Genomic DNA, 46,459 nt, shown 5'->3' on the forward strand with positions numbered 1-46,459 from the left:
GCTGGCGCAACGACTCCCGCTACGGCGTACTGATCAAGACCTCCTACACCGGCACCTCGATCACCGTCCAGTTCTGGAGCACCCGGCGCTTCACCGTCACCTCGCGCAGCTCGCCCCGCTACGCCGTCCGCTCCTTCCCGACGCTGAGCGAGTCGGGGCCCGAGTGCATCCCGATGGAGGGCGTGGAAGGCTTCGCCATCGACGTGTGGCGCGTCTTCAAGCGGAGCGGTAAGGAGGTGCGCCGGCAGCGGTTCCACACGGTGTACGCGCCGGAGCCGCGTCTTCGGTGCTCGTGAGCGCGGGCCTGCCGAAGGCCCGGCGGTAGGCGCCCGGCGAGGACCCATGGCGCTTCAGGAAGTTGCGCCGCAGCACGGCGCCGGTGCCGAAGCCGACCTGCTGCGCGATCTCCTCCAGCGAGTGGTCGGTGGTCTCCAGCATCTTCTCCGCGCAGTCGAGGCGCTGCTCGCGCAGCCACGCCTGCGGGGTGGTGCCGGTGACCTCCCTGAACCGGCGGGCGAAGGTCCGGGAGCTCATCAGGACCCGCGCGGCCAGGTCGTCGACGGTCAGCCGGGACGGCAGCCGCGTGCTCATCCACGCCAGCAGTTCGACCACGCGCGTCGTGTCGTCCCCGTCGCCGCAGTCCGCCCCGGCACCCGATGTCAGAATGGTCCGCGCCTGGCCGCTGTCGCGCCGCGGGATGACCATGGCCTCCCTGGCCACGGCGCCGGAGACGGCGGTGCCGTGCTCGCGGCGCAGCAGGTGAAGGCACATGTCGATGCCGGCGGCCGCGCCCGCTCCCGTGACGACGCGGCCCTCGTCGACGTACAGTGCCTCCGCGTCCACCGCGATGGACGGATGCTCCGCGGCCAGCCTGGCCGTCAGCTTCCAGTTGGTCGTGGCCCGCAGGCCGTCGAGCAGGCCCGCCTCGGCCAGCAGGAACGTTCCCGTGCAGTAGCCGGCCACGATCGCGCCGCGCCGGTGGGCGCCGATGAGCGCGTGGCGGACCGGCGCGGGCAGGGCGGGCGGATCGTTCTCGTCCGCCGGCAGCACGATGACGAGGTCGGCGTGGGCCATCGCCTCGACGCCGTGCTCGACCCGCAGGATGAGCCCGAGGTCCGTGCGCGACGGGCCGGGCCGGTCCGCGCAGACGGCGAACTCGAACCGCGGCAGTCCGGCGACGCCGCGATCGGCGAAGATGTTGCTGACCATGCTGAGGCCGAAGGAGCTGACTCTCGGCGGGGCGTAGACGACCACGGATCGGAAGGGCACCCGGGACTCCACGCGGAGGCCGGCGCCGTGCAGGTATCTCGCCCCTGAATGATAGGTGAGCACACCTGACTCCTTTCAAGCGCGTTATCACGTGACGCGGAGCCTAGGCTCGTGCTCGAAGGCGGCACAAAGGTTTCAGCTCCTGCTGAAACTGCCGGGCACGCGGTCGCGTGCCCGGCTCCGGCGCTTTTTTCGGCGCTTCTTCGACGGAGTTCGGCGGTCACGGGCCTTGCGCTCACCGTGATCGCGGGTAGGGCAGAATTCCGTACTGAGCCCGGCAGCCACCACGACGGGGAGCGTTCTTGCCGTACGAAGAGCAGCCCGAGGCCACGGAGACCCGGTTCGGGATCCTGGGCCCCTGGAGGTGGTCAGAGTCGGGCGCCGCGGGCCTACCACCGGGTCGCCACCCTGCTGCGGGAGGAGCTGGGCCTCGACCGCCTGCTGGAGCCGGTCGGCGGCCAGGCGGCGCTTTCCGCCGGTGGAGAGTAATTTCTGCCGATCGCCCCAGATTTATCCGTCAAGTTCGCAGGTCACAGGGAGTCAGGAGGTCAAGATGCGGTCCAGCCTCCTGTCATCCGATCTTCCTAGGATCGGAGTATCAAGGGGGTCACGATGTTGCGCATTCACTTCTCGGCCCAAGACCTGCTGAGGGTCCGCGTCCAGGCCGAGCCGCATGTCATGTGGGAGATCCTGCTCAGCCTGCACATCGCGCAGGTGCCGCAGGGGGCCAGGGCGTTCGGCGCGTGGCGCTACGCGGTCAAGGGCGACCTGCCCGCCTCGACCGGCATGCTGCTGACCTTGTGCAGGCCACGGGGCTACTCCCCCGACTTCCTGACGCCGTCGTTCGAGGTGGCGAGCCTGGAGGCCGGGCTGGACGTGGTCATGAGCACCCCCCGCGCCCGGTTGCGGGCGGACATGACGGAGCTGGTGGAGGAGACCCCGCTGCCGTCATGGGCCTCCGGCCTGGCCGACGGGGACACGACGGTGCTGCGCCACCTGCACGACGCGCTCAAGGGCTATCACGCGAAGGCGCTGCAGCCGTACTGGGCGGGGATCCGCAACCACGTGCGCCTGGACCGCAAGAAGCGGATGGAGGCGATGATCGACCATGGGCTGGAGCACCTTCTCGCGACGCTGCACCCCGGCGTGCGGTGGACGGCTCCCGTCCTCGAGGTGCCCTATCCGGTCAACTACGACCTGCACCTCGACGGACGGGGCCTGACGCTCATCCCCTCCGTCTTCTGCTGGCCCAACCCGATCACGCTGCGCGTCCAGGACGGCGCTCCCATCCTGGTCTACCCGGTCGAGCGCAGCCCGGCCGAGGCCTGGGCGGGCGGCCACGCGGAGCAGGGGCCCACCCATGCCCTGACCGTGCTGATGGGGCAGACGCGCGCCGAGGTCCTGTGGGCGATCGGCAGCGCGCCCCGCCTGAACACGACCGACCTCGCGCGCAAACTCGGCATCTCCCTGGCCGGGGCGAGCCAGCACGCGTCGATCCTGCGCGGCGCGGGCCTGGTCGCCACCGCCCGGCACAAGAACTCGGCCCTGCACCAGATCACCGACCACGGCGCGGCCCTGCTCGCCCACGCGGAGACCCCCTGACGGCGGCAGGTCCTGGTCAGGTGGCGGCGCGGGGCGGGGTCAGCCCTCGAAGCTCACGGTCGCGTACTGGTACTTCGTCCTGCCGTTCTCGTCCCCGGTGTGCCCTCTGCCGACGAGCGCCTGGTCCGTGGGGGCGGAGTAGCTGGACCTGCTCTCCTTCTGGCCGGGGGTCCAGTCGCCGACGTACACCCGGGCCTGCTCGTCGTTGACGAAGATGAAGCTGCAGTAGTAGGTGGTCTGCTTGTTCTCGTCGCCGTAGTGCGAGCGGCCGGTGAGCACCATGTTCGTCGGGCAGGTGAACTGGTCCATCCACTCGCGCACGGTCTCGGCGTAGGCGCGCTCGACCCTGATCGTCACCTCCGCGGCGGACGCCGGGGCGGGAGCGGCCATGGTCACCGCCGCCAGCCCGGCCAGGGCGGCCGTCGTGGCGGACAGAGCCTTCTTCCTCACGCGCATGTCTCCTGGGACGCGGTTTCGCTGTCACCACGGAGCATCACAGCGCCTTCTGGTGATCCACTTGTGCCTCAGTTGGGACGGCGAAAGCGGCGGGGACGGCCCCGGGCCGTTCCCGCCGCACGTGGTGCGCGTACCTCCGGCTGCCTCAGAAGCCCTTCACCCACAGCTCATGGGTACGCCACTCGCCCGGACCGGAGACCGTGGTCCAGCAGGTGAAACTGCGCCACGCCTCGCCGTGGACGCCGTCCCAGCCGGCGGCGATGCACCGGCTGCAGGAGGTCGTCCCGACGAACGCGCCGGCGTAGACGAACCCGGCGCCCGGTCCGCGGCTCGAACAGCTCTCCAGGACGGCGGCGGACGTGCCCGCCTCAACCGCCGCGCTCCGCTGTGCCATGGCCGGCGTCGCGACCAGGCCCGCGCCGAGCAGCGTCAGCACGCTCACCGCCAGGATCCGCAACGGCGTCTTCTTGCGCATGGTGTTCTCCTTCACCGAGGTCACCGGACGTCCTTGCAGGCGAGGCCGACCGACGGCCCCGTCGGGGCGTGCTCGAGGTCCCACCCCTCCGCGCAGGCCTTGCCGGCTCCCCGGCCGAGGGTTCTGATGGACGGATCGAAGTCGATGGCCGAGTAGCGGTTGACGCCCGGTCCCCAGACGTGAACGTGGCCGAAGAAGCCGCGCCCGCTGCCGGTGATGTAGTACTTCGAGGCGTCTCCGGTCAGCGTGACGCAGGTCTTGACGCTGCACCCGTGAGCGTCCATCGGCGCCACCGTCCCGTCGGGAACGACGCGGATGCACACCTGACCGCCGCAGGTGTAGGCGGTGGACTGCTGCGCCAGCACGGGGCTCGCGGTCGCGGCCCCTCCCGCGATCAGCGTGAGAATCGTGCCCAGGACGATGAAGAGTCTCCGGATCCGTGGTCCGGTTCTTTGGGTCATGGTGCCCGTTGCCTCCCAGGATGGGTCTGCTTGCGACCTAGCCTCGGCGGGCGGGGCGGGCCGTACCAGGTCAGCGACCGGCCACTCACCGGACATCGGGCGCCGCCGGACGTTACGGCATGATGTTTACGTGAACATCCGACGGGACAGGGACACGCGGCGGATGCCGGCCGGGCTGGTCGCGCTCGCGCTCGGCAGCTTCGGGATCGGCCTGACCGAGTTCGTGATCGCGGGCCTGCTGCCCCAGGTGAGCCGTGGTCTGGACGTCTCCGAGGCCGCCGCCGGGTGGCTCATCTCGGGATACGCCCTGAGCGTGGCGATCGGCGCGATCCTGCTGACCGCCGCGACCACCCGCATCCACCGCAAGGCCGTCCTCGTCGGATTGGTGGCGTTGTTCGTCCTCGGCAACCTGCTGTCCGCCGTCGCGCCCACCTACGCCGTGGCGATGCTCGGCCGCGTCGTCGCGGCCCTGTGCCACGGCTCCTTCTTCGGCATCGGCTCACTCGTCGCCCGCCGCATGGTCCCGCCGGAGCGAGCGTCGCGCGCGGTCGCCGTGATGTTCGCCGGGCTGACGGTCGCCAACGTACTGGGCGTGCCGTTCGGCGCCCTGGTCGGCGAACGCTGGGGCTGGCGCGCCACCTTCTGGGCGATCACCGGGATCGGCGTGCTGGCCGCGGCCGCCATCGCCGTGTGGGTCCCGGCCTGGGCGGGCGCCGTGGACGAGGCCCAGCGGGCGGCCGGCCTGCGCCCCCAGCTCCGCGCCTTCCGCTCCCGGCAGGTCTGGCTGACCCTCGCCGCCACGGGCCTCGGCTACGGCGGCATGTTCGGGGCGTTCAGCTACATCGCCTACACCTTCACCGAGGTCACCGGCTTCTCCAGCGCCGACGTCGCCTGGCTGCTCGTCGTCTACGGCAGCGGCCTGGTGATCGGCAACTTCGCCGGAGGCCGGGCGGCCGACCGCGACCGTGACCGCACGCTGATCGTGTCCCTGGCGGGGCTCGCCGCCACGCTCGCGGCGTTCGGGCTGCTGGCCGAGGGGCGGGCCGCGTCGGTGGTGCTGGTCTTCCTGATGGGCGTCCTCGGGTTCGCCGGCGTCCCCGGTATGATCACCCGCGTCACCGACGCCGCCGGCGGCGCGCCGCTCGCGGCCGGCGCCAACGTCTCGGCCTCCAATGTCGGCAACGCCCTGGGCGCCTGGCTCGGCGGCCTGGCGATCAGCGCCGGCCTGGGCTACACCGCGCCGCTGTACGTGGGCGCCGGCATCGTGGCGCTCGGCCTCGCCGTGATGGTGGTCGCCGCGCGCACCGTGAACGCCGCTCCGCCTGAGCCGCCCTCTCCACCTGAATCACCCGCCACGCAGCCGCCCGTCACACGGTCGTCCGGAAGCTCTGGGTCCCGATGACCCGCAGCAGGTCGAGCTTCTCCCGTGTGTCGGTGCCCTCGGTCGGGAAGAACGCCAGCACCTCGAGGTCTTCCGCGGGTGCGAGCAGCACCTCGCAGGTCAGGTGCAGCACCCCGACCTCCGGGTGCAGGAACCGCTTGCGGTCGAAACGGCGCACCGCGACCTCGTGCCGCTCCCACAGGACGCGGAACTCCGCGCTGCGTTCCAGCAGCCCGCCGACCAGCTCCACGACGTCGTCATCGCCGGCGCGGCGCGAGTAGGTGGCGCGCAGATCGTTGACGAGCAGGGCCGAATGCCGGGGCCGGTCCTCCTCCGGGCACAGGGCGCGCGACGCCGGATCGGTGAACCAGCGCCACACGGCGTTGCGCGCCCGGCCCTCATGGTGGTCCTGCCGGCCCAGCACGATGTCGGCGAGGGCGTTCTGCCACAGCACCTCGTGCAGGTCGGTGCAGATGCAGACCGGAACGTCGGTGAGCCGGTCGGCCAGGCTGATCAGCCCGGGGCGGATGTGCCGGTCGGCGCGGCGTGCCGGGGGCGTCAGCCCGGCCAGGTGGAAGAGGTGGTCGCGTTCGTCCAGGTCGCAGCGGAGCGCACGCGCCAGGGCGGCCACGATCGGCTCGGAGGGATTCGCGCCACGGCACTGCTCCAGCCGGGCGTAGTAGTCGCTGGACATGCCGGCCAGCAGTGCCACCTCATCGCGCCGCAGACCGGGCGTGCGGCGGCGCACGCCGTCGGGCAGGCCGACATCGGCCGGGCGCAGCACCTCCCGGCGGCGGCGGAGAAAGTCGGCGAGCCCGGCGCGGTCGATCACGTCCTCCAGTGTACGAACCGCGCCGGACCCTCAGCCAGGGACAGGTTGTCCCTGGCTGAGCTGGGCCTGGTCCGGGCCGTACGGCGGCCCGCACAGTGGGGGCATGACAACGACAACACGTCTCGGCACGCGCCGCCTCGGCCGCACCGGTCCCACCGTCTCCTCTCCCGCTCTCGGCGCCATGGGCCTGTCCGGCGCCTACGGCCCCGTGGACGACGACGAGGGCGTACGCGTCCTGCACGCCTACCTGGACGCCGGCGGCACCCTGCTGGACACCGGCGACTTCTACGGCGCAGGACACAACGAATCGCTGATCCGGCGCGCGCTGGCGGGCCGCGACCGTGACGAGGTGGTGCTCTCCGTCAAGTTCGGCGCCATGCGCGGCCCTGACGGCGGGATGGCCGGGATCGACGGCCGCCCGGCCGCGGTGCGGAACTTCCTGACCTACTCCTTGCAGCGCCTCGGCACCGACCACGTGGACGTCTACCGCCCGGCCCGGCTCGACCGGTCCGTGCCCATCGAGGACACCGTCGGCGCGATCGCCGAGCTGGTCGACAAGGGCTACGTACGTCACATCGGCCTCAGCGAGGTCGGGGCGCAGACGATCCGCCGCGCCGCGGCCGTCGCCCCGATCTGTGACGTGCAGCTCGAGTATTCGCTGCTCAGCCGCGGCATCGAGGACGAGATCCGGCCCGTGTGCCGCGAGCTCGGCATCGGCGTCACCGCCTACGGCGTGCTGGGGCGCGGCCTGATCGGCGGCAGCGGAGTCATCGACGGGGTCCGGGCGGTGTCGCCGCGCTTCCAGGGCGCCAACCGCGCGCACAACGGCGCCCTCGTCGCCCGGCTGGAGGAGCTGGCCGCGGCGAAGGGGGCCTCCGTAGCGCAACTGGCGATCGCCTGGGTCGCGGCCCAGGGCGAGGACATCGTGCCGGTCGTCGGCTCGCGGCGCCTGGACCAGGTCGCCACGCTGGTCGGCAGCGGCCTCGTCTCTCTCGATGCCGCGGAGCTCGCGCGGATCGACGAGCTCATCCCGCGCGGCGCGGCCCAGGGCGACCGGTACCCGAGTCAGGCGATGGCCGACCTGGACAGCGAGCGCTGACCCGGGGGCGGCCGGCCCGCCCTCGACGGCGTCAGCCCGAGCGGCGGGCCTGGTAGGAGCGGCCCAGGTCGAGCAGGACGTCCGCGGCGCCGCGCTCGCTGCCGATCGTCCGGTAGATGGACAGCGCTTCCAGATGGTGGTCGATCGCGGCGGTGTGGTCGCGCATGGCCGTGTGGGCGCGGCCCAGGCTGGTCAGGTTGGCGGCCTGCGCGAACAGGGCTCCCCCACGCCGGTTGATCTCGAGGGCCTGCCGCCAGCACTCGATCGCCCGGCCGAACTCGCCCAGCCCGAACTGCGCCTCGCCCAGGCTGTCGAGGGTGAGCGCCGTCCCGCGCTCGTAACCCGCCGCCTCGCACACCTCCAGCGCCTTGGCGCACTCGGTCAGGGCCGTCCGGTAGTCACGCCGGGACAGCGCCGCCGTCGCGAGGTTGCCGAGCACCTTCGCCTCTCCGAGAAGGTCACCACACGAGCCGAAGGCGGCCAGGGCGTCGTGGTAGTAGGGGAGCGCCTCGGCATGGCGGTAGACCTCGCTGTGCGTGTTGCCCAGCGCGCTGAGGAGGTGACCTTCGAGCCGCCGGTCGCCGATCTCCCGCGCGCCGTCGAGGACGGTCACGTGGCTGTCGAGCAGCTCGTGCCAGTGCCGGTAGTGCGCCAGGTACGTCTCCAGCAGGAACGCGATCTCGCAGGCGGCGCGGGCGGCGCCGTTCGACCTGGCCCAGGCGGGCAGGGCGGTGAGCGTGTGGTGCTCCAGCTCGCACCAGCGCATGGCGCTGCCCCAGTCGGCGAACGCGCCACCCGCCCCGCGGCCCGCCGCGTCCCCCGCCGCGTCCCCCGCCGCGTCCCCCGCCGCCTCTCCCGGGGTCCGGACCATGGGGTCGCGGACGCGGTCGGGCGCGAAGGCGGCGTCGGCGGCCAGCAGCCGGGCGGTGAACCAGGACAGGAGCCGGCCGACCGCCTCCTCGCGCCGCGCCGGGGGGTCGGAGCGGCGGGCCTGCTCGGCCGCGTACGCGCGGACGAGGTCGTGCAGGCGGTAGCGGTCGTGGCTGTGCTGCTCGACGAGGTGGGTGGCGACCAGCCGGTCGAGGTGCCGCCGCGTCTCCCCCTCCGGCAGCCCCACCAGCGCGGCCGCGGCCTCGCCGCCCAGGTCCATGCCCGGGTAGACACCGCCGACCAGGCGGAACACCCGGGCCGTGGGCTCGTCGAGGGTGGCGTACGACCACGACAGCACCGTCCTGACGTCCGAGAACGGGTCGTCGCCCGAGTCGAACGCCGTCAGCCTCCTGTCGTGGTCGAGGTCCAGCTCCCGCACCAGCTCGGCCGGCCGGGTGCCGGGCTGCCTGGCCAGGCGCTCGGCCATGATGCGCAGGGCGAGAGGCGAGTGGTCGCACAGCAGCGCCAGCTCCCGGGCGGCGGCCTCCTCGCTCATGATCCGCTCCTCGCCCACGATCCGGGACAGCAGCGTCAGCGAGTCGGCCGCCTCGAACGGCGGCAGGCTGATGCGCGCGCTCGCGTCGCGCGCCGCCAGCCCGCGCAACTGGTCGCGGCTGGTCACCACCAGCAGGCAGCCGCGGCCGGGGATGAGAGGCCGGACCTGCTCGCTGTTGAGCGCGTTGTCGAGGACCACGAGGAGCCGGCGGCCGGCGGTGTGGGTGCGGAACAGCGCGGAGGCCGCGGCCAGGTCGTCGGGGATCCGCTCCGGGTCGACGCCCACGCCGCGCAGCAGGGCGTTCAGCGCGGAGACCGGATCGAGCGGCGGAAGGGGGCCGAAGCCGCGCAGGTTCACGAACAGGTTGCCACCGGGGAACCTCTCGGCCATCGCCGTGCCCCACCGTACGGCCAGGGCGGTCTTGCCGATGCCCGCGCCGCCGACGATCACCGCGATCCTCGGCTCCTGCCCGGGACCGGCATCGTCCACGAGGCCGCCGAGCTCGGCCAGCTCCGCGCGGCGGCCCACGAAGTGCGCGATGCCGGGCGGCAACTCCTGGGGCCTGCGCTCGGCCTGGGGCGCGGTGACGCCGCCTTGGGGCCTGTGCCCGGACTGGGGTGCGGTGGCGTTCTCCTGACGCAGGATCCGCAGGTGGGCCTCGCGCAGCTCCGTGCCCGGCTCGATGCCGAGCCCCTCGGCGAGCTGCTCGCGCAGCTCGGCGAACAGCCGCAGCGCGGGCGCCCGCTGCCCGGACGCGGCCAGGGCGAGCATGACGCGCGCGTTCAATCCCTCGTGGAGGGGCTCGGCGGCGACGACCTCCCGCAGCCGGGCCAGCGCGGTCTTGGGGTGCCCGCGGGTGAGCGCCAGATCGGCGTAGTCGAGCGCGGCCGAGACGCGCTGATGGCCGGCCGCGATGACGGCCGGATGCTGGCGCACGCGCGGGTCGAGGTCGGCGAGCGCCTGCCCGCGCCACATCGACAGCGCCTCGCCGTACGCCCGCTCGGCCCGCTCCGGCTCCCCCGCCGCCTGGTACGCCTGCGCCCGCGCCGTCAGGTCGGCGAACTCGAGCAGGTCGACCTGCTGGACGTCGAGGCTCAGCCGGTATCCGGCGCTGGTGCGGGTGATCAGGTCCTCCGGCCCGCCGGCGGCGTCGAGGAATTTCCGCAGCCGCGACACGTACGTCTGCACCAGGTTGGAGTACGTCGCCGGGATCTCCTCGCCCCAGAGCACGTCGACGATGTCGGCCCGCGGCACCACCTGGCCGGCCTGGATCGCCAGCAGCCCCAGCAGCCGGCGCTGCATGCCGGGCGCCAGATCCACCACCCGCTCCCCCGCGCGCACCGTCAGCGGCCCCAGCAGCTCGATGCGGAGGCCCGAGGGGGGAAGGTCGTCACCGATCCCCGGCCCCTCGCCGGGCCCGTCGTCCAGCTCGGCCACCGTGAGCAGCTTGCGCAGCGTGCGGGTGTGCGGCCGCTGAACGACACCCTGCTCGATATCGCGCAACGCGCGTATGCTCACGGCGGCGCGATCCGCCAATTCCCGCTGCGTAATTCCCGCTCTCCTGCGATATGCCAGCAGCAGCTCACCCAAACCCATACAGCCCCCGATCACGCACCATTCCCACCGGGCCGGTCGAACGGACTCGTACCGACTCTAGGCGAAGGGCGACGCCCGGATGCCCCCGAAACGGGCGACGACAGACAGACGACAGACAGACGACAAGCCGCGCTCGCGTGGACCGCGTCGCGGGGCCGTTCCGGCACGCGGCCGCCAATTTCCCGCGAAGAACGGCCACCTTCCCGCGCCGGGCGAAAGGCGTGCCCCACGCACATCCGGCGCGGCGATCGCGGCCGGAACTTACCTCAATGGAGAGTAGAATGCCGGGGAATCGCATCCGGGCACGGCGGCGCCGAATTCCTGAATCGCCCGCGCGGAATTCGTGGCGGGGGCCTTGGGCGTGACGCTCAGGCGTCCGGAGCCCGGTAGACCTTGACCCAGTCCACGTACATGGACACGGTGTCCGGGGTGGTGGAGTCGCGGCAGCGTGGCTCGCAGACCACGTCGTTCTGCAGCGCCAGCCCCATCCTCCGCCCGTCGGGCACGTGCGCCCCCCGGTAGTCCCACACCTTCCTGCCGTCCAGCCAGAACGTCAGCCGCCCCGGCAGCCGGTCCACCGCCACCGTGTGCCATCGGGTGAAGTCGGCCCGGAGCTGCCGCCGGGCCCGGCCGTCACCGCTGTGCACGAAGATGCCGCCGCCCTGCCGTTTCGGGTCCACGATCTCGGCGAAGTCGACCTCGGCGTAGTCGTCCTCCCCCTGCGCGGCCGGCCACAGCAGCGCCACCGGCGTGTAGCCGGCGCCCGCCTCGGCCTTGAACCTGACCTCCCAGCGGCCGTACCGCTGCGCGAGCCTGGTGGCCACGCCGCCCGACAGGTCCTTGCCGCCGTACATGCCGCCTTTGAGGCGCAGGACGCCGTTCGCGACCGTCGCGGCCCTGCCGGTGCGGGGGTTACGCTCCGCCTGCGGCGAGTGGTAGATCATCCAGCGGTTCGTGTTGATCGAGGAGCCGTTGAAGTTCTCCACGAGGACGGGGGCTCCCCAGCCCGGGGTCTGCGCCTGCGCGGTCTGGGGAAGAAGGGCGACACCCGCGAGCGCCGCCACCGCCACGATCGGACTGCGTGTGGACATGCCGACCATCGAAGCAAAGATTTCACTCCGATGACAGCCCATGCGTCCCATGCGTCACAGCGGGCACGGGGGACGGCGCTCCGAGCAGGGTCCGGGTCAGCGACTCCTGGGAGCGCAGCATGTCCTCCAGCGCGGCGCTCAGGTGCTCGGCCGTCAGGGTGTCGGAGTCCTCGCGCAGGGACTCCAGCACGCCCCGGCGCAGCAGCTCCTTGAAGAACGAGGCGGTCATGCCGTCCGTCCTGGTCACCAGCCGCTCCAGGTCGGCCTCGGCGAGGTCGCCGGCCCCGTACAGGCGCAGCAGCGCGGCCCGGCAGCGGGCGTCCGGCCTGGGGACCTCCACGGCCAGGTCGACCCGGCCGGGCCGGTTCGCCAGGGCCTGCTCGAGCGTCTCGGCCCGGTTCGTGGTCAGCACGAACGTGACGTCGGCGTCCGCGCCGATGCCGTCCATGGCGTCGAACAGGGTGAACAGCAGCGGGCTGCCCTCGGCCGACAGGCGGCGGTCGTGCGCGACCAGGTCCACGTCCTCGACGACCACGATGGCCGGCTGCAGGCGTCTGGCCAGGGCGGCGGCGTCGGAGATGAAGCCCATCCCCGTACCGGCCAGGACCACGACCGTCACGCCCGGCTGGCGGCCCATCAGGTAGCGCACCGTGTGGGTCTTGCCCGTCCCGGGCGGGCCGTGCAGCAGCAGGCCGCGCTTGAGGTGCTGGCCGCGGGCGCGCAGCGCCTCGGCGTGCCGGCCGATGCCGACCACGTGCCGTTCGACGGTCTCCAGCACCCCCTCGGGCAGGATGACCTCGTCGGGGCCGAGCTCCGGCCGCGGCAGGAACGTGACCAGGCTGTTGCCCCGGTGCTCGGAGACGCCGAACGTGAGGATCTGGCCGCGCAGCACGTCGTGCGCGCGCATCAGCCGCTCGATCTCCTCCCTGGTGGCCGTCGCGCGCTCGCGCGACGCGGCGATCACCTCGATCCGGCAGCCCTGCCTGCCGAACATCTCGGCGGGCCCGCGCAGCACGATCACGGCGGGGGCGCCGTCCGGCGTCGTCGTCCTGGCCAGGCCGAACGTCACGACCTCGACCGTCTCGTCCGGGCCGACCGCGGTGGTGGCGTAGTCGACGGCGCCGACCTCGAAGCGCTCGAAACCGCGTACCGCCGCGGTGAGCAGGTCGACCGTGTCGTTGTGCTCGCGCCCCTGCCCGGAGACGCCGAACCAGTCGGCCTCACCCCGTTCCGCCAGGTACGCGTCCACCCCGCGCTGCAGGCTCGCGTGCTCCCAGTTCCTGAACGCCTGCGTGACGCACACCAGGTCCTTCAGCTCGCACGACAGGTGACCGGTCACCCTAGCCACCAGGTCGGGCACCGGCCGGGACTCGTCGATCAGGCCGTGGGCCTCATTGACCAGCCGCTGCAGGCCGCGTGCCAAAGATCGCGCCTCATCGATCTCCATGCGCGCCACACTCGCACACGCCTCCCGGAAATGCGCGGATTTTGCGGGCGAACATGACTCCGGCAGGCGGCTGGTGCCGCCTGCCGGGATGTGTGCGGGTAGGTCAGGCGCAGGCCGCCTCGTAGACCCGTACGAGCTCCTGGCTGACCCGCTCCCACGAGTAGCGCGAGCGCGCCCGGTCGGCCCCCGCGTAGCCCAGCGCGGTCCGCAGGGTCGGGTCCCACAGCAGCTCGCGGGCCAGCCGCGCGGTGCGCGCGGGGCGGTCCGGCGGCACCAGCAGCCCGGTGACGCCGTCGATCACGGAGTCGAGGTGCGCGCCCACGGACGAGGCGATCACCGGTACGCCGCAGGCCATGGCCTCCAGCGCGACGATCCCCGTCGCGGCCTCGCGCGGCACCGACACCACGGCGTCCGCGCTGCGCATGAGCTTCGGCACGGCGGCCCGCTTGAGCCGGCCGAGCAGCGTCACCCGGTCGGCCACGCCGAGCTGCTCCGCCAGCGCGCGCAGCCGGCGTACGTCCCGGTCCTGGTCGAGGTCCTCGGGCTCGGGCCCGCCGGCGATGACCAGCTCGACGTCGTTGAGGCCCTGCAGCGCCCGGACGATGGTGTGCGCGCCGCGTTCGGTGGACAGCGGTCCCACGTGCACCAGGCGCTTGCGGGTGCCCCGCGTGGCGACCGCGCCCCGGCGCTGGAAGCGCTCGGTGTCCACGCCGTGGGGCACGATGGCGATGTTGCCGCGGGGGACGCCCAGCCTGATCAGCGCCGACTCCTCGTCGCCCGAGCCCGCGATGACCGCGTTGGCCCGGCGTCCGAGCGCCCGCTCCAGCTCGATGCGGTTGGCGTCGACGGTGTGGAACGTCTGCGTGACCGGCACGTTCAGCCCCTTGGCCCCGGCCACGGCGACCAGGCCGCCGGTCCAGGAGTGGGCGTGGATCACGTCGGGCCGCTCCTGGCTCCACCGCCGCGTGAGGTGCTGGCCGACATCGTTGAGGTACGGCACCACTTCGTCGGCCGAAAGCTCATGGGCCGGGCCCACGTCGATGTGCTCCAGAGTGACACCGGGGGCCACCCGCGTCTTGGACTTGCCCTCGGCACTGTCACGGCGGGAGTAGATGGTGACGTGGTGCTCGCGGCCCAGCTCTCGTGCGACAGACAGGATGCGGTAGCGCTGGTTGCCGTTGGCGGAAGCGACGATCGCGATATTCATGGCACACCTCAGCGTGGAAAAAGCCTCAAAGGTGTGCCTGCGTCTTAGGCACGTCGTTCTGCGTCTCTGACCATACCCAGTTTTCCCGCGATCGCAAACCCCCGCAGATCAGACACCTCGTAGGGCGAACACCACGATCTCATCCCAGACCTGGCCGCCCGAGAACGCGTGCCGGTCCGCCTCCACCGCTTTGACCACGGTGGACGGCGACTGGCCCGCGCACCGGGTGAGCACGTCGGCCAGCCGCTCCTCGCCGTACGGCTCGCCCCGCTCGTTCCTGGAGGAGACCAGCCCCTCCGAGTAGAGCACCAGCGTCTCCCCCACGCCGACCGTCAGCGTCTCGGCCCCGGTCTCGGCCTCCAGGGCGATGCCCAGGGGCACGCCGCCGCCCGCGGCGAAGCGTACGCCGCCGTCGGACTGCAGGAGCGCCGCCGGATGGTGCCCGGCCGACGACAGCCGGATCTCGCGGCCCTTCACGAAGCCCACCGCGGCCATCACGAACATGCCGGTGCCCTGCGTGACCAGGGCCTCGTTGACCTTGCGCATGACCAGGGCGGGGTCGGTCTCCCAGACGCTGAGCACGCGCAGACCGCCGCGCACCATGGCGCTGACCGAGGCCGCCTCCTCGCCCTTGCCGGCCGCGCCGCCCAGCGCGAACCCCCATCCGCCGGAGACGGGGAACACGTCGTAGAACTCGGCGCCCACCGACGACCCGGGAGAGTAGACGGCGGCCGCCTCGTAGCCGGGCACGTCGGGCAGGTTGCGCGGGGCGACGCTGGCCGACAGCGCGTCCGCCGCGCGGGAGCGGCTCTGGAAGCTGGTCTGGGCGCGTACCGCGAGCCCGAGCTGCATCCCCACCTCCTGCATGACGGCGAGGTCCGCCAGCGTGTACGGCGGCTTGTCGTGCCCGCGCACCAGCGTCAGCACGCCGTCGGAGCGGCCGATGGGCACGCTGAGCAGCGAGCCCGCGCCCATCACGGTCAGCAGCGGCCCCTCGGCGCAGAAGCCGAGCAGGCTCTCGTCGTCCACCATCTCCTGCACCACGCCCGAGCCGCGCTCCAGCACCTGCAGCACGACCTGGCTGCCCGCCGGGGCCGCGGACTCCACCTGCCGGACGAGGTCGCCCAGGGGATGGTTCTTGGGCGCCACGACCGCCGAGCGGTACGGCACGCCGCCGCGCACCATGTCGGCGATCACCCAGTCCGCCCATTCGGCTCCCAGCAGCCGCGTGGCCCGCGGCAGCGAGACGGGACGCAGCAGCGCCTCCTCGTCGAGCAGCAGCGCGGCCATCTTGGCCAGCAGGTCCTGCCGCCTGGCCGAGGCCAGCAGCAGCGCCCCGTCGGTCTGCTCGGGCCGCCATCCGCCCGGCTCCGGGAGCTGCACCTCGGTCGGCAGCGCGACCGCCGCCACCATCTGCTGCGGCTCGCCGGGCATCGTCAGCCTGGTCAGGGCGATCTGCACGGTGTGCGTACGCCCCTGGTGCGCCAGCCGCGTCTCGAACGCCGACGGCTGCCCGGTCTGCAGCACCGACGTCAGGTGCGAGCGGAACGCCGCCCGCCGGGACACGTCCACGAGCAGCGGGAACGACCGTCCCACCAGGTAACCGTCGGGACTGCCGAGCACCCGGGAGGTCTCGGGATTGATCCTCCTGACCACGCCCCCGCCGTCGATCACGATGACGGGGACGGGGAAGGCCCGGAAGACCTGCCGCAGCAGTTTCAGCTCCCGCTGGGTGCCGTCCTTCTTGCCCCCGGCGCGTTTGGGGGCCTTACGAAGCTCCTCACGGGCCTCGGCCAGCAGCTCGACGGCGGTGTCGAGCTCGGCCAGCGCGGCGTCGAGGGTGGGCGCCAGGTCGCCTGGGTAGGCGGTCCTCGCCTCACGCAGTGAGGAGACGCGCCCGGCCAGCGCGTCAAGCGCGTGTTCGAGGTCCGGCATGGTCATGGTCTGACGCTACGCCACACGGGATAATGCTAGCCATAAGGGGTAGATGCTTGTTGCTATGGAATCGACCGCGATGATCACCCCCGGCCTCGCACGTGACCTCGCCGTTCTGGGCCGCCTGGGTGAGGACACCTCGACGGAAAGCGTGCTGCGCGGCCTGACCACGGCGCTGGCCGCCGGCGTGCCGGGCTGCTCGGGAGCCTCCGCCGAGCACTGGCGCGACCAGCGGGTCCTGGTCTCCGGCTCGCACAGCGAACTGATCATGCTCGTCGAGGGCGAACGGGAGCTCGGGGAGGGCCCGTCCATCGAGGCCAGGCGCAGCGGCGGCCGCGCCACGGTGCCCGACGTGCTCAAGGAGACCCGCTGGCCCCGCTACGACGCGCTGGCCACCCGCTGGGGCGTCCGCTCCGTCCTGGTCGTCCCCATCGACGTGGCACCCGCCATGCTGGTCGTCGGTCTCTATTCGGTACGCCCCGGAGCCTTCTCCCCGCAGGGCGCCACCTCGCTCGCCGGCATGCTGACCGAGCAGGTCGGCGTGGCCATGGCGAACATGTCGGACTTCGAAGAGGTCCGCACCGACGCCGCCCAGCTCCAGGAGGCCCTCGCCGGACGGTCGGCGATCGACCAGGCCAAGGGCATCATCATGCAGACCAGCGGCTGCAGCGCCGAGGCCGCCTTCGAGGAGCTGCGCCGGATCTCCCAGCACCACCAGGTCAAGGTGGCCGACCTGGCCAGGTTGCTGGTCGAGGAGCACCAGCGCAAATCGTCGCGGCGCTGACCTCGTCGCCGGCCGGCCGCCGGCCTCACTTGATGGCGGCCAGGGCGTCTTCCAGGGTGTCGTAGAGCGGCAGCCGCTGCGCGAGCCCGGTGATCCACATGACCTTGGACTTCGAATATTCCACCCCGATCAGGGCGAACTTCGCGCCCGCCGCCAGGCTCGTCTGCCAATGGTGGACGATCAGCCCGAGCGCGCGCGAATCCATGAACGTCACCCCGGCCAGGTCGAGGATCAGGTCCGAGCCCGCCATCGACAGATAGTCGGCGAACTGTTCGCGTGTCGTGGCGTCGAGTACGCCGTCGACTCTGATCACAGTGATCTCGTCCACGGTCGACGACGTCAGGCTCAGGGCCGCCACGGGCCCGTCACCGTTCTCCGGCATTGTCACGGAGCAACCCTACTGTCACCACACGATCGAGGAATACTTCCCGCGACATGGGGGAGACTGGATCCGAAGTCCAGCAGAGGGCTTCGGTCTCGAGAGTAGAGCGAGGCGTGCCTCTGCATGGGCTTTTTCGGCTTGAGGAGGACGCCTGCGATCCATATGAGGAGCAGCCATGGCTGTGCAGGAATACATCCTCGAGGAGATGTCCGCCGAAGAACTCCTGGCCGACATGGTCAGGGAAGAGACCCCCGACAGTCACCGGGAGCGCCTGCGCGAGCGCATCGTCGAGATGCACCGCCCGCTGGCCATGGAGATCGCCCGGCGATACCGCTACCGCGGCGAACCGTTGGAGGATCTCCTCCAGGCCGCGTATGTTGGCCTGATGAAGGCCGTCAACGGCTTCGACCCGACCCTCGGTCACGCGTTCAGAGGCTACGCGGTCGTGACGATGACCGGCGAGGTCAAGCGGCACTTCCGCGACCGCACCTGGGCCATCCGGGTGCCGCGTCTCTACCAGGAGCGCCGCTCCGAGCTCAACCGTCTCGTCGCCGACCTCAGCCAGGACCTGGGCCGGTCACCGACCGTGGCGGAGCTGGCCGCCAAGATGAACATCACCGAGGAGGACGTCCTGCTCACCCTCGACGCCTCCGCCGCGTACAGCACGCTGTCGCTCGACGCGCCCCTCGGCACCGACGACGACGCGGCCTCGCTCGGCGACGTCATCCCCGAGGACGACGACACGCTGAGCACCATGGTCGACCGGGAGGCGGTCAAGCCGCTCATCGACGCGCTCCCCTCCCGCGAGAAGCACATCCTGCTGCTACGGTTCTTCGGCAACATGACGCAGGCCGAGATCGCAGCCGAGTTCGGAATCTCACAGATGCATGTTTCGCGTATTCTCCGCAAGGTTCTCGACCAGCTTCGCACCGAGCTGGTCGGCTGAAGAGGACGGTCGCCGGGTGAACGAGGACGTCGAGCCTCAGTCGGGCTACACGAGCCCGCCGCCCGGCGCGCCCGTGAAACGATTCCGCTTCCGACTGCCGGACCTGCCAGAGGTCCGGCAGTTCGCCGAGGACGAGGCACGTGACGCGGGCATGCCCGACGAGGCGGTCGGCGACTTCGTCATCGCCGTCAACGAGGTGGCCACCAACGCCGTCACGCATGGGGCCGACCAGGCTTACCTGCGCACATGGGTGGTGAACGGGGATCTGATCGTCGAGGTGCACGACGAGGGGGCCTGGAAACCGGGCCCGATGCCGGGCGCCGTGGGCGGGATGGGGCTGTGGGTCGCCCGCCTGCTCTCCTCGGACCTGACGCTGCGGGTCGGCAGCGGCGGCAGCACGGTGATCATGCGGTTCCCGGGCAAGAGCTGACCTTCTCGCCTTCCCCTTTGCCTTCGCGTGGTCGAACGCTTGAGGCCCTGCCACTCGCTGAGCGGCAGGGCCCTGGCTTGTACGTGTACCCATCCGTCAACGGCGGGCTCTGCCGCGCCAGTTGCTGTACCCGGAACGGATACTGGCCTTACCGACACCTGCCTGGTGCAGGGCCAGCAGGCACAACCCCAGCAGGACGAACGTCATACCGGTGAATCCACCGGGAATCCGCGCTCCTACGAGGTCGAGCAGGAAGCCCAGCCCGAAGATGATCGCTGCGACGACTGCGAGCATGTCATGTCACCTCGTTCCCTGGCTCTGATACTGCGTCGGGGACTTGCTGGACAGGGCGAGCAGGCGCTCCAGGACGCTCCTGTAGTCGCGCAGCGCCAGGCGAAGCTGTTCGGTGTCGCTGTTCTCGGCGTCCTTCCAGCGATCGCGCAGCGCGCCCGTACGGGTGGTCAGGGTTGCGGTGAGGGACTCCACGACCTCGCCGACGAGCCCGTCGGCCCGTTGGACCGCCTGGCCCGGGTCGTCCACGAACGATGCCTGCAGGTCGCGCCAGCGGGCCTGCACCTCGGTGGGGTCCTGGTCGAACAGCACGATGTCGTCGGGGGCGGCGTGGGCCGCCGGGACGACGGCTTCGCCTTCCGGCTCGGCCGGCATGTCGCCGCCGGTCTTGGCGTAGGGGTCGCGGTGGACCGTGTCGCCGTACGCGCTGTCGCCGGCCGGGACCACGGTGTGGTCGTCACCGGCCGTGGGACCCTGCGCCACCATCTCGTCGTCGTACGGACGGCGATCGGCACGGTCGGCGCTGTCGACACTGCCGACACTGCCGGAACGGTCGTACTCGTCGTTATCGGCGAGATCGCCCCGGACGGTCTCGTCGCTGTCGGGAACCCCGTCCCGATCCTTGTCGAGACCCGCAACGCCCCTGTCACCGGCCGTTTCGTCAGCCTTGTCGTCGGCCGTGTAGTCGGCCGTGTCGTCAGCCCTGTCACCGGCCCTGTCACCGGCCCTGTCACCGGCCCTGTCACCGGCCCAGTGGTCGCCCGCTCTGCCGGTAGCCTCGTCCCTGTCGTCGAGGTCCTTGGCGGCCGTCGTATCGTCCCCGACCGCGTCGTGGCGTTGCGACGGCACCTTCAGCTCGTCGCTGCTCATATCCTTCACCGTCCTCGGGTGGTCTCTTGTAGCAGTTCCTCGAACAGCGCGCGGTAGTGCACCATGGCCTGCCGGAGGTCCTCGGTGGAGGCCTCCTTCCTGGCCGCGCGCCCGCTGATCTCGTGAGCCGTTCTGTAGTGATCGAGCGTCGCCGCGTGGCCCACCGACAGGTGGGACACCCGCTGCTCGAAGTCGTCCGTCGGGTAACCGCGCTCCGCCATGACCGAGGTGACCAGCTGGTCGGCCTCGGTCACCGCGAAGCCTGGGGCGTCGACGAAGCGTTCCTGCACCTCGGTCCACCGGTTGGCGTAGGTGTCGCGCGACTCCTCCGTCAGGGGGTGGATGTCCAGCTCCGAATGCCGCTGCTCGCGATCGAGCAACTCCTGCTCCGCCTCACGGCGGTTGTCGTGCTCGGCGACTATGCGTTCGTACTCCGGGCCGAAGCGTTCGCGGAGATGGGAGCGACGCTTCTGCTGCTGCAGTACGAAGTAAACTGCGGCGAGCGCCACCACCGCGACCACGACGACGGCCACCCATATCCAGGTGGTCATGATGTTCGCCTCCGGTCTCTGTGTTGAGACCAGCGCCTGCCCTCGAACAGGCATGTCGAAACTCGTGCGTCAGTCTGCTTCGATCCCCTTTTTGGCCGCGGCCAGCACGGATGCGACATGTGAGCCTGCTGAGGCGGCCGGGACTTCACTGAATCCGCCGGCGGCGTCGTACCGTACGTCGAGCCCGCTGTCCACGAGCCGCTGCGCCCACCGCAGCGCGGTGTTCAACCGCTCGGCCGCGGGCGGCTTCCCCTGAGCGGCCGCCGACAGGTTGCGCAGATTCGTGGCCGGCCCGGACTGACTGTGCGCCCGTTCCAGCTTCCACGGCAGGGCGGCGCTGTGGTCGAGCATCGCCTTGGCCAGCCCGGCGGCCCGCTTCGCCTGCAGCACCCCGGACTCACTGACCCCGAAGTGAACGGCCAGCTCCTGCACGCTCATACCCTCGGCAACAAGCCTGGCCAACTCTCTCCGATCGATGGTCGGCTTCCGCCCCACGTGGCCGCCTCCGCTCCCGCTCTCCGTGTACGCGTGCACCTCCGATGTGCGCTAAGGTTATGACGTCCCGCCCCGCAGGGGGCGGCCGACACGACCGGGACGTAGCGCAGCTTGGTAGCGCACTTGACTGGGGGTCAAGGGGTCGCAGGTTCAAATCCTGTCGTCCCGACGGTCGAAAAAGGCCAGCCAGCCTAGGCACAAGCCCAGGCCTGCTGGCCTTTTTCCGTTGATCGACTACACGGCCCTGAGTTCGGGACCACTTTGAGACCACACCCCCGACAGGTGCACGGAACGCTTTACCCGTCGCCGCCAAGGACGCGCCATCGGGGTGAAGATGGCGCTGCGTGGTGCTCAGCGAACCATGCCCGCGATCTTCCTCAGCACGTGAAGCGGCACCCCGGCATCAGCCACCCACGTCAACCCCGTATGACGAAGATCATGACGCCGTAGATGCACGTACCGGGCGCCGCCACCACCTCGTCCCAGTGCGTGGCATCCCGCAGCACGGCCGTGGCGATGCGCCCGCCCCGCGGACCGCAGAACAGCCGGGCCTCCGGATCCGGACCAGCCGCCTGCAGACGCTTCAGCACCAGCTCACGCACCTCCGCGATGAGCGGAACCTTCCGGGCTCGCTCACCCTTTGTTCCTTTGTCCCCGAGACCACCAGGACTCGGGGTGGTCTGCCTGCGCACCGTCCAGATCCACGTCTGCGTGTCGACGTCACCGACCCGCACACCCGAGACCTCACCGATGCGCGCCGCGGTGCTTCCAGCGAAGATCACCACGTCACCCCACCCCCGGTAGCAGCCCACCGAGCAGTCCACTCCCCCAGCGAGTCCGCTTACTCTCAGTCGTGACGGGCTGGAGTCTGGTGGGTGGGGGCAGACGCGGCGGGCTCGGAGCAGGGCGGCCATGAGGAGGGCGCCCAGGGCTACGAGGACGGCGGCGATGGTGAGCGCGAAGCCCTCCGTCGCGGCGCCCGGTGAACCGGCTTGGGCATCGCTGTGGCGTGCGCTCACGGTGACGAGGACTGCGATCCCGACCGCCCTGCCCACCTGTTGCACCGAGGTGAACAGGGCCGAGCCGAGACCGGGGTCGTCGATGCGGGTCCACACGGCGACCGTGCGGAGCTCTTCCCTGATGAAGGGCTCGCCGCGCAACGAGATCCCCTTGGCCTGCAGGTGCACGCGGTAGAGGCCGGCCACCGGCGTCTTGAGGATGCCGCCGAACTCACCGTCCGCCGTTTCGGGCAAGGGCATCACGTACGGCTTCGCGGCGGGCCCGCTGATCTCGGCGTGGACCGACGCGGTGTGCGCGAGCGGGATCCCGGCTTCCGCCAGCGAGACTCTGATCTGTGCGTCGCCACCCGGGCAGCGGGAGGACTGCCGGACGATGACCTCCATCCGGATGGCCGAGCGGGCCTGGACCGACAGCTTCGGCACCTCTTCCAGCGCCCCGGGCGAACTCACCACGCCGGTCATGACCGCATGAGCCCCATGGCCCCTCCCCTGCGCAAACTGGCCCTTACCGCCCACGTCACCGCCTCTGTGGGCTGGCTCGGTGCGGTGCTGGTCTTCCTGGCGCTGGCCATCGTCGGCTTGACCAGCCCGGATGCTCCGACGGTCCGCGCCGTCTTCGTGGCGATGGAACCGGCCGCCTGGTACGCCCTCGTCCCGCTGGCCGGGGCCTCGCTGCTCACCGGGCTCGTCCAGTCGCTGGGCACCACGTGGGGGCTGTTCCGACACTATTGGGTGCTGTTCAAGCTGCTGATCAACGTCGGGGCCATCGTCGTCCTGCTGATGTACACCCGGACTCTGGGCCATCTGGCCGGCGTCGCGGCGGCTCCGGATCCCGCACCAGGCTCGCTGAGGAGCCCTTCGGTCCTGATCCATGCCGTTCTGGCGGTGGTCTTGCTGCTCCTGGCCACGCTGCTGACGGTGTACAAGCCACGCGGCCGGCTCCGGCAATGACGAATGGCTCCGCGCCGTTCGACGCGGAGCCATTCCCGATCGTGCTACTTGAAGCGGCGCAGCCGGAGGCTGTTGCTGACCACGAAGACGCTGGAGAACGCCATCGCCGCGCCCGCGATCATCGGGTTCAGCAGGCCCAGCGCGGCCAGTGGCAGGGCGGCCACGTTGTAGGCGAACGCCCAGAACAGGTTGCCCTTGATCGTCGACAACGTGCGCCGGGACAACCGGATCGCGTCGGCCGCCACCCGCAGGTCACCGCGTACCAAGGTCAGGTCCGAAGCCTCGATGGCGGCGTCGGTGCCGGTGCCCATGGCCAGCCCGAGGTCGGCCTGGGCGAGCGCGGCGGCGTCGTTGACGCCGTCGCCGACCATGGCCACCACCTTGCCGTCGGCCTGCAACTTCTTGACCACGTCCACCTTGTCGGCGGGCAGTACTTCGGCGATGACCTCGTCGATGCCCACCTCGGCGGCGACGGTCTTGGCCACGGCCTCGTTGTCGCCGGTCAGCAGCACCGGCGACAACCCCAGGGCGCGGAGCTGGGCGATGGCCTCCCGGCTGGTCGGCTTCACCACGTCGGCCACCACCAGCACCGCCCGCGCCTGACCGTCCCAGCCCACCGCCACCGCCGTACGGCCGGCGGCCTGGGCCTCGTGCAGATCACGCTCCAGGTCGGCCGAGAGGTGCTGCGACCACTCTTCCAGCAGCCTGGGGCGTCCGACCAGCACGGCGTGCCCGTCCACGATGCCCTGCACGCCCAGGCCCTCGACGTTCGCGAAGTCCTCCACCGTGTCGTCCGAGGCGGCCGCGCGGGCGATGGCCTGGGCGATGGGGTGCTCGGAGGCGTGCTCCAGTGCGCCGGCCAGGCGCAGCACCTCTTCCTCGCTCTCGCCTTCGGCCACGTGCACCTTGACCAGGGTCATCTTGCCCTCGGTGACCGTGCCGGTCTTGTCCAGGACGACCGTGTTGATCTTCCGGGTGGACTCCAGCACCTCGGGCCCCTTGATCAGGATACCGAGCTGCGCGCCCCGGCCGGTGCCCACCAGCAACGCGGTCGGCGTGGCCAGGCCCAGCGCGCACGGGCAGGCGATGATCAGCACCGCCACCGCCGCCGTGAACGCCGCGCCAGCCCCGTCGCCGGTGCCGAGCCAGAAGCCGAGCGTGCCCAGCGCCAGCGCGATCACGATCGGCACGAAGATGCCGGAGATGCGATCGGCCAGCCGCTGCACCTGCGCCTTGCCGGTCTGGGCGTCCTCCACCAGCTTGGCCATCTGGGCGAGCTGGGTGTCGGAGCCGACCCGGGTGGTACGGACGACCAACCGGCCGCCCGCGTTCACCGTGGCACCGGTGACCGCGTCTCCCATCCCGACCTCGACCGGCACGGACTCGCCGGTCAGCATCGAGGCGTCCACCGCCGAGGAGCCCTCCTCGACCACGCCGTCGGTGGCGATCTTCTCGCCGGGCCGGACGATGAACCGGTCCCCCACCGCGAGCTGGTCGACGGGGACCCGCCGGCCGTCGGCCAGCTCCACGTCCTTGGCGCCCAGCTCCAGCAGCGCCCGCAAGGCGGCTCCCGCGCGGCGCTTGGAGCGGGCCTCGAAGTAGCGGCCGGCCAGGATGAACGCCGTCACCGCCGCGGCCGTCTCCAGGTAGATGTTGCCGGAGCCGTCGGTCCGCTCGATGGTGAACGCGAACGGGTGCGTCATCCCCGGCGTGCCGGCCGTACCGAAGAACAGCGCCCACAACGACCAGCCGAGCGCGGCCAGCGTGCCGACCGAGATCAGCGTGTCCATGGTGGCGGCGCCGTGGCGCAGGTTGGTCCAGGCCGCCTTGTGGAACGGCCAGCCCGCGTACGCCACCACCGGAGCGGCCAGCACCAGCGACAGCCACTGCCAATTGGTGAACTGCAACGGCGGAATCATCGCCATGGCCGCCACCGGCACCGACAGCACCACCGACGTGATGAGGCGCTGGCGCAGCGGCTGAAGTTCGTCCTGCGGCTCCTGCTCGGCCGCCTCCTCCGTCTTGGGCGGGGCGGGCAGCGCGGCCGAGTAGCCGGCCTTCTCCACCTCGGCGATCAACGCTTGTGCGTCGACGCCTTCGGGGAAGGTGACCTTGGCCTTCTCGGTGGCGTAGTTGACCGTCGCGGTCACGCCGTCCATCTTGTTCAGCTTGCGCTCGATGCGGTTCGCGCAGGAGGCGCAGGTCATGCCGCCGATCGAGAGCTCGACCGCGTTCGGCCGGTCATCGGTGATCTGGGACATCACCATTCTCCTTTCTCTCGGTCAGTGGCTGTGGCCGTCGTCGCCGTGCCGGGTCGGGCTCGGCGTGGGCTCGGATGTCGGGACCTGCGGCCGCTCGCCTGCGCTCAGGGTGAAGTCGGCGGTACGGACCTTGTCCCCGTGCTGGAAGTCTAGGAACAAACGATAGTCACCGGTGCTCGGCACCTCGGCGTAGAAGGTGATCTCGGGCCCTGGCCGGGTCTTGCCGTCGCCGGGCTCACCATCGGGGTGAACGTGCAGGTAGGCCAGGTCCCTCGCGCGCAACGCCACCAGGTGGCCGTAGGCACCGAGGTACGGCTGCAGGTCGGTGACCGGCTTGCCGTCCTTGCTCACCTTGAGGGTCAGCTTGCTGGACTGTCCGGGCGTCAATTCACCGTCGAGCGTGACCTCATAACCGTCCACCTTCGCCGTCCGGCTCACCTCGGACAGCGCCTTCGGCTCGTAGTCGCCCGCGACCAGAAGATCCGTGCCGAGCGTCAGACCGCTGCCACCCGCCGGTACGAAGTCGGCGAACGCCCGGTAGGCGCCCGGGTCGTTCAGCGTCAGCTTCACCGACCACACCCCGCCCCCGGCCTCGACCGGGTGCACATGCTGGAACGTGGCCAGATCACGCGAGGCCACGATGAAGTGCAGCTTCTTGTCGTGCTCGACCTGGAAATCGGTGACCGGCCTGCCATCGGCCCCGATCACCGTGAACCGGAAGTCGGTCGGCTCACCGGCCGTGATGGTGGTCAACGGGTTGAGGGTGTAACCGTTCTCGGACACTTGGAGCCCCCCAGGGGTATCGTCCTTCGCCTGTGCCTGCGCGGTGGCGTGTTCTCCGTGTCCCGCACTCGCGCTCGTGGTGGGCACGACAGTGGGCATGGCAGTGGGCATGACCATGGCGGCGTGGTCCTCGGCCGGGGGCGTCCCGACCGGCCCTACCGCCTTGCCCGCCCCCAGGGCTCCGCCGAAGACGACGGCCAGTCCCAGGACGTACGAGCCGAGCTTGACCGCGGTGTTCACTGGTTCGCCACTTCGTAACCGGCCTCTTCGACAGCGGCGACAATCTTCGCCGCGTCGATGGGGCCGTCACTGTCCACGGTCAGCAAGCCTGTCGCCAGGTCCACCTCGACGCTGGAGACGCCAGCCACTTCGCCGACCTCTTCCTTGACCGAGCTCACGCAGTGTCCGCAGGTCATGCCCTTGACGGTGTAGGTGGCGGTGCTCATATCGGTCTCTCCTTCAATCCGCGAGTCAGGAACGTACAAGCCTGGCGATGGCGTCGGACGCCTCTTTGATCTTGGCCTCGGCCTCCGGGCCGCCCTTGAGCGTGGCCTCGGCGACACAGTGGGCCAGGTGCTCTTCGAGCAGCGACAGGGAGAACGACTTCAGCGCGCTGGTCGCCGCCGACACCTGGGTCAGGATGTCGATGCAGTATTTGTCGTCCTCGACCATCCGCTGCAGACCCCGGATCTGCCCTTCGACGCGCCGCAACCGCAGCGCGTGGTCCTGCTTGGTGCCGCTGTATCCGGCCATGTCCACCCCTCCTCAGGTCGCTGCTCATGCCAACACCATACCCCCCTATGGTATTTCCGGCAACCAACGTCTTGGAGATCGACATGCCACACAAGATCAATGATTCGTCGTCTGCATCGCATCGCTGCCGATACACCGCGGCGATGCCCACCTCAGCACAGTCCGGCAGGTCACACGCAACAGCTCCATCGTTCGCAAGCGAGGGGCTTTCGTTGGACGGCGTGCGTCGCGTTGACTTTGAGACGACTTAGTCGCAAGCGTGGCGGACGTCTTCTGGCACGAGGCGTTCGGCCGCGACGCCGTGCTGTGGAGCCCGCCACACATGCTCGCGGTCTTCGGGACCATGGCACGGATCGTGGGTGTGCTGGCCGGAGACCGACCCGGCACTCCGTCGTGGCTGATCTCCGCTGCCGGAGGGCTGCTGCTCGGTAGCGCCCTGATTGCCGTGCTGGAGTTCGAGACCGACGTCCCGCAGTTCAACGAGGAGCTCTATCTGCCCGTGTTGCTGGTCAGCGCGCTGTTCACGCTGGCCATGTTCCGTCGGCTCCTTGACGGCCGCTTCGCCGTCACCCAGGCGCTCAGCTTGTACGTGCGTCGCCAAATGGGGGCTGCCCTAGGCCACCCTCGAAAGGGTGGCCGACGAGGCCGACATCTCCCGTGCGACCCTTCACCGCCGCGGTGTCAGCCGGGAGGCACTGATCGCCGCACTCGCCGCCCGCGCCGCCGACGAGTTCCGCACTGCCCTGTGGCCAGCGCTGACCAGCCCAGGCACGGCCGCCGAACGGCTCAGAGCGATGCTCGAGGCGATGTTTCAAACCGCCGACAGACACCTGGAACTGCTGACCGGGATGTACGTGGCGCATGGCGAGATGTTCCACCAGCCCGGCCCCGACGCCCTCACCGTCGACATCTTCGCGGCCCCCTTCGAGCGGTTGCTCCGCGACGGCGTGCTCGACGGCTCCCTCCGCGAGGTTCCTCCCACCGTCACCGCCACGGTGCTGTTCAACACTGCCGGCTGGGGCTATGTCCATCTGCGCGCCAGCCACGAGTGGCCGCCGGAGCGCACCAGGGAGGCCATCATCGACCTGGTCATGAACGGCCTGCTGCCGTAACGCGATCTACGACGCACCATAGGAGATATTCCGTATGCTCTGGTCATGAGGTCAACGGAGGCGGGACGGTCGGCGGGGGCGCTGCCGCGGCTGCTGCTCCTGGTCCTCCTCATGCTGGGCGTAGCGGCGATGCACACGCTCGGCCACCTCGACGGCCACGACGCGCCACAGCCATCGGCCACTGGCATGCTCCACGCGGAGAGCGCGCACTCTCCCGTGCCTGGCTCTGGATCCGGCGATGCGCCGGGTAAGGCACCTGACCCAGCGTCCGCCTGCTTGGCGATCATGGCCGCTCTCCTCGCCCTGGCACCGCTGGTCCCGCTTGTCGCCGGCCTGGCCTGCGCCTGGCTGCGATCGCATCCCGGATGGCCCGTACCACGGCGGCTTCGCGGCCCGCCTCCTCTGTCGCTCATCCTGACGCGCACGGTGGTGCTGCGGACGTAAGCGTTCTGACCCGGATCGCTGGGGCCGTCATGCCCAGCTACGTCCGGTCTTCGCCCGTCCGTCAGCGCAAACGTCAGCGAGGCAGCAACCATGTACCACATCAGTCGACGCGCCCTGCTCAGGGGCGGTCTCGGTCTCCTGGGCGGAGCCGCCCTCACCGGCTGCGACCAGAATCCCACGTCCTCTCCCGCCTTCATCGGCCCGAGGAGCGACCAGGTCCGCGCCGCCGAGCAGGCCCGCGGTCCCGGTGCGGTACGCGACTTCACCCTTGTGGCCGCCGAGAGCGAAGTAGAGCTCGGCGGCGTGACCGCACGAACCTGGGCCTACGACGGCCGCATCCCGGGCAGGCCCATCCGGGTGAAGGCGGGCGAGGTGATCCGTGCCCGGCTGTCCAACACTCTGCCCAAAGACACCACCGTCCACTGGCACGGGCTGGCGCTCCGCAACGACGCCGATGGCGTGCCCGGCGTCACCCAGCGGCCTGTCGCATCCGGAGCCACATACGTCTACGAGTTCACCGCCCCGGACCCGGGCACCTACTGGTTCCACCCGCACACTGGCACCCAGCTCGACCGCGGGCTCTACGCCCCACTGATCGTGGAGGACCCGAACGAGCCGCTGACGTACGACGACGAGTGGGTCGTCGTACTCGACGACTGGCTGGACGGGGTCACCGGCACGCCGGACGAAGTGCTGGCCGAGTTGTCCGGCGGCATGGGCGGCATGGATCACGGTGGTATGACCGGTATGACCGAGATGACCCCCAGCCCAACGCCTGGGACAAGCAAGCACATGCTCATGGGCGCCACCAGCCTGCTGCTCGGCGGGGACGCGGGCGACGTACGCTATCCGCACTTCCTGCTGAACGGGCGGATCGCCACCGCACCGGAGACCTTCCGCGCCGAGCCCGGCGCGGTTGCGCATCCGGATCATCAACGCGGGCGGTGACACCGCCTTCCGCGTGGCGCTGGCCGGACATCGAATGACCATCACCCACACCGATGGCTTCGCCGTACAGCCGATCGATACCGAAGCACTGCTGATCGGCATGGGCGAGCGCTACGACGTGCTGGTCACTCTCAAAGACGGCGTCTTCCCGCTGGTCGCTCTCGCCGAGGGCAAGAAAGCCGTGGCCCGCGGCCTGATCAGGACCAGCCGGTCAGCATCGGCGCCCAAGGCCGGCCTGCGTCCGCACGAACTGGAGGGCGGCGTCCTCCGCTACGCCAAGCTCCGCCCGGCCGAGGCCGTACGGCTCGCGCCCAAGAACCCCGACCGCACCATCAAGCTGGAGCTCACCGGAAGCATGATGACCTACGACTGGGGGATCAACGGCAAGAAGTACGACCCGAAGATCATCTCAGCGATTCGGGCAGGAGAACGGGTCCGCCTGTCGTTCGTCAACCGCACGACAATGTGGCACCCGATGCACCTGCACGGCCACACCTTCGCCCTGGCCGAGGCCGGCATCCGCAAGGACACCGCCATCGTCCTTCCGAACACCAGGCTGGACGTGGACTTCGACGCCGACAACCCCGGCCTGTGGATGATCCACTGCCACAACGTCTACCACGGCGAATCCGGCATGATGACCTTGCTCGGCTACCGGCAAACCTGACGCAACCCCCACCCCTCGGGTTCAGCGAAGACAAGCGATGCAGATGCACACTCGATTCAACTATCTCTGATAGCAGAGTGGCCGTCGTGCTGGATCTCGTCTCCCAGACCCTCTACTCGGGAGACGAGATCCTGGAGGCATACCTCTCCGCGCGAAACCACCGCGTTCGCCGACAGCACCTACTATGGTTCCTCGTAGTGCGGTTCCCGCAGCCGCCGAGCCGAGTCCCGGTCCCCTGGCCGGGAGCCGGAGACCCACGATGCAGGGGTGAATCGGCGACCTTCGTCGTCGTAGGGCGACTCCCGCCCGAACCCGTCAGCTAACCCGGCAGGCAGAAGGAGAGGAGCCCTATGTGGCGGGTCGTCCCCCCACGCCATTCCGTCGCATCCGGTATCCGCTGGGGCCCTGCTGGTCACCCTGGCCATGGGCGCGAGCATCGGCGCAGAAGCGCTCGCGGCCCCTGAACCCGGCGCCAAAGAGCTGCGCAGGCAGCTCTCCGAACAGCAGAAGGAGCTCGACGCGCTGATCGGCGACTACAACGCCAAGCGTGTCTCGCTCGTGACCGCCAGGAAGTCCGAGCAGGCGGCGCGGGCGCGGCTGCGAGCGGCGCAGAGAAGATACGAGCAGGCCCAGCAAGGCGTCCGAGAGCTGGCGACGCTGCGTTACCAGCAACCGGACCTGAATCTCGCGATATTCGCGGCGGGAGCCGACCCGAGCACCATCCTCAGACGTGCGGCCATCTTGGAGCAGCTCGCCGCCGAGGAGACGGCGCTCGTAGCGGGCTTCACCAAGGTACGCGACAACATCACCCCGCGGATGCGGAACGTACGCAACCTGATCCGGCAGCGCTTCGCCCTGTCCTACGGCGTCGGCTGCTACCGCGGCGTCAATGACGGCGGGGAGCATCCCCTCGGCCGCGCGTGCGACTTCATGGTGAGCTCCGGCGGCGCGATGCCCTCGCCTGAGCAGGCAAGGCTGGGTGATGAGATCTCTGAGTGGGTGATCGAAAACGCGCAGCGGCTCGGCATCATGTACGTGATCTACAGGCAACGCATCTGGCACGTCCGTACGGGGGCGTGGAAGTACATGAGCGACCGGGGCGGTGTCACGGCCAACCACTACGACCACCCACACATCTCGGTCTATTAGGAAGGGCGTGATGGAGGGAGCACTCCAAGACCCGGCGACGACACCGAGCCGGGCCCGGCAACTCCATCACGCCGCCGCGCTGCTCTCTTGTAACAGCCAAGCTCACACCGGCAGCACCGACCAGGGGCCGGCGAGCATTCGTGCTGTTTCTGGGCCCGCGATGCCGGGATGACCCCGGCAGTGCGGATCTCGTGACGCCGCTCGATCCCCGAGACGAGCCGGCCGCGGCCCAGTTCTCTCACGATGGACTGATCGGCCATCGTCGGCCGGAGCCATTCTCGACGACGAGCTACTATATTAGCTAGTAGAATCTGTGACTATGCGCAATACACGGCTTCGTGCCACAGCCGCGGCGCTGGCCGTCCTGGCGCTTGTCGCGTCGGCGTGCGGACCATCACCATCCTCCTCAGCGCCCGGCCCTGATGATCCGGGAATCGGTCACATTCACGGGCTGGGCGTCGATCCAGCGGACGGCGCCCTCTATCTGGCGGGCCACTACGGCCTGTTCAAGGTCACATCGGTGGAGACCGCCCAGCGGGTGGCCGGACGTATCCAGGACCATATGGGCTTCACCGTGACCGGACCAGGGACGTTCCTGGCCAGCGGTCACCCCGGCGACCCGCAGGCCGCCAGTCCGCACCTGGGCCTCATCCGCAGCAGCGATGCCGGTCGCACGTGGGTCACCGTGTCTGAGGGCGGCGCCGCCGATTTTCACTCCCTGCAGCCTGCGGGAGACAAGCTGTACGCGTACGACAGCCAGACAAGGCAGGTAAGGGCGAGCGCAGACGGGGGCACTACCTGGATGCCCGGCACCGACGAAGACGCCATCGACCTGGCCGCGAACGCCGGCGAGCCGGATCGCCTCTACGCGACCACCCAGGGCGGACTGCGGGTCAGCACGGACGGCGGCACGAGTTTCGCGGGCGTCCAGGGCGCGCCGCTGCTCAGCCACGTCGACTCCCCTGCCAAGGGACTGCTGGTAGGTCCGGACACCGAGGGCCGACTACAGACGAGCCGGGACGAGGGACGTACCTGGCAAGCCGGCGGGGCCCTGCCCGGACAGGCCACGGCGTTCGCCGCCGTCGATGGCAACCGGCTGCTCGCCACGACCGAGGACGGCACCGTCTACGAGTCCAGGAACGGCGGCGGCGACTTTACCGTCGTCTTCCGTTCCGCGGCCTCGTGATCGCTCTCCGTCCCAACCGCCGTCGTAGGCCCGGGGGCTTCATGAGCGTCCTGCGCTCGCCGGGAAGGTCCCTCCCGGCGCCCGGGTGGACGGCGTGGACATCGGCGCGCTGCCGCCCGAGTCAGCGCGCTCACCGGCCACATCGAGAACGTCTAACACATTGGCCTTCAGCCCGAGCGCACCGCTGCTGGCTTCCGCCGGAGAGGACACCCGGATCATCCTGTGGGACCCCACCCGGCTGCCGCTCGCCGAGCATACCGACTGGCTCAACGACGTGGGCTTCGCCCCCGACGGCCGCACCTTGGCCACCGCCGGCGACGACGGCGCCATCATCTTGTGGAACGCCGACAGCCGAACAGTTCGCGGCCAACTCACCGCCGGCCCGGCGCCGGTCAACACCATAGCCTTCAGCCCCGATGGCCGCTCCATTGTCGCCGTCGCCGGTACCCCTCAGCAGCACATGCGCATCGGCGACCCCGCCCTGCTGCTGTTCCGGCCCGCCGACCGCAGGCCGCCCTACGGCTGCTCAGACACCTGGGCATGGTCCGCGACGTCGCCTTCAGCCCTGACGGGCGACTGCCGGCCACCGCCAGCAACGACCGGACCGCCATCCTCTGGGACACCGACCCGCGACTTACGGCCACCCAGATCTGCGCCACTGTCACGTATGACCTCAGCCTGAAAGACTGGGCTCGCTTCTTCCCGGAGACCTCATGTCGCAGAGCCTGCCCCTGACCTCCGCTCGGTCGCAGACGGTGGCTGGATGCGGTCGGCAAAGTGAATCGTCCCGGGTTCGGTGGAGATCTCCATCAAACTCGGGGCGATTCACCGGGCCAGGGAACTGCTGAAGCCGCGGATCAAGCCGGAGCATGTCCCGTTTCGCACATTCGATGGCAATGTCAGGATCGCTGCCACGATCCACGGCATTGGGGCGGAGATGGAGGACTCCGGCGGCTGGTTGTGGACTTTGGTCAGCGCGCTGGACGGGACCAGGTCACCCGACGATGTGCTCGCCGTCGTGACGTGCGAACACCCGGAAGTGTCCGAGATCGAGGCTACGGAGGCGATGCAGCAGCTTCTCGAGGCCGGGTTCTTGGAGGAATTCGGCGCATGCCCACCAGCGCAGTTGTCGCGGCCGCCGAAATGCGCCGGAAGATCGAAGAGAACAGCCAGCCCGGCACGGACCTACTCGGCCTGCCCCAATACCAGGTCCGCTCCCGGACCGGCCGGCACCGGCACGTGAGCACCGGCATGCTCGCCCTTGCGGGCCTTTTGCGGCAGGCGGTTCTTTCGGCGGTCAGGGTCTATTCGAAGCCGCAGACGTGATGCCGTAGGTCCGCGATCAGATCCTGGCCGCGATGACCGGTCAGCACGTCAGGGTCGGCCGCCGTCGCACCGCCGCAGGTCGCGCGCCCGTCACCGCGGAGGAATGGGCTCGGCCGGCCGGTCTGGACCCCGGTCGCCGGCCCAAGGCCGCGATACCGATGCATGTAGGTATCTTTCATTGGCGCTCGCATGTTGGTTAGATACCTTCACCCGCGCTTCCCCTCGACCCCCGGAGGGCCCAGCTCGTGAAAATCATCACTCGGTTATCGACCGCCGCCGTGACGGCCTCCCTGGTGCTGCTCGGCACTGTGACACCCGCCACCGCCGCGACCATCACGGTCGACAACGCCACCGCCGGACAGTTCTCCGCCGGCGCCAACTGGGGCACCTCGACCTGGTCCACGCAGCGCTACGGCGCGGACTACCGGTTCGCGACCCCGGACACCACCACGAGCGACGCCGCCTGGTTCAAGGCGTCGATCGCAGCGGCCGGAGCTCACCTGGTAGAGGTCTGGTACCCGGCCGACCCTGGCTACAACAGCGCCACCCCGTTCCTGGTGGCCACCACTGACGGCACCCGTACGGTGGCCGTCGATCAGCGCGCCAACGGCGGCCGCTGGGTCGGTCTCGGCACGTTCGCCCTGGCCGCCGGCGACTACAACGTGGTCGGCGTCAGCCGCTGGACCAGCCAGCCCGGCTACGTCGTGGCCGACGCCGTCCGGATCACGTCCTCCACCGGAGCGGTCTCCTTCTCGCTCCCCCTTCCGCGCAACGCGCTGCCTCGCAGTGAGTACGACGACCCGCACCACGACTATCCGGCGATCGACCTCCCGGTCGGCACCGGCACCCCGGCATACGCGGCGCGCGCCGGCACGGTGACGATCATCGACGACAGCCTCTGCGGGCGCGGCATCAACCTGACCGGAACCGACGGGGCCATCTACACCTACTGCCACTTCTCCTCGTGGTCGGTCCCCAATGGCGCCTCCGTCGCCGCCGGGCAGCAGATCGGGCTGAGCGGCAACACCGGCAACTCGACCGGTCCGCATCTGCACTTCGGCATCCGTACCGGCAGCACCCGGCGGTGCCCGCAGAACTTCCTGCTGGCCGTGTACGACGGCGTCACACCACCGGCGGCCAGCAGCCTGCCCACCACGGGCTGCTTCTACGTCAGCCGGTCCACGGAGCCGGTCATTCCGCTCGGCTGAGCGGCCGGCCCACCGGCACCCCGGGCAATGATTCCAACGGATGAAAGATCAGCTGTTCGGCCGCGCCGAAGTGGCGAGGGTGTTCGTCCGAAAGGCGGGCGTACGTACAACCTGTCTACAGGTGCGGTCCGAGCAGGCTCAGGTCGGCGGGCGAAAGCCGGGCGAAGGCGGTCGCCGCCTGGTGCCGGTACGGGTGGAGCAGCGGCTGACGGCTGGCCTCGTCCAGCCGGGGCGGTTCCCTTTGGGATTTCGCCCTACGTGGGCGGCGGTTCTGTCGAGTGGACGATCGGCATACCCATGCTGGTCTGCTACGTGGCCATTGCTTTCGCGGTAGTGAACCCAGACGCGTTGGCGAAGCCGGCGGCCATGATGCTGGAGAATCCAGTGTCGGAACGAATCCTTCGATGGATAGCGGTGGTCCTGTTGATCGTCGGCTTCCAGTAGTGCTGCGGTGTGTCGCTCAGGGGCCGTCAGCGCACGGAGCAGACCGCCGCCCCGATCACCGCCGTCACCGCGTCCGGATGCGAGATCAGGGTCAGGTGCGATCCGCCCGCGAACGTGGTGACCTTCGAGCGGGCCCGCTTGGCCATCTTCCGCTGCGAGTCCGGCGTGATGATCCGGTCACCGGTGCTGATGAAGTACCAGGACGGGATCGTCTTCCACGCGGCGGCCTTCGACGGGGTCATAAACGCGCTGGTCGAGGCGGCCCGCTGGGCGGCCCAGAGGCGTTCGGCGGTCTTCTGCGGCAGATCGGAGCCGAACGAGCGGGCGAACGGCTCCTGCTTGAGATACAGGTCGTCCGCTCCTTGAGGCGCTCCCGCGTAGGGCACCGCGTCGTAGAGCGTGCCCGGGTTCGCGTTCAGGGCGGACTTGGAGCCGCTGAGCTGGCCGGTGGTCTCCCCGACGTCCGGGGCGGCGGCATCGACGTACACGAGCGCCTTGACGGCGGGCACGCCCGCGGCCGCGTTCGTGATCACCGAACCGCCGTAGGAGTGCCCGACGAGCACGATCGGACCGCGAATGGTCTTCAGGAAGTCGGCGACGGTCGCGGCGTCGCTGGTCAGGTCGCGGAGCGGATTGCCGATGGCGCGGACGACATAGCCCGCCCGTCGCAGGGCGTCGGCCTCGCCGTCCCAGCTTGAGGTGCCAGCCCAGGCTCCGTGCACCATGACGACTGTCGGCTTGGTGCGGGCCGGTGCAGGACAGGGCAGGGGAGCCGCCGCGGTGGCCGGCTGGGCGTAGGCGGCCGCCACCGGCAGGGTGAGCGCGGCGAACGCCGCCACGAAGGTCTTCTTGTGGCGGGGGATCGTCATCTTTCTGCTCCTTCTGTCCGACGGTCTGGTGTTCGTACTGCGGTCGTGCGGGCACGGCGGGTCAGCTCCACCGCGTCGGTGAGGGAGGTGCAGGCCAGGGTGATGGCACGGGCGCGGGGGTTCGCGGCCCCGGCGATCCGGGCGAGCACGTGCCCGGGCGGCGCCTGGACGAACAGCGTCGTGCCGAGTTCGCCGAGCAGGGCGACGATGTCCCGCCAGCGCAGGGCGGCGGCGACCCCGCGGGCCAGGTCGTCGAGGACGGCGTCTGCGTCCTGGAGCGGGCGGCCGGTCCGGCCGCCGAGGTAGGTAACGGCGAGGGCGCGCCTGGGCACCGTGCCGAGGTGGGCCGCCATGGCGTCGGCGACGCCGGCGAGCAGCGGGCAGTGTGAAGGGACGCCGATGTCCAGGCGCCGCACGCGCCGCGCGCCGGCCCGCTCCGCCGCCGCGTCGAGGCGTTTCAGCGCGCGGACGCTGCCAGCGGCCACGACCTGCTGGTCGGCGTCGATGACGGCCAGGTATGCCGGGTCGTCATCGGTCGTGATCGAGTCGATCAGGGCGCGGGCCCTGGGCACGTCGAGCCCGAGCACGGCAGCCATGCCGTACCCGGACGGGTAGGCGTCGCGCATGAGCTCGGCGCGGTGGCGTACGGCCACGAGGGCTTCGGCGAAGGTCAGAACGCCAGCGGTGACAGCGGCCGGGAACGCGCCGGCGGAATGGCCGGCCACGGCGTCGGGACCGGCGCCTTCGGCGGCGAGCGCCCTGGTCACGGCGACTCCGGCGACGCAGAGCGCGACCTGCGTGGTGACGGTCGACGCCAGCGCCCAGGCGTCGTCCTGCCTGGACGAACCGGGCAGGATCCGTTCGGCCTCGGCGAGGGTCGCGGCGACGGCCGGATGGCCGGGCAGGTCGTGGAGCATCCCGGGCCGCTGGGTGCCCTGGCCGGGGTAGAGGAAGGCGACCGTCATGCGCGCCCCCAGGGGTCGTCGACCAGCTCGGGGCCGTGCGCGGTGCGGGCCAGGACCGGGCCGCCGGTACGGGCCCACTCGGCCAAGCCGATCCCGCCGCGCGGGGTCTCCAGCTGGCAGTCGATCCTGCTGGGGAGGGCGGCGAAGGCGGTCACCAGTCGTGCGGCCGTGGCCGGCGACAGCCTGCGCGGCGTCCGTACGAGCAGGTCGAGGTCGCTCGAGGGGTGGGTGACCTGGTGCCCGGTGGCCAGCTCGAAGCCCACGCTGCCGACCGGACCCCAGACGGCCTCGCACCCCAGCTCCTCGGCCAGCCGCAGGCCGACGGCGGACAGGGTGTCGCACAAAGCGGCAGGCAGGGCGGCGAACATGGTGGCGGGCAGAGCGGCCGGCAGGTGGGGGCCGCGCGGGTGCGGGCGGTTCAGCTTCTCCGGGGGCACGCGGCGGGTCACCTCCCCTGCGGGCACGAAGGCGGCGTGGCGCTGCGACCGGCGGGGTCCGCGCACGCCGATGGGGATCAGGCCGGGCGGGTGCGGCGCCCGCCGTACGACGGCCCAGCCGCAGGCCGCCAGTGACGCGGCGGCCCAGCCGGGCAGCTCGGCGCCGGCCGCCGCGCTACCCGCGAGCCGCAACAGGTCGTGCGGGCGCGCCGTCATCCCCATTGCTTCGCGAGTTCCTCGTGGATGCGGCGGGAGGCTGCCCTGGTCTTCAAGGCGCCCGGCGAGTTAAGGCGGTTGCTCAGGTCACGGGGACCCTTCCGGGCACGTACGACGGCGGCGGCCAGCGCGTTCCTCACCTTCACGGTGTCCCCTTCGGTCGGCTCGCCAGCGTTCTCCACCCGCAGGAGCTCGTCGCACAGGCCGAGCTTCGCCCAATCGTTGACGTCGTACGACAGCGGCGGGAAACGTTTGGCCAACTCGTCGAGCTCGGCCACCGTCCGGAGGGTCACCTTGGCCGCGGCCTGCTTGTGCATGGCGTGGATCACCACGCCGGGATCGTCGAGCGCCAGGATCTGGTTTGCCTGCAGACCGTGCGCGAGCAGCCCGCCGGACAGGGCTCTTCCGACGATGAGCGAGATCACTGGATGCCCCGCCGTACGGGCGGTGGCGTAGGCGTCCACGGCGGCTGCCAGCGCGTGGTGGATGCCGAGCAGTTCCTCGACGCGCCCGTAGGCCTGGCTGGGCAGGTCGACCACGGCGACGATCGGGCGGCGGCGGCCGTCGGGCAGCCGCCCGTCCGCGACGACCACCCCGGTCACCGCCTCGGCGAGGGCGAGCCCTTCGCGAAGCCCGACCTCGCCCTCGCGCGCGCGGTGGAAGGGGCTTCGCGGGTCCGGCACGACGGTGACGATGCGGGCGGTGTCGTCGCCCAGCGTGCAGTCGGCCGTGATCACGGACGGCACGACGTCGTTCACGGCCCCGTCCGCGAGCGCGTGCGTCCAATTCTGCCCGCGGCTCATCCAGGGTCTCCCTTCGGCGGCGTGGGTTTCGCCCATACCGCCGCGAGCGCGGACGGTGCGGGCGGATGGTCCAGGTCGACGGCTTCCAAGCTGGCCCGCAGCTGGCCGATCCGCCGCGAGCGGTGCTCGGCGGGCACGCCCTGCCGCACGGCCTCGACCACCGCGGTACGCAGCGCGGAGACGTCGTCGAGGACCAGTGCGTCTGCCAGGCCGGTCCTGACGCGCTGCGTTCCGCCGTCGATCGACCAGATCAGCGGGTGGTCGGAGGCGTCGAACTCGGCGATCCCTGCCTCGGACTCGATCACCTCAGGACCGTCGAGCCCGAGCCTGCCCTCCGCGGTCATGATCAGCTTCGTGCACAGTCCGGCAGCGATGCTCACGCCGCCGAAACAGCCCAGCGCCCCGGCGATGACACCAACGACGGGCTGGAGGGCGCGCAGCTCCAGTACAGCCGCGCACACTTCGGCCACCGTGGCCAGGCCCAAGTTGGCCTCCTGTAGGCGGACGCCACCGGTCTCCAGCAGCAGCACCGCGGCGGTCGGAGCGCCGTCGCGGCTGTCCCGTGCCGCCAAAGACAGCCCAGCGGCGATTTTCACACCGGAGACCTCGCCGATGCCGCCGCCCTGAAATGCCTGTTCGATGCCGATCACGACCGCGCGCTGCCCGTCGAGACTGCCCTTGACCACGACGACGCCGTCGTCGGACTGCGGGACGACGCCCTGAGGCTCCAGCCATGGCGACTCGATGCGGTCGAAGGGGCCGCACAGTTCGCGGGCCGTGCCTTCGTCCAGCAGCGCCTTCGCCCGCTCCCGGGCGTCCAGCTCGATGAAGCTGGTGCGGTCGAGCAACGACTCCCACTCGGTGACCGTCATGCCTTGCCCTCCTCGATGGCCTGCCGGAGGCGCAGGGTCACCACGCCGGGTGTGGCTCCGAAGTCGTTGAGCTCGAACCTCGCGGCCACGCGGTGACGGGCGAAGAACCGCTCCAGCACGGTCCGCCACACCGTGTCGAACCCGTCGACGCTGGTACGCACCCGCACCTGGGCGGTGCCGTTCGCGGGGGTCATCAGGACCTCCAGATCCCCCGAGCCCACCACCCCGACGTGGCTGCGCCGGGCGGCCGGGCGGTCCGCGGGGAACTCGTAGCTCAGCGTCTGCATGAGAGCACCTCCTGCTCAAGGCGTTCCGGCCACGGCACCATGTCCAGGAAGAGCGCGGCGGCCAGCAGATCGCCGCTCCCACCCGGTGACAGGCGCCGCCTGCGGAGCGCGTCGTCCAGTTCCATGAGCGCGGCACGGCCGGAGCCGGTGCCCGCGCCCCCCTCGGCCAGGACACGCCGGGCGCCGAGCCGTACGACACGCAGGCCGTCGGGGCCGCCGCGGTGCAGGACACAGGTGTCATCGAGCAGGCTCATCACCGCCAGCAACGCGTCCAACTGGGCCGCCTCTTCGCCGAGACCGGCCGCCCTGCCCTCCCGCAGCCGCGGCAGCGCGATCTCGGTAACGTGCGGAAAGGCGGTTTCCGCCTCTCTGCGGGCACCGCCCGCCCCATATCGCCGCCGGGCCCGATCGCCGTGGGACGGCTCCCCCGCCGGGACCCACCGATCGGGCAGGGCGGCCAGCCGGGCCGCGGCGCGGGCGGCCGCGCGTTCGTCGGCCGCGCCGCCGGCGATGGCGGCGACCAGCAGCCCGAGCGCCCACAGGGCCCCGCGATGGGTGTTGATCCCTACGGTGGTCCGCAACATCGCCCGGTCGCCCAGGCGGCCGATCGCGCCCAGCTCCTCCCGGAGCCCGACACCGGCGGGCGTCCGCTCTGCGGCCTGCGCGATCCTGCGGAACGTGGGGCGTAGCGCCTCGGCGGAGGCCAGCATGAGGGGCAGGTCCATGTCGTCGTGGGCGCCGCCGCCGCGGCCGTCGACCAGGCCGGGTTTGGGACTCAGCCGGGCCTCGGCGTGCAGCGACCGGACCGCCGTGTCGGCGAGCAGGGCCGCGGACGGCCTGGCGTGCTCGATCACGGTCATCGGCGGATCACCAGGTCCGGAACTGGGCGGGTGGGTCGTACAGTCCGCCGGACCAGGCCACGAGATCCTCGACGCTGCGGGCTGCCAGCAAAGACCGTTTCGCCTTGCGGACGTCGACCTTGAGGTCTGCGGGCAGCGCGACCAGCCCGTCCCGGCGCAGCTCCTCGACGCGCCGCTCGTCGATCTCCCGGCCGATCGACGTGGCGCCCGCGACCGCGGCCACCGCCTCGCGCCGTTCGGCCAGGGCCGAGGCTTTGTAGAGGTACGCCACGCCCTCCTCGGTCACCACGTGGCTGACGTCGTCCCCGTAGATCATGATCGGCGGGATGGGCATGCGCGCGTCCTTGCCCACCGGGACCGCGTCGAGCGTCTCCACGAACGCCGGGGCGCCGCCCGAGCGGAAGGTCTGCGTGATCTGCACGACGAGTTTGCGTCCCCGCAGCGCCGGGGCCTGCCCGGTCAGCAGGCTCAGCCATGCGGGGGTAGGGTGCCTGCGGCCGTGCGAGTCGTGTCCCATGTTGGGCGCTCCGCCGAACCCGCTCAGGCGGCCCTCCGTGACCGTCGACGAGTTCGCGCTGCCGTCGATCTGCAGCGACGACCCGATGAACAGGTCCACGGCGTACTGGCCCGCGAGCTGGCACAGCACTCGGTTCGATCGGAGCGAGCCGTCACGGCCGGTGAAGAACACGTCCGGGCGGGCGGCGACATAGCGCTCCGTGCCCGGCTCTCCGCCGAAGCAGTGCACCGACTCGACCCAGCCGCTCTCGATGGCGGGGATGAGCGTCGGATGCGGGTTGAGCGCCCAGTGCCGGCAGATCTTCCCGCGCAGCCCCAGCTCTTCGCCGTAGGTGGGCAGGAGGAGCTCGATCGCCGCGGTGTCGTAGCCGATCCCGTGGTTCAGCGTGGTCACCCCGTGCCGCTCATAGATGCCGCGCAGCGTCATCATCGCCATCAGGATCTCCACCTGGCCGATGTGGCGCGGATCGCGGGTGAACAGCGGTTCCAGTGCGAACGGCCGCGGGCTCTGCACGATCAGGTCCACCCAGTCGCCGGGGATGTCCACCCGGGGCACCTTGTCCACGATCTCGTTGACTTGGACAACGGTCACGCCGTCGGAGAAGGCCACCGCCTCGGCGATGGTCGGGGTGTCCTCGGTGCTGGGGCCGGTGAACAAGTTCCCGTCACGGTCGGCCTGTTCGGCGCAGAGCAGCGCAACGTTCGGAATGAGGTCGATGAACATCCGCGCGTACAGCTCGACGTAGGTATGGATCGCTCCAACCTCGACCGTTCCGTCGGCCAGCAACTGCGCCATGCGCACGCTCTGCGGACCGGCGTAGGCGAAGTCGAGACGGCGGGCCACCCCTCGCTCGAACATGTCGAGGTGCTCCCGGAGGCTGATCGAGGAGATCAGCAGATGCAGGTCGTGCACGGCCTTCGGATCGCACCCGGCCAGCGCCTCGGCCAGGAAGTCCGCCTGCTTCTGGTTGTCGCCTTCCAGCGCCACCCGGTCGCCCGGGCGCAGCAACGCCTCAAGTGCCGCACGCATCCGACCGGCGTCCAGCACCCGGCCGGAGACGAAGGGACGGACCTTCTCCAAGCGGTCCCGTTTGGCGGTCCGCCGCCGTGTCCAGTCCCGAGCGGCCACCTTGGTGTGCGCCATCACTCGCCCCCATCCAGCGTTGACCTAGATGTGCTGCACTCAAACGGTGCGTAACTAACCCAAGGGGGACTAAAGCCTGGCCACTACCCGACCGCCCAAATCACCGGGCGAGCAGATGATCATGCGACGATGCAGGGCTGCGGTCGGCTCGAACCAGGACATTCCGCACATAGAGCGACGACGCCATGGGAGCCGGCCACGATCGGCGGCAGTAGCCGATCTGCTCACCCCCTTGCCGCGCAGGCGCTGCCCCTGTGATCATCCCCCAGCAAGAGGGTGCCAATGTGCCGTCTCCTGGCCATCGTGGCGGCCCACCGCGCCGCACTTGTCCGCCATCCCGATGCTCGAAAGTTGCGGCCGGCACCCTGGTCGTCCCGTCGCTGGACCGCTACGGCCGCTCCCTGGCCGACCTCATCACCATGGTCGCCGAACTCCGCAGGCGCGAGATCGGCTTCACCTCGCTGCACGAGAACCTCGACACCACCACCCCCGGCGGCCGCCTCATCTTCCACGTCTTCGCCGCCCTCGCCGAGTTCATCGTCGCCGGCAACCCGCGACGGCCTGGCCGCCGCCCGCGCTCGCGGCCGCACCGGCGGCCGCCCCACCGTCATCACCCCCGAACTGCTGCGTGTCGTCCGCGACATGCTGCCCAACCCCGAAAACTCGATCACCTCGATCGCCAAGTTGCTCAACGTCAGCCCGGGCACTCTCTACAACCACATCCCCGACCTGCGCCGGCTCCGCGAACAAAGCCGGGGCCGCGAACTCAGCGGTGATGAGAAGCCGTCGGTGTAGGAGCACCTACCCGAGCGCCGCCAGGGTGGAGGGGTGGTCGGCGCCCAGCACCCGCTCGCTCGTTGTGTGCGCCCGTTCGAGGCAGTCGATCGCACGGGTCATGGCGCCCTGGTTCTCGATGAAGAGGCCGGTCCGGTTGAGCAGGCGGGTCGTGGTGTCGGTGTCGGTGTCTGGGGTTGTGTGGCCGGTTAAGCGCGAGTATGACGACGTGCTTTCAGAGTGCGCGCAATCCCTCGACGCCCGATCGGTTCCTCCGGAGGCGGCGATTGACCGCGCATCCGACCAATTGGCCAAGGTCAGAAAGCGTGCCAAGCGCGCGGTTGACCAGCACACGACTCGCCGGTTTCTGCCTGTGAACACTCGTGCCGGTCTCCTACGCAAGCTGGATGAGCTACACGAGGGCGCCGTGACCCGGCTGGAAGAACTCAAGGGCACCGTTGGCTCGCACAGATCGCCGGATTCCGAATAGCACTGGCGTAACCCGAGCTGCTCACAGGTAGGCGCGGCGAGCCCGGATTTCGAGCTTGGACACCGCGGTGGTGGAGGTGGCTGCGGTGACGAGCACCGTGCACGAGTGCGGTCGCCGATCGCCACGCTCGGGGTGAGGTGTATCCGGCGGAACGCCGAGCCGGGGCCGGACGCGTTGATCTGCCCGGTCACGATGCACCGGCAGTTCCCCGGACACGCCCCGCACCTTCACCGACACCGTGCGCACACCCGGCAGCGGGCGACGCTTAGTGCCAACCCTGGTCGGCCAGCAGCCGGCCGGATGGTCCAGGGGAACTCCATCGAGGGCGTATGTCGGCATCAGTCCCCTTTCACCTGCTTTTCGGAAGGAGATGATCTCCCATGAATGAGCGCAGGCGAATCTCGCGAGCGGCCTATGCCGTAGTCGTCGCCGTAGCGCTCGCAGTCACCGCCATCGTGCCGAATCCCCCCAGACGGTCACGTTGCTGTACGTGCTCCATGAGCTGCCGTAGAGGCCTGGCCGCCGTGGCCTGCACTGGCTGGAATAGCGCACCGTCCTCGCTCAGTCTTGGCCGCCCCAATCTGTTTCACCTGCGCTGATGAATGAATGAGAGATGATCCTGGTGTGGAATGGGCTGCGCTTCCCGGCCGCCATCACCCACGCCCACGGGCAACGAGGTTCCGGCCATCCTGCTGCCGATGGGGCTGGCTGTCGTATTCTTGATCGAATGGTTGGGGCCGGTGGGGGAACAGGGAAGAATGTTGAAGCCGCCATGTAGTGGCCGTGTGGCGAAAATATGGCCACCGGCGGAATCGTGGCCTTGCTAACCTCGCGAATGGCACGCATGCCACTGGTCTTGTCGCATGCACGGAGGACAGGGACGAAATGCGACGCCGTGAATTCGTCGGGCTGACCGGAGCTGCGCTGTTCGACGCGGTCCTCGGGACCTCGAAAAGCTAGATGACCTGCACGGATGACATTGTCGGCAGGCACAGTCCTGCCCGTCGGCGACGAAAGAGGGTACCGAGCAGCGGAGGCCGGAAATGGCTTCCATCTCACCCTGCAGCGCTGCGATGTCGACCGCTGGCCTGGCCGGGGCCGAGAAGGCGCTCATTCCGTCACCGTCCCAGCGCCCGTGGGGAGCATGGAAGCGTGCGCGTGCACCCACCAGGCGAGGGGAAGTGCGATCAGCACCACCGCCTGGATCGCGAGCAACGCCGCAGCGATGCCCCAACGGTCTGCCACCAGGCCGGCTCCCAGGGCGACGAGCGCGTAGAGCACGCTGCCGAGCAGCGACGCAAGCGAACCCATCGTCGCGCGTTCCCGGTCGGTGAACTCGCGCTGCAGCAACGTCTGCTGGGCGATTGTCGACATGCCGTAGGCCGGTGACCCAAGCAGCACAGGCGAAAATGCCGTCGGCTTGACCAGCGCCACGAAGTTCGCCACGTTGTCGAACAGCTCACCGAACAGCAGAGTGCGGGCCGCGCCCACCCGGCCGATCACCCAACCACTGACACGGAAGCCGACGAAGGCCACGCCATGGCCGAAGGTGCGCCACAGGCCCAGCGCCCAGAGCGGCCACAGCCCTGCCACGAAAACAGGCGACAACTGGGCCGCGCTTTCGCTGCTGTAACGAAGCGCCGACACCAGAGTCATCCGGCGGAGCACCGGATTACGGCGGATGCCGCGCAGGGCCGATCCGAGATGCACCAGCACGTTCGATTCCAGCGGGCCGTGCACCCGCGGTTCCCGAACCCGCAAGGCGACGAGCACGCACAGCACCTGCGGCACGACCGACAGCACGACCACCACACGCAGCGACCACGCGCCGGCGACCACGCCACCTATGGATGCCGCCAGTGCGAGCGCGATCTGGAACATCGAGTTCACCCGGCCCGAGTGCCGGGGGAACTCCTCCTCCCGGCCGGCTTCGAGCAACGTGTCGTAGAGCAGAGACTCGTTGTTGCCGCTCCACAGCGAGGTCGCCAAGCCCTCCAGCACAACAGCTGCCAGGAGGAGGCCGTAGCCCGAAGCGCCGGCGTACCCGAGATGGGCGGCCACCATGACGACGGCACCGGCGATCATCGTGCCGCGTCGGCCAAGGCGGTCGGAGAGCACCCCGGTAGGGACTTCGAACGCTGCCGAAGACAGCATCTTCACCGCCAGGAGGCTGGCGGCAGCGGTGTACGAGCCGGTGACTTGCGCGAAGTAGATGACCATGATCGGCCCGTACATGCGGAAGTCGCCGAAGAAGTTGAACCAGCTCAGCAGGCGGACATTCCGGTTGACAGTCTGATCAGCGGAGTTCGGAGCAGGCGGAGCCGACCTCGACCGTTGAGATTTCCTGCCGAACGGGGCAGCGATCAGGCGTTCGACCAGGACACGTACACGGAGCAGTGAAGAATGACGAGCGGACACAGCAGAACTCCCGGAAAGGCGAACGGAGACGCCAAACAGCGCCAAGGGCCGGTGACATGTGTCACCTCGCCCCGGCGACCGGGATGTGTGCTGACTATGCTGCTACACGCGCGGCGTTACAAGCCTGCGACTGCGGCCACCAAGGGGCGAACGGAAGCTCCGGTCATCGTTGTAGACATCAGTGCTCCTCAATTCCCCAGGCGGACGGGATTCCGCAACAGCTTCGACTCTAGCGACCGAAGGACCTACGTGTCCGCTGAATCACGGACACAACGGCGGGCAACCGCGCCTCATGGCCGCTTGAGCCAATCCAGGATGGGTGCGGCTACACCCATCCTGGCTCGCAGACCAGCAAACGTGGCCGCGCGACCCAACGAGCCTCACACGTAAAGAAGCCGCATGGCCCAGAGCTTGCACCAAACACGTCGACGATGAACCTTCCGCGTCAGAGTCAATGAACCAGTTCCGGTCCGAAACACCTATCAGCCGCGGGTAGTTTGATCACTCCGTGGAAGAGGTTGGAGCAGGTGG

At 70.3% G+C, this 46,459-nt stretch carries 47 protein-coding genes, 1 tRNA gene, 1 pseudogene and 1 riboswitch; of the genes and pseudogenes, 20 read left to right on the forward strand and 29 right to left on the reverse strand.

The genetic code is table 11. The features are described 5' to 3' along the window. Positions 1 to 296: hypothetical protein (locus AB0I15_RS61710; RefSeq protein WP_358118795.1), on the forward strand; the 296-nt coding region annotated here is incomplete at its 5' end. Here the strand turns inward: AB0I15_RS61710 and AB0I15_RS61715 are convergent. Then, the gene (locus AB0I15_RS61715; protein ID WP_358118796.1) at positions 217 to 1,332 is read right to left on the reverse strand and encodes a helix-turn-helix domain-containing protein; all 1,116 of its coding nucleotides are present in this window, start codon (positions 1,330 to 1,332) and stop codon (positions 217 to 219) included. The genes AB0I15_RS61710 and AB0I15_RS61715 overlap by 80 nt on opposite strands. Positions 1,333 to 1,881: 549 nt before the next feature. On the opposite strand from AB0I15_RS61715, the gene AB0I15_RS61720 reads away from it, so the two are divergent. Next, positions 1,882 to 2,871 carry a hypothetical protein gene (locus tag AB0I15_RS61720; protein WP_358118797.1) on the forward strand — a complete coding sequence of 330 codons (990 nt, stop codon included), beginning with the start codon at positions 1,882 to 1,884 and terminating at the stop codon, positions 2,869 to 2,871. Positions 2,872 to 2,910: 39 nt separating this feature from the next. Here the strand turns inward: AB0I15_RS61720 and AB0I15_RS61725 are convergent, their stop codons facing one another. From AB0I15_RS61725 to AB0I15_RS61735, 3 genes are all read right to left on the reverse strand, one after another. Next, complete coding sequence (locus AB0I15_RS61725; RefSeq protein ID WP_358118799.1) at positions 2,911 to 3,321, reverse strand: hypothetical protein; 411 nt, start codon at positions 3,319 to 3,321, stop codon at positions 2,911 to 2,913. Between the two features lie 151 nt (positions 3,322 to 3,472). Then, positions 3,473 to 3,826: a hypothetical protein gene (locus AB0I15_RS61730; RefSeq protein ID WP_358118800.1), complete on the reverse strand. Its 354-nt coding sequence runs from the start codon at positions 3,824 to 3,826 to the stop codon at positions 3,473 to 3,475. Then, positions 3,823 to 4,263 (reverse strand): hypothetical protein, encoded by a 441-nt coding sequence (locus AB0I15_RS61735; protein ID WP_358118802.1) that lies wholly within the window; start codon positions 4,261 to 4,263, stop codon positions 3,823 to 3,825. The genes AB0I15_RS61730 and AB0I15_RS61735 overlap by 4 nt, the downstream gene beginning before the upstream one ends. A 130-nt stretch (positions 4,264 to 4,393) precedes the next feature. Here AB0I15_RS61735 and AB0I15_RS61740 point away from each other — a divergent pair, with 130 nt between their 5' ends. Further along, positions 4,394 to 5,665 (forward strand): MFS transporter, encoded by a 1,272-nt coding sequence (locus AB0I15_RS61740; protein ID WP_358118803.1) that lies wholly within the window; start codon positions 4,394 to 4,396, stop codon positions 5,663 to 5,665. Here AB0I15_RS61740 and AB0I15_RS61745 read toward each other — a convergent pair. Next, entirely contained in the window at positions 5,631 to 6,476 is an 846-nt protein-coding gene (locus AB0I15_RS61745) for a helix-turn-helix transcriptional regulator (RefSeq protein ID WP_358118805.1), read from the reverse strand. The two genes, AB0I15_RS61740 and AB0I15_RS61745, sit on opposite strands and share 35 nt — an antisense overlap. Positions 6,477 to 6,579: 103 nt before the next feature. Here AB0I15_RS61745 and AB0I15_RS61750 point away from each other — a divergent pair, with 103 nt between their 5' ends. Further along, entirely contained in the window at positions 6,580 to 7,575 is a 996-nt protein-coding gene (locus tag AB0I15_RS61750; RefSeq protein WP_358118806.1) for an aldo/keto reductase, read from the forward strand. A 31-nt stretch (positions 7,576 to 7,606) separates the two neighbouring features. Here the strand turns inward: AB0I15_RS61750 and AB0I15_RS61755 are convergent, their stop codons facing one another. The 5 genes from AB0I15_RS61755 to AB0I15_RS61775 all read right to left on the reverse strand — a co-directional run bounded on the left by AB0I15_RS61755 (position 7,607) and on the right by AB0I15_RS61775 (position 16,283). Continuing rightward, a complete protein-coding gene (locus tag AB0I15_RS61755; RefSeq protein WP_358118808.1) occupies positions 7,607 to 10,597 on the reverse strand; it encodes a BTAD domain-containing putative transcriptional regulator in 2,991 nt (996 codons plus the stop codon). Between the two features lie 368 nt (positions 10,598 to 10,965). After that, positions 10,966 to 11,688: a glycoside hydrolase family 16 protein gene (locus tag AB0I15_RS61760; RefSeq protein ID WP_358118810.1), complete on the reverse strand. Its 723-nt coding sequence runs from the start codon at positions 11,686 to 11,688 to the stop codon at positions 10,966 to 10,968. A 22-nt stretch (positions 11,689 to 11,710) separates the two neighbouring features. Further along, the gene (locus AB0I15_RS61765) at positions 11,711 to 13,135 is read right to left on the reverse strand and encodes an ATP-binding protein (protein ID WP_358118811.1); all 1,425 of its coding nucleotides are present in this window, start codon (positions 13,133 to 13,135) and stop codon (positions 11,711 to 11,713) included. Positions 13,136 to 13,238: 103 nt separating this feature from the next. Further along, positions 13,239 to 14,342, reverse strand: coding sequence for a glycosyltransferase (locus AB0I15_RS61770; protein WP_358118813.1), 1,104 nt, complete (start codon positions 14,340 to 14,342; stop codon positions 13,239 to 13,241). Positions 14,343 to 14,450: 108 nt separating this feature from the next. Further along, positions 14,451 to 16,283: a SpoIIE family protein phosphatase gene (locus AB0I15_RS61775; protein WP_358118814.1), complete on the reverse strand. Its 1,833-nt coding sequence runs from the start codon at positions 16,281 to 16,283 to the stop codon at positions 14,451 to 14,453. A gap of 58 nt (positions 16,284 to 16,341) precedes the next feature. Between AB0I15_RS61775 and AB0I15_RS61780 the strand changes: the two genes are divergently transcribed. Next, positions 16,342 to 17,061, forward strand: coding sequence for a GAF and ANTAR domain-containing protein (locus AB0I15_RS61780; protein ID WP_358118816.1), 720 nt, complete (start codon positions 16,342 to 16,344; stop codon positions 17,059 to 17,061). Between the two features lie 25 nt (positions 17,062 to 17,086). Here the strand turns inward: AB0I15_RS61780 and AB0I15_RS61785 are convergent, their stop codons facing one another. Continuing rightward, entirely contained in the window at positions 17,087 to 17,443 is a 357-nt protein-coding gene (locus AB0I15_RS61785; protein WP_358118862.1) for an STAS domain-containing protein, read from the reverse strand. A 175-nt stretch (positions 17,444 to 17,618) separates the two neighbouring features. Between AB0I15_RS61785 and AB0I15_RS61790 the strand changes: the two genes are divergently transcribed. Continuing rightward, positions 17,619 to 18,389, forward strand: coding sequence for a SigB/SigF/SigG family RNA polymerase sigma factor (locus tag AB0I15_RS61790; protein WP_358118818.1), 771 nt, complete (start codon positions 17,619 to 17,621; stop codon positions 18,387 to 18,389). Positions 18,390 to 18,405: 16 nt separating this feature from the next. Then, complete coding sequence (locus tag AB0I15_RS61795) at positions 18,406 to 18,819, forward strand: ATP-binding protein (protein ID WP_358118820.1); 414 nt, start codon at positions 18,406 to 18,408, stop codon at positions 18,817 to 18,819. A 96-nt stretch (positions 18,820 to 18,915) separates the two neighbouring features. Here the strand turns inward: AB0I15_RS61795 and AB0I15_RS61800 are convergent, their stop codons facing one another. From AB0I15_RS61800 to AB0I15_RS61815, 4 genes are all read right to left on the reverse strand, one after another. Next, the gene (locus AB0I15_RS61800) at positions 18,916 to 19,113 is read right to left on the reverse strand and encodes a hypothetical protein (RefSeq protein ID WP_358118821.1); all 198 of its coding nucleotides are present in this window, start codon (positions 19,111 to 19,113) and stop codon (positions 18,916 to 18,918) included. Positions 19,114 to 19,119: 6 nt separating this feature from the next. Next, entirely contained in the window at positions 19,120 to 19,980 is an 861-nt protein-coding gene (locus AB0I15_RS61805; RefSeq protein ID WP_358118823.1) for a hypothetical protein, read from the reverse strand. Positions 19,981 to 19,985: 5 nt separating this feature from the next. Next, the gene (locus tag AB0I15_RS61810) at positions 19,986 to 20,531 is read right to left on the reverse strand and encodes a hypothetical protein (RefSeq protein WP_358118824.1); all 546 of its coding nucleotides are present in this window, start codon (positions 20,529 to 20,531) and stop codon (positions 19,986 to 19,988) included. Positions 20,532 to 20,600: 69 nt separating this feature from the next. Then, positions 20,601 to 20,969 (reverse strand): hypothetical protein, encoded by a 369-nt coding sequence (locus tag AB0I15_RS61815; protein ID WP_358118825.1) that lies wholly within the window; start codon positions 20,967 to 20,969, stop codon positions 20,601 to 20,603. 152 nt (positions 20,970 to 21,121) lie between these two features. Between AB0I15_RS61815 and AB0I15_RS61820 the strand changes: the two genes are divergently transcribed. Then, a tRNA-Pro gene (locus AB0I15_RS61820) sits at positions 21,122 to 21,195 on the forward strand. 247 nt (positions 21,196 to 21,442) lie between these two features. Here the strand turns inward: AB0I15_RS61820 and AB0I15_RS61825 are convergent. Further along, positions 21,443 to 22,507, reverse strand: a complete 1,065-nt coding sequence (locus AB0I15_RS61825) for a hypothetical protein (protein ID WP_358118826.1) — start codon at positions 22,505 to 22,507, stop codon at positions 21,443 to 21,445. A 6-nt stretch (positions 22,508 to 22,513) separates the two neighbouring features. Here AB0I15_RS61825 and AB0I15_RS61830 point away from each other — a divergent pair, with 6 nt between their 5' ends. Next, positions 22,514 to 22,996, forward strand: coding sequence for a hypothetical protein (locus AB0I15_RS61830; protein WP_358118827.1), 483 nt, complete (start codon positions 22,514 to 22,516; stop codon positions 22,994 to 22,996). Positions 22,997 to 23,040: 44 nt separating this feature from the next. On the opposite strand, the gene AB0I15_RS61835 is transcribed toward AB0I15_RS61830, so the two are convergent. The 4 genes from AB0I15_RS61835 to AB0I15_RS61850 are packed head-to-tail and all read right to left on the reverse strand — an operon-like array spanning position 23,041 to position 26,793. Continuing rightward, positions 23,041 to 25,257: a heavy metal translocating P-type ATPase gene (locus AB0I15_RS61835; RefSeq protein ID WP_358118829.1), complete on the reverse strand. Its 2,217-nt coding sequence runs from the start codon at positions 25,255 to 25,257 to the stop codon at positions 23,041 to 23,043. Between the two features lie 21 nt (positions 25,258 to 25,278). After that, on the reverse strand, positions 25,279 to 26,280 hold the full coding sequence (locus AB0I15_RS61840; protein WP_358118831.1) for a hypothetical protein: 1,002 nt from the start codon (positions 26,278 to 26,280) through the stop codon (positions 25,279 to 25,281). Then, positions 26,277 to 26,486, reverse strand: coding sequence for a copper ion binding protein (locus tag AB0I15_RS61845; protein WP_358118832.1), 210 nt, complete (start codon positions 26,484 to 26,486; stop codon positions 26,277 to 26,279). The genes AB0I15_RS61840 and AB0I15_RS61845 overlap by 4 nt, the downstream gene beginning before the upstream one ends. 25 nt (positions 26,487 to 26,511) lie before the next feature. Next, complete coding sequence (locus tag AB0I15_RS61850) at positions 26,512 to 26,793, reverse strand: metal-sensitive transcriptional regulator (protein ID WP_358118834.1); 282 nt, start codon at positions 26,791 to 26,793, stop codon at positions 26,512 to 26,514. Between the two features lie 632 nt (positions 26,794 to 27,425). On the opposite strand from AB0I15_RS61850, the gene AB0I15_RS61855 reads away from it, so the two are divergent. The 8 genes from AB0I15_RS61855 (at position 27,426) to AB0I15_RS61890 (ending at position 34,833) form a co-directional block, all read left to right on the forward strand. Beyond that, positions 27,426 to 27,905, forward strand: coding sequence for a hypothetical protein (locus tag AB0I15_RS61855; RefSeq protein ID WP_358118835.1), 480 nt, complete (start codon positions 27,426 to 27,428; stop codon positions 27,903 to 27,905). Positions 27,906 to 28,439: 534 nt separating this feature from the next. Beyond that, on the forward strand, positions 28,440 to 29,297 hold the full coding sequence (locus AB0I15_RS61860; protein ID WP_358118837.1) for a multicopper oxidase domain-containing protein: 858 nt from the start codon (positions 28,440 to 28,442) through the stop codon (positions 29,295 to 29,297). Continuing rightward, a complete protein-coding gene (locus AB0I15_RS61865; protein ID WP_358118839.1) occupies positions 29,266 to 29,964 on the forward strand; it encodes a multicopper oxidase domain-containing protein in 699 nt (232 codons plus the stop codon). Before AB0I15_RS61860 ends, AB0I15_RS61865 begins: the two co-directional genes overlap by 32 nt. Positions 29,965 to 30,172: 208 nt before the next feature. After that, positions 30,173 to 30,312: riboswitch (cyclic di-AMP (ydaO/yuaA leader) on the forward strand. A gap of 75 nt (positions 30,313 to 30,387) precedes the next feature. Then, entirely contained in the window at positions 30,388 to 31,113 is a 726-nt protein-coding gene (locus AB0I15_RS61870; RefSeq protein ID WP_358118841.1) for a hypothetical protein, read from the forward strand. 319 nt (positions 31,114 to 31,432) lie between these two features. Further along, complete coding sequence (locus tag AB0I15_RS61875; RefSeq protein WP_358118843.1) at positions 31,433 to 32,299, forward strand: F510_1955 family glycosylhydrolase; 867 nt, start codon at positions 31,433 to 31,435, stop codon at positions 32,297 to 32,299. Between the two features lie 94 nt (positions 32,300 to 32,393). Beyond that, positions 32,394 to 32,981 carry a hypothetical protein gene (locus AB0I15_RS61880; protein WP_358118845.1) on the forward strand — a complete coding sequence of 196 codons (588 nt, stop codon included), beginning with the start codon at positions 32,394 to 32,396 and terminating at the stop codon, positions 32,979 to 32,981. A 114-nt stretch (positions 32,982 to 33,095) separates the two neighbouring features. Next, a complete protein-coding gene (locus tag AB0I15_RS61885; RefSeq protein WP_358118864.1) occupies positions 33,096 to 33,542 on the forward strand; it encodes a hypothetical protein in 447 nt (148 codons plus the stop codon). A gap of 361 nt (positions 33,543 to 33,903) precedes the next feature. Next, a complete protein-coding gene (locus AB0I15_RS61890) occupies positions 33,904 to 34,833 on the forward strand; it encodes a peptidoglycan DD-metalloendopeptidase family protein (protein ID WP_358118847.1) in 930 nt (309 codons plus the stop codon). 470 nt (positions 34,834 to 35,303) lie between these two features. Here AB0I15_RS61890 and AB0I15_RS61895 read toward each other — a convergent pair whose 3' ends face one another. From AB0I15_RS61895 to mdcA, 8 genes are read right to left on the reverse strand one after another with little or no spacing between them, the layout of a single operon-like run. Next, positions 35,304 to 36,146: an alpha/beta hydrolase gene (locus AB0I15_RS61895; RefSeq protein ID WP_358118848.1), complete on the reverse strand. Its 843-nt coding sequence runs from the start codon at positions 36,144 to 36,146 to the stop codon at positions 35,304 to 35,306. After that, positions 36,143 to 37,111, reverse strand: a complete 969-nt coding sequence (locus tag AB0I15_RS61900; RefSeq protein ID WP_358118849.1) for an acyltransferase domain-containing protein — start codon at positions 37,109 to 37,111, stop codon at positions 36,143 to 36,145. Before AB0I15_RS61900 ends, AB0I15_RS61895 begins: the two co-directional genes overlap by 4 nt. Then, a complete protein-coding gene (locus AB0I15_RS61905; protein WP_358118851.1) occupies positions 37,108 to 37,764 on the reverse strand; it encodes a malonate decarboxylase holo-ACP synthase in 657 nt (218 codons plus the stop codon). Before AB0I15_RS61905 ends, AB0I15_RS61900 begins: the two co-directional genes overlap by 4 nt. After that, positions 37,761 to 38,567 (reverse strand): biotin-independent malonate decarboxylase subunit gamma, encoded by an 807-nt coding sequence (gene mdcE, locus AB0I15_RS61910; RefSeq protein WP_358118853.1) that lies wholly within the window; start codon positions 38,565 to 38,567, stop codon positions 37,761 to 37,763. The genes AB0I15_RS61905 and mdcE overlap by 4 nt, the downstream gene beginning before the upstream one ends. Further along, positions 38,564 to 39,439, reverse strand: coding sequence for a biotin-independent malonate decarboxylase subunit beta (locus AB0I15_RS61915; RefSeq protein ID WP_358118854.1), 876 nt, complete (start codon positions 39,437 to 39,439; stop codon positions 38,564 to 38,566). Before AB0I15_RS61915 ends, mdcE begins: the two co-directional genes overlap by 4 nt. Beyond that, positions 39,436 to 39,726 carry a malonate decarboxylase subunit delta gene (locus tag AB0I15_RS61920; RefSeq protein ID WP_358118855.1) on the reverse strand — a complete coding sequence of 97 codons (291 nt, stop codon included), beginning with the start codon at positions 39,724 to 39,726 and terminating at the stop codon, positions 39,436 to 39,438. The genes AB0I15_RS61915 and AB0I15_RS61920 overlap by 4 nt, the downstream gene beginning before the upstream one ends. Further along, on the reverse strand, positions 39,714 to 40,586 hold the full coding sequence (locus tag AB0I15_RS61925; protein WP_358118857.1) for a triphosphoribosyl-dephospho-CoA synthase: 873 nt from the start codon (positions 40,584 to 40,586) through the stop codon (positions 39,714 to 39,716). Before AB0I15_RS61925 ends, AB0I15_RS61920 begins: the two co-directional genes overlap by 13 nt. 7 nt (positions 40,587 to 40,593) lie before the next feature. Beyond that, positions 40,594 to 42,246, reverse strand: a complete 1,653-nt coding sequence (gene mdcA, locus AB0I15_RS61930; protein WP_358118858.1) for a malonate decarboxylase subunit alpha — start codon at positions 42,244 to 42,246, stop codon at positions 40,594 to 40,596. A gap of 284 nt (positions 42,247 to 42,530) precedes the next feature. Here mdcA and AB0I15_RS61935 point away from each other — a divergent pair. From AB0I15_RS61935 to AB0I15_RS61945, 3 genes and pseudogenes are all read left to right on the forward strand, one after another. Beyond that, positions 42,531 to 42,722, forward strand: a pseudogene (locus tag AB0I15_RS61935) (recombinase family protein); the annotation flags it as partial. A gap of 166 nt (positions 42,723 to 42,888) precedes the next feature. Beyond that, positions 42,889 to 43,041: a hypothetical protein gene (locus tag AB0I15_RS61940; protein ID WP_358118866.1), complete on the forward strand. Its 153-nt coding sequence runs from the start codon at positions 42,889 to 42,891 to the stop codon at positions 43,039 to 43,041. 100 nt (positions 43,042 to 43,141) lie between these two features. Next, entirely contained in the window at positions 43,142 to 43,510 is a 369-nt protein-coding gene (locus AB0I15_RS61945; protein WP_358118859.1) for a hypothetical protein, read from the forward strand. Positions 43,511 to 44,620: 1,110 nt separating this feature from the next. On the opposite strand, the gene AB0I15_RS61950 is transcribed toward AB0I15_RS61945, so the two are convergent. Next, entirely contained in the window at positions 44,621 to 45,928 is a 1,308-nt protein-coding gene (locus AB0I15_RS61950) for an MFS transporter (protein ID WP_358118860.1), read from the reverse strand. Positions 45,929 to 46,459 lie beyond the last annotated feature (531 nt).

Origin of the sequence: Nonomuraea sp. NPDC050643 (assembly GCF_040654715.1) — a bacterium.
GTDB lineage: Bacteria > Actinomycetota > Actinomycetes > Streptosporangiales > Streptosporangiaceae > Nonomuraea.

Coding starts and splice junctions, on each gene's coding strand:
- AB0I15_RS61720 (WP_358118797.1), top strand. CDS start 1,882: ATGTTGCGCATTCACTTCTCGGCCCAAGACCTGCTGAGGGTCCGCGTC.
- AB0I15_RS61735 (WP_358118802.1), bottom strand. CDS start 4,263: ATGACCCAAAGAACCGGACCACGGATCCGGAGACTCTTCATCGTCCTG.
- AB0I15_RS61750 (WP_358118806.1), top strand. CDS start 6,580: ATGACAACGACAACACGTCTCGGCACGCGCCGCCTCGGCCGCACCGGT.
- AB0I15_RS61755 (WP_358118808.1), bottom strand. CDS start 10,597: ATGGGTTTGGGTGAGCTGCTGCTGGCATATCGCAGGAGAGCGGGAATT.
- AB0I15_RS61760 (WP_358118810.1), bottom strand. CDS start 11,688: ATGTCCACACGCAGTCCGATCGTGGCGGTGGCGGCGCTCGCGGGTGTC.
- AB0I15_RS61765 (WP_358118811.1), bottom strand. CDS start 13,135: ATGGAGATCGATGAGGCGCGATCTTTGGCACGCGGCCTGCAGCGGCTG.
- AB0I15_RS61770 (WP_358118813.1), bottom strand. CDS start 14,342: ATGAATATCGCGATCGTCGCTTCCGCCAACGGCAACCAGCGCTACCGC.
- AB0I15_RS61775 (WP_358118814.1), bottom strand. CDS start 16,283: ATGACCATGCCGGACCTCGAACACGCGCTTGACGCGCTGGCCGGGCGC.
- AB0I15_RS61780 (WP_358118816.1), top strand. CDS start 16,342: ATGGAATCGACCGCGATGATCACCCCCGGCCTCGCACGTGACCTCGCC.
- AB0I15_RS61785 (WP_358118862.1), bottom strand. CDS start 17,443: ATGCCGGAGAACGGTGACGGGCCCGTGGCGGCCCTGAGCCTGACGTCG.
- AB0I15_RS61790 (WP_358118818.1), top strand. CDS start 17,619: ATGGCTGTGCAGGAATACATCCTCGAGGAGATGTCCGCCGAAGAACTC.
- AB0I15_RS61800 (WP_358118821.1), bottom strand. CDS start 19,113: ATGCTCGCAGTCGTCGCAGCGATCATCTTCGGGCTGGGCTTCCTGCTC.
- AB0I15_RS61805 (WP_358118823.1), bottom strand. CDS start 19,980: ATGAGCAGCGACGAGCTGAAGGTGCCGTCGCAACGCCACGACGCGGTC.
- AB0I15_RS61810 (WP_358118824.1), bottom strand. CDS start 20,531: ATGACCACCTGGATATGGGTGGCCGTCGTCGTGGTCGCGGTGGTGGCG.
- AB0I15_RS61815 (WP_358118825.1), bottom strand. CDS start 20,969: ATGAGCGTGCAGGAGCTGGCCGTTCACTTCGGGGTCAGTGAGTCCGGG.
- AB0I15_RS61825 (WP_358118826.1), bottom strand. CDS start 22,507: ATGACCGGCGTGGTGAGTTCGCCCGGGGCGCTGGAAGAGGTGCCGAAG.
- AB0I15_RS61830 (WP_358118827.1), top strand. CDS start 22,514: ATGAGCCCCATGGCCCCTCCCCTGCGCAAACTGGCCCTTACCGCCCAC.
- AB0I15_RS61835 (WP_358118829.1), bottom strand. CDS start 25,257: ATGTCCCAGATCACCGATGACCGGCCGAACGCGGTCGAGCTCTCGATC.
- AB0I15_RS61845 (WP_358118832.1), bottom strand. CDS start 26,486: ATGAGCACCGCCACCTACACCGTCAAGGGCATGACCTGCGGACACTGC.
- AB0I15_RS61850 (WP_358118834.1), bottom strand. CDS start 26,793: ATGGCCGGATACAGCGGCACCAAGCAGGACCACGCGCTGCGGTTGCGG.
- AB0I15_RS61860 (WP_358118837.1), top strand. CDS start 28,440: ATGTACCACATCAGTCGACGCGCCCTGCTCAGGGGCGGTCTCGGTCTC.
- AB0I15_RS61870 (WP_358118841.1), top strand. CDS start 30,388: ATGGGCGCGAGCATCGGCGCAGAAGCGCTCGCGGCCCCTGAACCCGGC.
- AB0I15_RS61875 (WP_358118843.1), top strand. CDS start 31,433: ATGCGCAATACACGGCTTCGTGCCACAGCCGCGGCGCTGGCCGTCCTG.
- AB0I15_RS61895 (WP_358118848.1), bottom strand. CDS start 36,146: ATGACGATCCCCCGCCACAAGAAGACCTTCGTGGCGGCGTTCGCCGCG.
- AB0I15_RS61900 (WP_358118849.1), bottom strand. CDS start 37,111: ATGACGGTCGCCTTCCTCTACCCCGGCCAGGGCACCCAGCGGCCCGGG.
- AB0I15_RS61905 (WP_358118851.1), bottom strand. CDS start 37,764: ATGACGGCGCGCCCGCACGACCTGTTGCGGCTCGCGGGTAGCGCGGCG.
- mdcE (WP_358118853.1), bottom strand. CDS start 38,567: ATGAGCCGCGGGCAGAATTGGACGCACGCGCTCGCGGACGGGGCCGTG.
- AB0I15_RS61915 (WP_358118854.1), bottom strand. CDS start 39,439: ATGACGGTCACCGAGTGGGAGTCGTTGCTCGACCGCACCAGCTTCATC.
- AB0I15_RS61920 (WP_358118855.1), bottom strand. CDS start 39,726: ATGCAGACGCTGAGCTACGAGTTCCCCGCGGACCGCCCGGCCGCCCGG.
- AB0I15_RS61925 (WP_358118857.1), bottom strand. CDS start 40,586: ATGACCGTGATCGAGCACGCCAGGCCGTCCGCGGCCCTGCTCGCCGAC.
- mdcA (WP_358118858.1), bottom strand. CDS start 42,246: ATGGCGCACACCAAGGTGGCCGCTCGGGACTGGACACGGCGGCGGACC.
- AB0I15_RS61940 (WP_358118866.1), top strand. CDS start 42,889: ATGCTGCCCAACCCCGAAAACTCGATCACCTCGATCGCCAAGTTGCTC.
- AB0I15_RS61945 (WP_358118859.1), top strand. CDS start 43,142: ATGGCGCCCTGGTTCTCGATGAAGAGGCCGGTCCGGTTGAGCAGGCGG.